General features: G+C 67.8%; 22 protein-coding genes (1 of these 22 running past the window's edge). 9 read left to right on the top strand and 13 right to left on the bottom strand.

Features of this window, described 5'->3' with window-relative positions; all coding sequences use genetic code 11:
* Positions 1-660: the 5' portion of an ABC transporter permease gene (locus KY501_RS01195; protein ID WP_224360476.1), read on the bottom strand. The gene continues 120 nt to the left of window position 1, outside the view; the window shows 660 of its 780 coding nt (coding positions 1-660); its start codon is at positions 658-660; its stop codon lies beyond the left edge, outside the window.
* 243 nt (positions 661-903) lie between these two features.
* On the opposite strand from KY501_RS01195, the gene KY501_RS53845 reads away from it, so the two are divergent.
* Positions 904-4,152 (top strand): AMP-binding protein, encoded by a 3,249-nt coding sequence (locus KY501_RS53845; protein ID WP_224360475.1) that lies wholly within the window; start codon positions 904-906, stop codon positions 4,150-4,152.
* 269 nt (positions 4,153-4,421) lie between these two features.
* Complete coding sequence (locus tag KY501_RS01185) at positions 4,422-6,512, top strand: D-arabinono-1,4-lactone oxidase (RefSeq protein ID WP_224360474.1); 2,091 nt, start codon at positions 4,422-4,424, stop codon at positions 6,510-6,512.
* Between the two features lie 66 nt (positions 6,513-6,578).
* Here the strand turns inward: KY501_RS01185 and KY501_RS01180 are convergent, their stop codons facing one another.
* The 4 genes from KY501_RS01180 to KY501_RS01165 all read right to left on the bottom strand — a co-directional run bounded on the left by KY501_RS01180 (position 6,579) and on the right by KY501_RS01165 (position 13,067).
* Positions 6,579-8,030 (bottom strand): TolC family protein, encoded by a 1,452-nt coding sequence (locus KY501_RS01180; RefSeq protein ID WP_224360473.1) that lies wholly within the window; start codon positions 8,028-8,030, stop codon positions 6,579-6,581.
* Between the two features lie 228 nt (positions 8,031-8,258).
* Positions 8,259-11,360 carry an efflux RND transporter permease subunit gene (locus KY501_RS01175; protein ID WP_224360472.1) on the bottom strand — a complete coding sequence of 1,034 codons (3,102 nt, stop codon included), beginning with the start codon at positions 11,358-11,360 and terminating at the stop codon, positions 8,259-8,261.
* A 27-nt stretch (positions 11,361-11,387) separates the two neighbouring features.
* Positions 11,388-12,512 (bottom strand): efflux RND transporter periplasmic adaptor subunit, encoded by a 1,125-nt coding sequence (locus KY501_RS01170; protein WP_224360471.1) that lies wholly within the window; start codon positions 12,510-12,512, stop codon positions 11,388-11,390.
* Between the two features lie 27 nt (positions 12,513-12,539).
* Complete coding sequence (locus KY501_RS01165) at positions 12,540-13,067, bottom strand: GbsR/MarR family transcriptional regulator (RefSeq protein ID WP_224360470.1); 528 nt, start codon at positions 13,065-13,067, stop codon at positions 12,540-12,542.
* Positions 13,068-13,417: 350 nt separating this feature from the next.
* On the opposite strand from KY501_RS01165, the gene KY501_RS01160 reads away from it, so the two are divergent.
* Positions 13,418-14,611, top strand: coding sequence for a vWA domain-containing protein (locus tag KY501_RS01160; protein ID WP_224360469.1), 1,194 nt, complete (start codon positions 13,418-13,420; stop codon positions 14,609-14,611).
* 99 nt (positions 14,612-14,710) lie between these two features.
* Entirely contained in the window at positions 14,711-15,928 is a 1,218-nt protein-coding gene (locus tag KY501_RS01155; protein WP_224360468.1) for an extracellular solute-binding protein, read from the top strand.
* Between the two features lie 75 nt (positions 15,929-16,003).
* On the opposite strand, the gene KY501_RS01150 is transcribed toward KY501_RS01155, so the two are convergent.
* Positions 16,004-17,476, bottom strand: coding sequence for a serine hydrolase domain-containing protein (locus tag KY501_RS01150; RefSeq protein ID WP_224360467.1), 1,473 nt, complete (start codon positions 17,474-17,476; stop codon positions 16,004-16,006).
* Positions 17,477-17,507: 31 nt separating this feature from the next.
* Complete coding sequence (locus tag KY501_RS01145) at positions 17,508-18,299, bottom strand: head GIN domain-containing protein (RefSeq protein ID WP_224360466.1); 792 nt, start codon at positions 18,297-18,299, stop codon at positions 17,508-17,510.
* Positions 18,300-18,714: 415 nt separating this feature from the next.
* Here KY501_RS01145 and KY501_RS01140 point away from each other — a divergent pair, with 415 nt between their 5' ends.
* Positions 18,715-20,061 carry a serine hydrolase domain-containing protein gene (locus KY501_RS01140; RefSeq protein ID WP_224360465.1) on the top strand — a complete coding sequence of 449 codons (1,347 nt, stop codon included), beginning with the start codon at positions 18,715-18,717 and terminating at the stop codon, positions 20,059-20,061.
* Between the two features lie 21 nt (positions 20,062-20,082).
* Here KY501_RS01140 and KY501_RS01135 read toward each other — a convergent pair whose 3' ends face one another.
* From KY501_RS01135 to KY501_RS01110, 6 genes are all read right to left on the bottom strand, one after another.
* Positions 20,083-28,782: a non-ribosomal peptide synthetase gene (locus tag KY501_RS01135; RefSeq protein ID WP_224360464.1), complete on the bottom strand. Its 8,700-nt coding sequence runs from the start codon at positions 28,780-28,782 to the stop codon at positions 20,083-20,085.
* A gap of 31 nt (positions 28,783-28,813) precedes the next feature.
* A complete protein-coding gene (locus KY501_RS01130) occupies positions 28,814-36,436 on the bottom strand; it encodes a non-ribosomal peptide synthetase (protein WP_224360463.1) in 7,623 nt (2,540 codons plus the stop codon).
* Between the two features lie 26 nt (positions 36,437-36,462).
* Positions 36,463-37,479 carry a TauD/TfdA family dioxygenase gene (locus KY501_RS01125; protein ID WP_224360462.1) on the bottom strand — a complete coding sequence of 339 codons (1,017 nt, stop codon included), beginning with the start codon at positions 37,477-37,479 and terminating at the stop codon, positions 36,463-36,465.
* An 18-nt stretch (positions 37,480-37,497) separates the two neighbouring features.
* Positions 37,498-50,133, bottom strand: coding sequence for a non-ribosomal peptide synthetase/type I polyketide synthase (locus tag KY501_RS01120; RefSeq protein WP_224360461.1), 12,636 nt, complete (start codon positions 50,131-50,133; stop codon positions 37,498-37,500).
* A gap of 126 nt (positions 50,134-50,259) precedes the next feature.
* Positions 50,260-51,504, bottom strand: coding sequence for a serine hydrolase domain-containing protein (locus tag KY501_RS01115; protein WP_224360460.1), 1,245 nt, complete (start codon positions 51,502-51,504; stop codon positions 50,260-50,262).
* A complete protein-coding gene (locus tag KY501_RS01110; protein WP_224360459.1) occupies positions 51,501-52,346 on the bottom strand; it encodes a cupin-like domain-containing protein in 846 nt (281 codons plus the stop codon). Before KY501_RS01110 ends, KY501_RS01115 begins: the two co-directional genes overlap by 4 nt.
* A gap of 248 nt (positions 52,347-52,594) precedes the next feature.
* Between KY501_RS01110 and KY501_RS01105 the strand changes: the two genes are divergently transcribed.
* The 4 genes from KY501_RS01105 to KY501_RS01090 all read left to right on the top strand — a co-directional run bounded on the left by KY501_RS01105 (position 52,595) and on the right by KY501_RS01090 (position 57,601).
* Positions 52,595-53,128, top strand: a complete 534-nt coding sequence (locus KY501_RS01105; protein WP_224360458.1) for a YcjF family protein — start codon at positions 52,595-52,597, stop codon at positions 53,126-53,128.
* Between the two features lie 214 nt (positions 53,129-53,342).
* Positions 53,343-54,983, top strand: a complete 1,641-nt coding sequence (locus KY501_RS01100; RefSeq protein WP_224360457.1) for a cyclic peptide export ABC transporter — start codon at positions 53,343-53,345, stop codon at positions 54,981-54,983.
* Positions 54,980-56,116: a prohibitin family protein gene (locus KY501_RS01095; RefSeq protein WP_224360456.1), complete on the top strand. Its 1,137-nt coding sequence runs from the start codon at positions 54,980-54,982 to the stop codon at positions 56,114-56,116. The genes KY501_RS01100 and KY501_RS01095 overlap by 4 nt, the downstream gene beginning before the upstream one ends.
* 18 nt (positions 56,117-56,134) lie before the next feature.
* The gene (locus KY501_RS01090) at positions 56,135-57,601 is read left to right on the top strand and encodes a substrate-binding domain-containing protein (protein WP_224360455.1); all 1,467 of its coding nucleotides are present in this window, start codon (positions 56,135-56,137) and stop codon (positions 57,599-57,601) included.
* Positions 57,602-57,671 lie beyond the last annotated feature (70 nt).

The raw sequence follows: 57,671 nt of genomic DNA, 5'->3' as shown, positions 1-57,671 counted from the left end.
GTAGAAGAGCGCCTGGTACGAGGTGGCCATCACCGCCATGGGGTTGGCCAGCAGCAGCAGTTGGCGGAAGCGCTCGGGGAATACCTCCACCCGGTAGAAGATCGGCGTGACGAAGAACCACATCGTGATGATGTTGCTGAGGATCTGCTGCAGATCCCGGAACGCCACGTTGATGGCCGAGAACAGGTACACCAGCGCCAGCGTCACCCAGAACTGGACGAACAGCACCGCCGGGAACAGGAGGATCGTCCAGCGCAGCGGGTGACCCAGCAACAACCCCAGCAGCACCAGCAGCGGCAGGGCCAGCAGGAAGTTGACCAGGTTGGTGGCCACCACCGTGGTCGGCAACACCTGCGCCGGGAAGCGCACCTTGGTGAGCAGATCCCTCCGGTCACTGATGGCGCTCGTCCCCTGGAGGACCGAGCTGGTGAACCAGATCCACGGCAACAGCCCGATGAAGACGAAGAAGGTGTAGTGCTCGATCTGCTGGCGCATCCACACCGAGAACATCAGCGAGTACACCGCCATCTGCATCGTCGGGTTGAGGAAGGTCCACAGAAACCCCAGCAGCGAGCCGCGGTAGCGCGCCTTGAGCTCCCGCTGCGTCAGGCTCAGCAGCAGGCCACGGTACTGGTAGAGTTCTCGGAGGTTGCGAAGCATGCGGCGGTATCCCTACACCAGAGGATGCCGCTCCGCGAGGGTCCCGGAATACACCAGGCAGGCGGGCAGGCCCGGCACGGTCGGCTCGCTCTGGCCGCCCGGCCGCTTTGTTGGGGGGCCCAGGATTGGATTTTTCCGTTGTTTTTCCAAGGGATGGACACATCCCCTCCCTTCGATGGATTCTCGGAGGTCCAGGGCCCGGCCGCAGCGCGTCGGGCCTTTCCTCGCGGGTGACAGGACGCCGTGAAAGAGCAAGCACACTCCCCAGGGAGCGGTGGGGTTCGGCAGGTCTGGAAGGACGCTCGGACCTTCGCTGACATCCTCCGGCGCCGCGCGGCGGAGCTGGCGCAGACCCCGGCCTTCACCTTCCTGGGCGCGGAGGCCTCCGAGGACGTCACCCTCACGTATGCCGAGCTGGATCGACGCGCGCGCGCCATCGCCGTGGGGCTGGAGTCCCGAGGGCTCTCGGGCCAGCGCGTGCTCATCGTCCTGCCGCCAGGCCCCACCTATGTCACCAGCCTGTTCGGGTGTCTCTACGCGGGCGTGATCGCCGTGCCAGTGCCCCCGCCGCTGTTCGACTCGCCTCGGATGGGCACGGACCTGCTGGCCACCATCGCGCAGGACTCGGGTGCCGCCGCCGCGCTCGTGGGCGGCCAGCGCCCCGCGGACGGGCAGCGCCTGACGATCGACGGGCTGGCGGCCCATATCGATCTGATCCCCGCCGAGGGCACCGGGACCCCTGCCCCTCCGGCCGACTGGACGCCTCCGTTCGTGGATCCGCGCGCCATCGCGTTCCTGCAGTACACGGCGGGCAGCACGGGCACGCCCAAGGGCGTCCGAGTCACCCACGCCAGCCTGCTGGACAACGCCGAGGCCCTGCGCCGCGGGTTGGGCCACACGCCTTCGGACAAGATCCTGCTGTGGCTGCCCACGCACCAGGGGCTGGGGCTGCTCGAGGGTGTGCTCCAGCCGCTGTTTGCTGGCGTCCCCGCACTCCTGCTCCCGCCGCGCGTCTTCTTCCAGCGGCCGCGGCGATGGCTGGAGGCGATCTCCGCCCACGGCGCCACCATCAGCGCCGCTCCGGACTTCGCCTACGAGCTGTGCGTGCGGAGCGTGAGCGAGGCGGAGCGGGCCGAGCTCGATCTGAGCCGGTGGCGTATCGCCATCACCTCCGGCGAGCAGATCCGGGCCGAGACGATGGAGCGATTCTCGGCGCACTTCGCGCCCTGCGGCTTCCAGCCGAAGGCGTTCCGGCCGGTGTACGGGCAGTCGGAGTGCACGTACCTGATCTCCTGCGGCAAGTCCGAGGAGGGCCCCACCCTGCGCGGAGTGGGCGTGGATGCCCTGGCCCAGCAGCGCATCACCGAGCGACGCGGGGCCGCCACGAAGCTGGTAAGCTGTGGTCCGGCGTCGAGCGTGCAGGTGATCATCGTCAACCCCACCACCCGCGCGCTGCGAGGTGATCAAGAGGTGGGCGAGATCTGGGTCACCGGCCTGAGCGTCGCGGACGGCTACTGGGGCCGGGTGGGCACCACCTCCGAGGCCTTCCGGGGACGCCTGTCCGGCTCTGCGGCGGGCATGAGGGCCTTCCTTCGGACGGGCGATCTCGGAGCCACGGCGGGCGGCGAGCTGTACGTCACGGGCCGGATCCAGGACGTCATCATCTGGCAGGGCCAGGATCTGCGGCTGCACGATCTCGAGTTCGACGTGGAGGCGAGCCACCCGGCGCTGGTGCCCGGGAGCTGCGCGGCCTTCGCGCAGAAGCAGGGTCGCGAGGAACAACTGCTCGTCGTCGCCGAGGTGTCCCTGCCCGAGAGCGCCCAGTCCGCGCCCGCGAAGCAGACCGCGCTCCTCCGGGACATCACCCACGCCATCCGCCTGAACGTGAACCAGCGCCACGGCGTGGCACCGACCGAGATCCTCCTGGTCCGCGCACGCAGCCTGCCGAGATCCTCGCTGGGCCGGGTGTCCCGGAACGCCGTGCGCTCGGCGTATCCTTCCTTCGAGCCCCCACCGCTCCTGCGCGATCGGGGCGAGGAGCCCACCGGGGAGCCTCCGCAGGTCGAAACTCCTCCCTCCCTGCCCGCGGTGGAGAGCCAGAGCGAGGCGCCGGCTCCGGCGCAGACCCCCACGGGGCTCGTGCCGCTGACGCCCGCGATGCACGCGGTCCATGCGCCGACCCGGCCCCTGCAGCATCCCACGGGGTCCTGCCGGATCTTCGAACTGCCCGAGGGGACGCGAGGCCACCATGCGGAGGAGGCTCTCCACGCCGTGTGGGCCGCGCACGAGACGCTGCGCCTGCGCTTCACCCGATCCGCGCAAGGAGGCTCTGAAGCCTGGGCCGCGCTCATCTCCTCCGAGAAGAGCCCCGTACCGCTGAAGCGGATGGATCTCTCCTCGCGCTCGGATGAGGAGTGCTGGCAGACGGTCGAGGGCCTGGCCCGGCAGCTAGGCGCCGAGCTCGGCCAGTGCGACGGGGCGCTCGTCTCGTTCGTGTTCTGCGAGCGTGGGGCGCGAATCCCGCCCTGGCTGCTGGTGGCGAGCCACCCTGCCCTGCTGGACGAAACCTCATGGCGGATTCTCGCCACGGATCTCCTGGAGGCGTGCGAGCAGGCCCGGACTCGCGGCCGCGTGCGGATGACGCCCCAGAGCGGCTCGTTGGCGCGCTGGGTCCTGGAGCTCATCACCGAAGTCCAGTTGCCCCGGCTCGCCTCCGATGCGCGCACGCACTGGCTCTCGAGCGCGCGGGAGGCGGCACCGGAGCGTTCGTCCGCGACGAGTTCCTCGGCCACCCCTGCTCCGGGAGCCCTGGCGGTGGTGGATGCCGCCGCGCTCCAGCGGGCCGCGACCCTCTTCGAGGTGTCTCGCGAATCGCTCCTGCTTGCGGCGTGTACGTTCGCCTACAGCTCCCAGACCCAGCGCTCCACGGTCCGGGTCAGCCTGGAGCAGAGTGCTCGGGCGAGCGGCCACTACCAGGTGGATGCCTCGCGCATGCTGGGCAACCTCGACTACGCGTTCCCCGCCATGCTCACGATCGAGCCGGAGGCGCCTCCGCACGAGTTGGCGCTCAATGCCCACGTGGAGCTGCTGGAGGCTCCTCTGGGAGGCCTCGCCTACGACGCCCTGAGGGCGTATGGCTCCGATCAGGAGCTCACCGATGCGCTCTCGGCGCTTCCCCCAGCCGACTTCAGCCTGCACTTGAAGGATGAGGGCGCGCCCTCGAGCCGCGAGACGTTGCGCACGCTGGCCATCTTCGAGCATGGGCCGTCCGTGATGAGCGTTGCTCGGCTGCGAGTGGAGGCCCGGCTGTCCGCGGGTCAGGCCCAGCTCCTGTGGCACGGGGCGACCTCGGATGGGGCGCTGCTGAGCACGCTCGCGAAGCTGACCGAGCAGGCGATCCGCACGCTCTGCTCCCAGGCGGACAGCGCCCGTTCCACGGCTTCGGCCGATCGGGGCAAGGCGCGAGTTCCCAGCGCGCACCGCTCGCACTGAGCACCACCGGCGTCTCGAAGTCTCATCGGCTGAGGAGCCAGAACCCTCTCGGGTGGCCTCTTCGTGCCGCCCGGGCGGGCGACATGTCGCCCGCGAGCTGTCGACATGTCGGCGGGCGCCCCTCCTCTCCTCTTCGCGAGTCAGCTCCGTGCAAGTGCCCGAAACAAGCCGTGAGTCCCCGCGCTACCGGCACGGCATGAGCCTTGCCTGAGCGTCCGTCGCGCACAGTACGAACATGCAGAGCACCGTCCTGAGGGGGAGGACACATCATGCGCTCACTCGCCATTCGGGCCCCTGCGGCCCACAGACACACCCAGAACGCCACACTGCCCGAGCGGAAGGCTCCCAACGCGGATGAAGCCGCGTGGGAGAAGCTGGGCCGGTGGGTCCGGAGCTTCTCCTGGATCATCGCGGCCGGCGTGGCCTGGGGCATCTTCCTGGCCCACATCTTCGCCATCGTCGGCAAGCCCTGGAGCACCTGCGGCACCGTGGGCTGCGTGCTGACCTTCCATCTCTTCGAGGTGCCGCTGGTCGCCTACGACGTCTTCCTGGTCTGGTACGGCCTGCGGCGGTTCTCCCGCACCACCGAGCGCCAGTACCGCGTCATCCTGGGCTTCGCCAACGTCGTCAACCTCTCCTTCTTCGCCTTCGAGGCGCAGCTCCTCATCGACAGCTTCAACCGCTCTGCGCCGCTGATGGAGAACCTGGGGCTTGTCTCCATCGCCCTGCTGCTCGTCACCGGGGTAGCGCTGGGCCTGTGGACGCAGCTCTGGCTGACCCATCTCGCGGAAGGCGAGCAGGACTCGCGCTACTCGCACCCCACCACCGAACGCGCCTTGGTGGCCCTGGTGAAGCGGGCTCGCCAGGAGGGACGGCAGCTCCGCGTGAGGGGCTCGGGACACTCCGTCTACGGCGCCATCCACGCGGACGGCACACCCCAGGCGAACAGCGACGCGAGCGGCGCCAACCTCAACGTCCTGCTCGATCGGTACACGCAGATCCTCGACTGGAATGAGGAGAAGAAGCAGGTCACCGTCCAGGCGGGCTGCCACCTGGGTATCGATCCGAACGATCCGCTGTCGAAGCGGGAGAACAGCCTGCTGTACCAGCTCGATCAGCGCGGCTGGGCGCTGCCGGATCTCGGCGGCATTACCCATCAGACCGTCGCGGGCTTCCTCTCCACGGGTTCGGCGGGCGGCACCACCACGTTCGATCTCGGGGGCTCCATCGCGTGCATCCGGATGATCGACGGCACCGGCAAGGTGCATGAGTTCCGCCCCAACCCGGACGATCCAAGCGACGAGGAGAACAACCCATTCTACGCCGCGGGCGTCTCCATGGGCCTGCTGGGTGTCATCTCCACCGTCACCTTCCAGTGCGAGCCGCGCTACGACATCATCGGCGAGCAGGTGACGAGCCGGGTCGAGGCCAGCGGCATCGAGCTGTCCGGCGAGGGCGACACCAGCCTGCGGAGCCTGATGCAGCGCACGGAGTACTCACGGCTGCTGTGGTGGCCCCAGCGCGACGTGAACAAGCTCCAGGTCTGGAAGGCGCGGCGCACGCGCCCCGAGGACGCAAGGAAGACGCACATCAACGGCCGGTTCATCCCCAAGCCCTTCGTGAGCTTCCCGACCATCCTGGGCATGAAGGAGCTGTCCCAGGGCATCATCAATGCCTTCTACACGCTGATCAGCCGCCACGCGCCGCCGTATGAGCGCAAGACGCAGGACTTCATCGAGGGCGTGCTCAACACGCTGATCAAGGACGGCACGGAGGAGTTCTGGGACTCCTGGTACGAAGGGCTGCCCATGGACAACGGCGCGGACGATGCGCTGCTGCCCACCGAGTTCACCGAGCTCTTCATCGACATCCACCAGACGCCCGAGGTGATGCGCGAGTTGGAGCGATTCTTCGCGGGTGACGAGGGTCTGGAGCGCACGGGCGCCTACGCCTGCGAGATCTACCCGGCCCGGCGCAGCCGCTTCTGGCTGAGCCCCTCGTACGCTCGGGACTGCGTGCGGGTGGACATCTTCTGGTTCAAGACGCGCCAGGGGAACCCGGACATCGACTTCTACCCGCAGTACTGGGAGCTGCTGCGGAAGTTCGACTTCCGCTTCCACTGGGGGAAGTACCTGTCCGCGGCGGACTCGAGCACCGGCGCCGCGTACATCCGCCGGCAGTTCCCCAAGTGGGGCAAGTTCATGGAGCTGCGCGACCGGATGGATCCGGACGGAGTCTTCCTCACCGGCTACTGGCGCGAGCACCTCGCCATCGAGCCAGCCGCATCCAACGTGACGCCGCTGCGGCGGGTGGAGCAGGAGTTCGCGCCTCGCGAGGCCGCCCTCAAGAAGACGGCCTGAGGAACTACGGCACTCCGGGCCTGGCAGGGACGAGCACCCTCACCCCTGCCGGGCCCTGACTTCGAGCTACTGCTGCTGCCCCTCCTGGGGCTGCTGAGGCTGCTGCTGCCCCTCCTGGGCCTGCTGAGCCTGCTGCCCCTCCTGGGCCTGCTGAGGCGGCGGGGCGAACAGGCCGGCCGCCTTGAGCACGCGCAGCGCGGCCAGCGAGGCATTCAGCGTCTCGCCCACGAAGCCCGTCTCCGCGGTGGCGAGCGACGTGTTGGCATCCGTCACCTCCAGATAGGTGGCCGTGCCGGCCTTGAAGCTCACGTCCACGAGCCGCTGGCTCTCACGGGCGAGCCGCAGCTGCTCCTCGGCCTTGCTGCGGTTGGCCCGCGCGCTGGCCAGATCCAGCAGGCCTCGGCGTATCTCGTCCTTGGCCCGGTTCTCCGCGATGGCGGCGTTGGCCTTGGCCTCGGCGATCTTCGCCTTGCTCTCGCGCAGCTCCGCCTCTCGCAGACCGCCGTCCCAAATCACCCACTGGAGCCCCAGGGTGATGAGCCACGAGGTGTTCTCTCCCGTGAAGCCCGCCGCGTTGGCCCAGCGGTAGGCCGCGGACAGGCCCAGGGTGGGCGCGTACCGCCACTTCACCGCGCTGCGCCCGGCCTCCTGCAGATCAATATTCCGCTGCGCCGCCAGCACATCCGGCCGCTGATTCGAAGCGGCCTCGAGCTGCTCGATGCCCTGGGGCAGCACGGGCTCCTCCGGTACCACCACGTCGAAGTCCGCGGGCTCGTTCAGCAGCGTGGCCAGCGCCTGGATCGTACTCGTGTAGGAGTTGCGAGCGCGCACCAGATCCTGATCGGCGCGAGCCCTGTCGATCTGCGCACGAAGCAGCGCCACCTTGGGCTGGGCACCCGCCTCGAAGGTGACCTGCGCGTCCTTCTCGCGCGCCACGTACACCGTCAGCAGCCGCTCCTGCACATCCACGGCCTGCTTGAGCCCGGCCGCGCCGAAGTAGAGCTGCGCGGCGCCAAAGAGGATCTCACGGCGCGCCGACTCGACGTTGAGGGTGGCCACCTCCTCGCCAATATTCGCGCTCTTGATGGCCATGATCAGCGCCGGAGCAAAGATGGCCTGGTTGAGCTGCACCTGGGCGCCAAGCTGGTTCTTCTTCTGGATGGGAACCTCCTGGACGCCCACAGGGACCATGGTGAGGTTGGTGGGCGCTCCGGGCAGGTCCGGGACGTCCGTGTTCTGCGGCGTCCCCACGTCACGGATGGCGTAGCTGGTGGGCAGCGCGAAGACCGCCTCCGCGTTGTTGCGCGTATAGGAGGCACTTGCGGTGATCTGCGGCAGGTAGCCGCTCCAGGCCTTGGAGGACAACTCCTGAGCCTGGGCCAGACGCGCACGGGCCGCCTGAAGCTCCAGGCTCTGGGACTCCATGCGGGTGAGCACTTCCTGGAAGGTCAGCGTCCGCGGGGCGGTGCCCGGCTCGGCGGCCAGGGCGACGACGGCAACGAGGGCCAGAGGGTTCATGACACCCTCCAGGGAAGTGCGGGACTCACGGTGAAGGGTTGCAGTGGGAAGCGCATAAAGACGATTCGTCCTGTCTGGGGAAGTACTGCGGGACGAGAGCGGGTACACCCCTCCCGTCGAGGTCGGGAGACCACGAAATACACAGGGCACGGAGGACGGGGAGAAGTCCCTCGCCCCGTCTGGGAGGAGCGGGGCGAGAAGCCCAGCCCCCGTCCTCCGCGCCATGAATCAGGCGGCGTCGGCCTTGTGCTGCAGCTCCGGGGCGTGCACCTCGGCCTGAGCCGGGCGATTGCCCGACACGCGGCGCCGCAAGCCGTCCACCAGCGAGTAGAAGACGGGCACCACGCCCAGCGTCAGCACCGTCGAGGTGATGAGGCCGCCGATGATGGCGATGGCCATGGGCACGCGCGTCTCCGCGCCGTCGCCCTTCGCCAGCGCCACCGGCACCATGCCGGCGATCATCGCGATGGTCGTCATCAGAATGGGGCGCAGACGGATGGGGCCTGCCTCCAGCAGCGCGTCACGCGTGCTCTTGCCCTGCTCCTTGAGCTGGTTGGTGAAGTCCACCAGGAGGATGCCGTTCTTCGTCACCAGACCCATGAGCATGATGATTCCGATCATCGCGAACATGGACATGTACTGGCCGGAGATGAGCAGGCCTCCCAGCGCACCGATGATGGCGAAGGGCAGCGACATCATGATCGTGATCGGATCCAGCAGGCTGCCGAACTGGGCCGCGAGGATCATGTACACCAGGATGATGCCCAGGAAGAGCGCCAGCACGAAGGCCTTGCCGGCCTTGGCCAGCTCCTTGCCCTGACCCTCGAAGTCGGTGGTGATGGTGGGCGGCAGCTCCTTCTTGGAGTAGTCGTTGAGGAACGCGATGGCCTCACCGAGGCTGTAGTTACGCAGCTCGGCCAGCACGGTGATCTGCCGCTTCTGCGCCTGACGGTCGATCTGCGACGGACCCTCGTCCGGAAGGATGTTGGCCACGTTGCGCAGCTCCACGAGCTGCCCGGAGGGCGAGCGCACCGTGAGGGCACCCACCTGGTCGGGGTCGGCCAGCACCTCGGGAGGCAGCTTCACCTTCACGTCGAAGGTGTCACCCCCCTCGCGGTACTGGATGACGGCATCGCCACCAAGGAAGGAGCGCAGCGTGGTGCCGAGCATGGCCGCGGGCACACCCACGCTGGCGGCGCGCTCCCGGTCGATGTCCACCGACAGCTGCGGCTTGCCCGCGCGGTAGGACAGGTCCACGTCCACGAAGCCCGGCTGCTGCTTCATGGCCGCGCGCACCTTCTCCGCCGACGCGATGACTTCCTGCCAGTTGTCACCCCGGAGGTTGAACTGCACCGGCTGGGAGCGGGCACCACCGCCGCTGACAGCCGCGTAGTCCTGCGCGTTGAGCGCCACACCCGCGCTGCGCACGATGTTCTGCCGCACGTACTGCTTGAAGTCCTGCTGGCCGTAGGTGCGATCGTGCACGGGCACGAGGTTCACCATCAGCTCGCCCTTGTGGACCTCCTCCTGCACGCCACCACCCGCGGAGGTGTACACGCTCTCCACGCCCGGCAACTTCACGAGCTGCTCGCGAACGCTGGCCAGTTCCTGCTGCGTACGCTCCAGCGGCGTGCCCACCGGCATCTCCACCGTCACCTTCGTCATGCTCATGTCCTGAGCAGGAATGAAGGTGAAGTTGATGAAGCGCGCCAGGAAGAGCGTGAAGAAGAGCACGCCCACCGCCGCGGCCATCGTGATGGCGCGGTGATCGAGCATCCACCGCAACGCGCGCCGGTACACGCTCTCCGTGGCCGTCAGCACGCGCTCGATGCCCCGGGAGACAGCCCCCGGCTCGCCGTGGTGCTTGATGAGGCGGCTGGAGAGCATGGGGGTGAGCGTCATCGACACGAAGTACGAGATGCCCACCGCCACCGCCACCGTGACGCCGAACTGGTAGAAGAACTTACCCATCATGCCTTCCATGAAGGCCACGGGGATGAACACCGCCACGATGGAGAGCGTCACCGCGAGCACCGCCAGCGCGATCTCCTTGGTGGCCTCGTAGGCCGCCTCGAAGGGGCTGGCCCCTTCCTCGATGTGGCGGATGATGTTCTCGATGACCACGATGGCGTCGTCGATGAGCAGACCGATGGACAGCGTCAGCGCCAGCATCGTGACGACGTTGAAGGTGAAGTGCATGGCCTGCATCACCGCGAAGGTGCCGACCACGGAGGTGGGCAGCGCCACCGCGGACACCAGCGTGGACCGCCAGTTGCGCAGGAACACCAGCACGATGACCACCGCGAGGATACCGCCCAGGATCAGGTCCTCCTGCACGCCCGAGATGGAGGAGCGGATGAACTTGGAGCCATCCGTCACCGTCTCCACCTTCAAGCCCTTGGGCAGCAGCGCGGAGATCTCACCCAGGGATTCCATGACGTCATGTGCCACCTGCACGGTGTTGGCGCCGGACTGCTTGCGCACCACCATCGCCACCGCGCGCTGACCGTTGAAGGAGGCGCCCGAGCGAGCCTCCTCGGGCCCGTCCACCACGTTGGCCACGTCCCGGATGCGCACCGGTGCGCCCGCCGGGCTGGCGATGACCAGGTTGCGCAGCGCATCGACGCTGCGCGCCTCGCCCACGAGCTTCACCACGCGCTCGGCGCCAGGCTCCGAAGTACGGCCACCCGGCACGTCCACGCTCTGCGCGCGCAGCGCCTGCGTCACGTCCGAGATGGACACCCCATAGGTGCGCAGCAGGCCCGGATCCACGACGACCTGGATCTCGCGCTCCTGGCTACCCACCAGATCGATACCACCCACACCCTGCTTGCGCTGGAGTGCCGGCTTCACCACGTCCTTGGACAGGCGGGTGATCTCCTGGATGGGCAGCGAGCCGCTCACTGCCAGGGTGAGGATGGGCGCGGCGCCGATGTCGAACTTCTCCACCACGGGCGCCTCGGCCTCGTTGGGGAGCTTGGACAGGGTGGCCTGGACGCGGTCACGCACGTCCTGCGCCGCCACGTCCACGTTCTTGTCGAGCGAGAACTGGACGATGATCTGCGACACGCTCTCCACGTTCACCGAGCGCAGCGTCTCCACGCCGCTGAGCGTGTTGAGCGCCTCCTCGAGCGGATCGCTGATGTTGTTCTCGATTGTCTCGGGGTCGGCGCCCGGGAGGATGGTGGTGACCGTGACGACGGGGAAGTCGACGTCGGGGAACTGATCGACGCCGATCTTCGGAAGGGCGAAGAGGCCGAACACCACCAGCCCCATGATGAGCATGGCGGTGAAGATGGGCTGGCGGATGAATGTCTTGATCGGATCCATAGAGGTGTACCCGTTCGACCTTGGAAGTTACTGCACCACGCTCACAGCGAGCCCTTCACGCAAGGAGGCGGCACCCTCCACGACGACCTTGTCCTGGGGCTGCAGACCGCCGCGCACCTGCGCGAAGCGCGGCGTCACCGGCAGCGCCTGCACATCCCGGCGCACCAGGCGTCCATCCTCGACGATGAACACGTAGTGGCCCTTGTCGTCCTTCAGCAGCGCCTGGGACGGCAGGAAGAGGCCGGCGAGCGCCTCGCTCCGGGAGAAGTCCATCTCCGCCAGCGAGCCCGGACGCAGCGGCGACTCGGGCTTGCCCGTCACATCCGCCAGCACCTCCACGGTGCGGCTGTTGCCATCCACCACCGCGCCCACCGTGCGAACGGTGGCCTCGAAGGAGGTGTTGCCGGGGATCACCTTGCCGGAGATCTTCATGCCATCGCGAAGCGCGCCGACCATGGACTCGGGGACGGGCAGGCGCACCTCCAACTCATCCACATTGGTGAGCTTGAAGATGGCGGAGGCCGGCACCATCGTCACGGTGTCACCGATGTTGACCATGCGCGCCGTCACGACGCCGTCGAAGGGGGCGCGCAGCGTCTGGTCGCGCAGCAGCTCCTGAGCGGAGCGCAGGGCGGCATCGGCCTGGGCGAAGCCCGCGGCGGCCTGACGCTGTCCGGCCTGCACCTTGTCCATGATGGCCTGCGCGGCGCTGCCACCCTCGAAGAGCTTCTTGGTGCGCTCCAGCTCCGTGTTGGCGTTGTCCAGACCGGCCTTCGCCATCTCACGGGCCGCAGCAGCCTGATCCACGGCGATGATGAGGTTGGAGGTGTCCAGCACCATCAGCGGGGCGCCCTTCTTCACCCGGTCGCCCACGTTCACCAGCAGCTTGTCGACAGTGCCGGTGGCCGGAGCGCTGAGGGTGGCCTCCAGCTTGGCGCGGACCTGCGCCGTGACGCGGGCGACGTCGCCCTGCAGCTTGTCGAGCGCTGGCGTCGCGCGGACGCCGATCGTCGGCTGGCCATTGCCGGTGGTGGCGCCAGCGGGCAGTTGGGCCTTCTCACCCTTGTTGGCGCGTGCCTCGGAGCAGCCCAGGCCCGTAGTGGAGGCCAGCGCGCCGATCAGCAGGTAACGAGAGAGGGAACGTGAATTCATGTGCGGTGGGTCCTCGAAAGGAAAAGCTCAGGAAATGGAACGAGACGGCTCGGGCGTGGTGGTGGCTTGGGGGGGCGAACAGCGATCGCGCCAGCGATCACGCGCGGTCATGACCATGCCCAGGAAGAACTCAAAGAACTCGATGGTGGAGGAGAAGCGCTGCTGGCACACATTCTCCAGCCCGAGGCTGGCCAGGCGGGTGCGCATGATCTGCACGCACTCCGTCACGCCCTTGATGGCCTCTTCGAAGTGGTGATCCCAGGCGCCGTCGCTGAAGACATAGTAGTGGCGGCGATCTCCCGGCAGGCCGATCTCCTGGACCAGGCCCTTCTCGTGGAAATGCCGGATGTTGGTGGACACCGAAGCGGGGCTCACCTTGAGCAACTCCGCGATGCTCCCGAGCGCCAGCGGCTTGGGAGCCAGCATCAGCAGCCCCAGCATCCGCCCACCGATCCTCGGAAAGCCTCCCCGGTTTTCGAAATGCAGCCCCAACGCTTCAATGAAACGATGGTCCTCGGGGGTTAGAAACAACCCATCCTTGTCACCTACCTCCACGGCAGCCTCCTTTCCGGGGACCTGGATAACGCGGCGAATCAATAGTTTCTTCGGTTCGTTCAGTCAAGACTGAAAGATTAAGAATTATAAAGGGTTCCAATGCCGCTTGGAGCACATTGGGGAAACCCTATGTAGGCCTCCGTATGTGTCGCTGCAAGGGTTCGAAATGACGGAGGTAGGGCCTTGGCGCCCTACGTATCAGGACATGCTGCGGCATCCGGAGAGCAGCCACGAAAGCTCCGCGCATCGTGAATTGAGGGTCGCGTAGACCTTTTTCGCATGCGCCCCGTTTGAGGAAAGGCCCGGCGCATCCACCGCGCCGCCGGACTTCCCCACAACGGAGTTTCCCCATGCTCAAGCCCTTCGCGCTCGGCCTTGGTCTGCTCACCCTTCCTGCCGTGGCCCTGGCCAATGGTCCTGCCAACGCGGCCCCTACCCCTGCCGCGAAGGAGCAGCCCGCGGCCACGGGCGCTTCGCCGGCCGCGCTGGATGCAGCGCACAGTGCTCCGCGGGTGCAGATCGCGCTGCTGCTCGACACCAGCAGCAGCATGGACGGGCTCATCGATCAGGCGAAGCGCCAGCTGTGGACCGTGGTGAACACCTTCCAGAAGACGCGCCGAGGCACGCAGCTGGCGCACCTGGAGATCGCCCTCTACGAATACGGCAAGAGCTCGCTGTCGGCCGAGGGCGGCTACATCCGGCAGATCGTCCCCTTCACCACGGACCTGGACAAGGTGTCCGAGGAGCTCTTCTCGCTGAAGACCAATGGCGGCGATGAGTACTGCGGCATGGTGATCCAGAAGGCCACGCGCAACCTGGAGTGGAGCAAGGCCAAGGGAGACCTGAAGCTCATCTACATCGCGGGCAACGAGCCCTTCTCGCAGGGACCCGTGAAGTACGAGAGCGCCATCTCGGATGCGAAGGAGCGCGGCATCACGGTGAACACCATCCACTGCGGCTCGGCGCAGGAAGGGACGAGCACGGGCTGGGCGACGGCCGCGAAGTTCGCGCAGGGCCAGTCGCTCAACATCGATCAGAACCAGGCTGTGGCGTACACCGCCGCGCCGCAGGATGACGAGATCGCCCAGCTGGGACGCGAGCTGAACAAGACGTACCTTGGCTACGGAACCAAGGGCGCCGAGGCGAAGATGCGGCAGGAGGCGCAGGACACCAACGCCGAGGCCTTCAAGGGCAGCGCCACCACGCGAGCCGTGTCCAAGGCAAGCCGCCTCTATGACAACTCGGGATGGGATCTGGTGGACGGGACGAAGAAGGGCGCGGTGAAGCTGGAGGCGATGAAGGATGAGGAGCTGCCGGCGGAGCTGAAGGGCAAGAACGCCGAGGAGCGCAAGGCAATCGTCGACGCGAAGGCGAAGGAGCGCGCGGACATCCAGGCGAAGATCCAGAAGCTCCAGACCGAGCGCGAGAAGTTCGTCGCGGAGAAGCAGAAGGCCGAGGCCTCCGAGGGGGGCGCCACGCTCGACAAGGCCATCATCGAGTCGGCCACGAAGCAGGCCGCCGCGCAGGGCCTCGCGATCGAGTGAGCCGCGTGTGTCGGGCCGCGCACGCCTCACGGTGCTGCGCGGCTTGACGTTGCGGGGTGAAAGAGGTCCCGTAGGGCCCTCACCCTCGAGGTCCCTCGCATGAGACGTGGCTTCCTCTCCCTGCTCCTCCTTCTGCTGACGGCTCCCCTCCCCGGTTGGGCCCAGACCGAACTCCAGGTCTGGCACGGCTACCGGGCCGCTGAGCGCGCCGGGTTGGAGAAGGTGGTCGCCGCCTACAACGCGGCCAAGGCCAGCTCGGGCGTGAAGGTCACCCTGCGCGCCATTCCCTCGGATGCCTTCACGGACAAGATCAGCGCCGCCGTGCCGCGAGGAGTGGGACCGGACGTCTTCATCTTCCCGCAGGATCGGCTCGGTGGCTGGGTGGAGAGCGGCAACACGGTCGAGCCACTCGACTTCTTCCTGGATGACGCCGCCCGGAAGCGCTTCATCCCCACCACGCTCGAGGTGATGACGTACCGGGGCTCCGTCTACGGGCTGCCCCTCAACTTCAAGGTCATCACCCTCATCTACAACAAGAAGCTGGTGGCGAAGCCGCCGAAGACCACGGGAGAGCTCCTCGCGACCTGCAAGAAGCTGCCCGCGAAGCCCGAGGGCTCGACGTGCCTCGTCTACCCGTACACGGACTTCTACTACCACGCTGCGCTGATGAACGCGTTCGGCGGCCGCGTGTTCGATCCCGGCCCCACACCGCGCCTGGATGCGCCCGAGAACGTGAAGGCGCTGGAATTGCTCCTGCGCTGGACGGACAAGGAACGCATCCTCCCTCCCGAGCCCTCCACGGTGCTGACCACCTCGCTGTTCAACGCGGGCCATGCGGCGATGGTGTTCTCGGGTCCCTGGTTCCTGGGCGAGATCTCCCCGGAGATCGACTACGGGCTGGCCCCGCTGCCCACGGTGGATGAAGCGGGTGGCAAGCCGATGCGGCCGTGGATGACCGTCGAGGGTGTCGCCGTGGCCGCTCCCTCCAAGCACAAGGACGCGGCCTTCGACTTCGTGAACTACCTCACGGGCCCCGATGGCGCGAAGATCATGGCGCTGGTCGGGCGCCAGAACCCCGCGTTCGAGCAGGCCTACAAGGATCCGGAGATCGCCAAGGACACGACGCTGGCCGCGTTCCGCGCGCAGGCGGAGACCGCCGTCCCCATGCCCAACGTGGCGGAGATGACGATGGTCTGGTCTCCCATGACGTCGGCCATGAACGCCATCACGCGCAAGGCCTCCACGCCGAAGGCCGCGCTTCAGGAAGCCCAGAAGGCCGTGCAGAAGGATGTGGCGAGCCTGCGGCGCAAGCCGTAGCCCCAGCCCCCTCCAGACGAACGGACGGAACCCTTTGAAGGATTCCGTCCGTCCTTACTGCTACGGCAGGTGCTCTCAGGGAGACGAGGTGGACGCCGAGGGAGGCGGATTTGGCCTCAGATCCGGGTAGAGCGCGGCGGCCACATACTCGGGCACCGGCCCCACGTTCTTGCCATCGAGCGCCGTCCGGTTGCTCAGCACCACCACCGTGAGATCCTTCTCGGGCAGATACTGCATGGTGGTGTCGAACCCGAAGACCTCCCCTCGGTGGCCGATGAAGCCGTACTTGATCTGCCGGAAAATCGCCAAGCCCACCTGAACGGTCGACTCACAGTTGGTCGGCAGCGGAGTGCACACCTGCTTCTCGCCCGGGGCCGCCTCCCAGAGCTGGGAGATGAGAGAGTTGCGCCGCGCCGGCTGCGCCTCGCTCGCAGTCGGGCTCGCAGCCGGGTTCAAAGGCTGGTCGGGGTTGCACGTATCGATGAAGGTCCGCTGCTGCTTGCGCATGCTCGGGGTCAACAGGTTGCCCTTGACCTCGGCATTGAGCCACCGCAGCAGATTGTTGGCGGTGGACATGATCGCCCCCGCAGCCCAGGCATTCGACATGTTTTGCTGGGTGAAGTCGATGTCCTTGTTGACGCACGGCGGCTGGATCGAGGAGCAGGAGCTCTGGCCGGTCGCGCTGTTGTAATAGAAGTTGTAGAAGTTGACGTAGCCCTGGTTGGTCGAGCCCAGCCCGTTGTCTCCATTTCCGGGGATGCGCGTGTTCTCCAGGTTGAGTTTGGTGATGAACCGCTGCTCGATCACCTTCTGCCAGTCCGTCTCGGGATACCCATCGACCTTGGCCGCGATCATCCCCAACAGGATGAAGTTCGTATTCGAGTAGGCGAACTCCGAGCCGGGCGGGATCACCTCCTTGCAGGCGATGGACTTGGCCCGCAGCCGCTCCGTCAGCTTCAAGAACTCCGTGGGCGCATTCCAGACATGCGTGGGATCGGAATAGACCACCCGGTTCCAGACGTAGGCATTGGTGTAGCTCTCGATGCCGCTGGTGTGATTCAACATCATCCGGATGGTGATCTTGCTCCCGTCGATGTTCGTGAACACGTTCGGCAGCCACTTCTGTAGGGTGTCGTCCAGGGAGATCTTTCCTTCATCCACCTGCTGAAGGATGGCAGTGCCCACGAAGTTCTTGGTCATGCTGCCGATCCGGAAGTTCATCTCCGGCGTCATCTTCAACGTCTTGGATTCATCCTGGAAGCCCGTGACGATGTAGTAGGGCTCGGTGTTGCCAATCTGCACCACCATGGCCATGCCGGGCGACTGCTCGTAGGCGGCCGCGGCATCGAGGACGGCCTGGAGCTTCGCGCGGATCTCTGGATCCTGCCCGGTGGCCGCCACCGAGGTCGGCGCTGGAGCGCTGACCTTGGCCTCAGCCTCAGCCGCGGCAGGCGCCGTCGCGCTCGTCGTGGCACAGGCGCTGAGCAGCACCATCGCGGGCAGCAGCCCGAAGCGTATCTTCGGACACTTCTGGTCGGTCCTGATCATGAGGCGTTCTCCTGTATGAACAGGGCCCAAGTCATTTGCCGTGGGTGATGGAGCCACTGCCGGTCTTGTTCTGGCCGGTCACCTGGGCGGAGCCGTACCAGATGATGTTGCCACTCCCGCTCAGGTCGAAGCTGACCGTGCCATTGGCGGTGGCGCTCAGCAGCCCCGAGCCGCTGCTGATGAGCTGGGCGGCGCCGCTGACGGGCAGCCCCTTGGCATCGAGGAATCCCGGGCCCGAGAGGTTGGCCGTCAGGCTCTGCGCGGAGCCCGTGAGGAGCAAGGGGCCGCTGCCGCTCTGCTGCGCATTCACTGCCTGAGCGGTGCCGTTGAAGGTGAGTGGGCCCGAGCCCGTGAGATTCAACGCGAGGTTGGCTCCTGGCGTCACCCCGGCGATCACCGGACCCGAACCCGTGAGGGTGACACCCGTCAGCCCGGTGATGGAGATCTTCACATTCGAGCCGAGCGTGGGCTCGATGTTCTTGTTGGTGGTGATCTTCAGCACGCCGTTGCTCACCTCGGTGAGCAGCAAGGACTGCAGGTTCGAGTCCACCGTCACCGAGACGGACTGGTCCCCCTGGGAGATCGTGACAGGTACTGACGTATCGTTCTGCACCTGGGTGAAGGCGCCCAGCGGGCGATCTTGCGTGGTGCGATCTCCATTGCCCTTCACGGGAAACAGGCCTTTGGAGCCCTCTGTCTGGCCGTCGCCGGTGGGCGTTGAGGCCGTGTTCGAGCTGGTGCAGGCGCCGAGCATCATCACCGCCGAGAGACTCAGCGCCCACACGGAGCGTGACGGAACCACGTACTTGTTCATTTCAAACATGAGGCTGCCTCCTACTGGGTGGGTGGTTTGGCACGCCAAAGGCTTGCAGATGTAACGAGAGCAACAAGTCTTCCTTCTGGCAGGCCGGGAAGGATTCACTCCCTGTCTTATCACGGACACTCCCAGCACCAAGCATTCAGCATCTGTCAGCAGAGCGGCCTGGCAGTCGCGCCTGGCGAACCCCGGTAACAGATTCCAGCGCACGGGGTGTTCGAGAGCGGCGGCGTTCACGGGCCTTTCATGCGCGTGAACGCCACTCAAGGGGAGCCCTGGAGCCCACACATGAAGTGTCCCTCCAGGAGCCATGATCATGTGGATAAGACCAACTTTTCGTTTCCTCGCCGTGCTCGGTGTTCTCTGCTGCACTGGCTGCCAGCAGCCCCTCTCCGCCCAGGACCCGACGTCGGAGGATCCGGTGACCCAGAACGCTTTACCGCGAGAGTTGCAAGAGCGCATCGATCAGTTCGTCGCCGAACGGATGGACCAGGGGCACGTGCCAGGGCTGTCGCTGACCATCCTCCAAGGAGGCCAGACCGTCTATGTCCGGGGCTACGGGCGCGCGAACCTGGAGACCGGCGCACCGATGACAGGGCACACGCGCGTGTCCATTGGGTCCACCACCAAGTCCATGACGGCGCTGGCGCTGATGCATCAGGTGGAGCAGGGCCACGTGGATCTGGAGGCGCCGGTGACGCGCTATCTACCCTGGTTCCGCACGGCGGATGGACTTCAGGACCAGATCCTCGTGAAGCACCTGCTATCCCATACCTCGGGGCTGCCCGGCAGCTTCTTGTGGGACGGCGCGCAGGATGACGGAGCGCTGGAGCGGCGCGTGCGCGCGCTGGCGGGTGTTCGGCTGAACTCCAAGCCCGGCTCGAACTTCGAGTATTCCAACGACGGCTTCGCCGTGGCCGGCCTCATCCTCCAACAAGTCTCCGGCGCGCTCTATGAGGAGGCCATGGCGCGCACCGTCTTCCAGCCGCTGGAGATGGCGGAGTCGACGTTCGACAAGAGCCAGGTTCCGGAGAGGGCGCTCGCCCAGGGCTACGTGTGGACGCGCGGCGAGATCCAGCCCCGGCAGCAACCCTGGTCCCGCTCGCACAACCCGGCGGGCTCGGCCCTCTTCACGTCGGCGCAGGATGTGGCCCAGTACCTCGGCGCGATGCTGGCCCATGGCAAGGGCCACACTGCCCAGGTGGTCTCCCCGCAGTCCGTGGACACCCTCTGGCGGCCCGTCTCTCCGATGTACGGCATGGGGTGGTACGTGGCGTCGCTGCTCGACAAGCCCGCGGTCTTCCATCAGGGGGATGTGCTGACCAGCGCCTCCTCATTCCTGCTGCTGCCCGATGAAGGGCTGGCGGTGGCGACGCTGGCCAACCTGGACACCACGACGCAGTGGGAGATTGCCCAGGGAGTCGCCGCGCTGTTGACTGGCGCCGAGCCCCCCTCCGCTACGCCCCTGGCTTATCGGGCACCGAGCCAATTCAAGCCAGATCGCTCGGTATGGCCGCGGTACGTCGGTACGTACTCCACCATCTTCGGCAAGCTGCGCATCTACATCGACCAGGATCGTTTGATGGCCGCCAGCTCCTTCTCGGATCCGGAGATGACCATGGAGCTCGAGCCCTACGGAGACAACGACTTCACCCTGCGCAACGATCTCGGCACGCTCGAGGGCACGCCCATCGAGTTCCACCACGGCACGCAAGGCCAGATGGAGATCTGGATGGGCGGCAAGAGCGCCGGGAAGCAGATCCCGTAGCGCCCCTGGGGGCGGCCCGGCTCACTCCAGCAGCGTCTCGGAGATGAGCTCCGCGATGCGCGCCGCGTTCTCGAAGAGGAAGTGGTGGTTGCCCTCGAAGCGCCGCGCCATCATCCCGCCACGGGTCGCATCCTTCCAGGCCTGCACATCCTCGTCGGAGATCCCCTCCTGATTGCCTGTGAGGATCAGGAGCGGAGCACTCAGCGACTGGCCAGGCTGATGGCGATAGCGCTCGACGGCCTCGACATCGGCGCGGAGGAGCGCGAGCCGGCGGTGGCGCTCTTCGTCGTCCACCTGCGCGGACAGCAGGAGCCCGGAGAGCAGCTCCGAGTCAGCAAGGGGCTGCTCTCGCACCGGCAACCGCCACGGCGCGCCGAGCCCGCTGCAGACGACGTGGCGTGGCTCCTCCAAGCCCGCGACGGCGGCGGCTCGCGCCACCTCATACGCCAGGAGCGCTCCCATGCTGTGCCCGAACAGGGCATAGGGGCCATCACCATCCGCGCGGATGCGCTCCAGCACGGCCTCCGCCATCTCTCCGATGCCTCCCAGCGGTGGCTCGGAGGCGCGCACGCCTCGGCCGGGCAGCTCCACGGGCACCACTTCGATCTCGCCGCCAAGGCGGGTCTGGAAGGGCTGATAGGCCTCTGCACTGGCTCCCGCGAAAGGCAGGAAGTACAGGCGGACAGGCCCTGCCGCGGGGTTGCGAACGGATGCCCGCCGGGCCACCTGGAGCGCCTCCTGGACAGTGCCCTCGGCCAGGCGCCGCATGGTGGCTTCAGTGAAGCGCTGGCGGTCATACGCGAGCTGCAGGTAGAGCCGCCCTTGCTTCACGAGGACGTCGATCTCGATGTCCCTCAGCAGCTCCGCGCGAGGACTCCGGCTGGAGCCGGTGGACTCGCTCGCCTCGACGAAGCCACCCACGGAGGACTCGCGCATCTCCCCGAGGTAGTTGAAGCCCACGGCTGGCTCGGCGCAGAGCCGGCTCGAGGAGGACTCTGAAGACGTCAGGTAGCGCAGGAGCCCATAGGAGAGCCCTCGTCGCGCGGCGGAGCGCAGCGCCTTCATCACGGCGCGCAGGTGCTCGTCCACGGCGGCGGGCTGCCGAGCATCGACGATGACGGGGTACAGCGCGGTGAACCATCCCACGGTCCGGCTGATATCCAGCTCGGCGGGGACGTGCTCACGGCCGTGACCTTCCATGGCGAGCGCGAGCCGTGGCGTGCCAGTCCAGCCATGGAAGGCGCGCGCGAGCCCCGTCACGAGCAGGCCGCTCATCCCGAGCCGTCCCAGCGCTCCTGCCTTGCGGAGAAGTTCGGCGGTGTGTTCGGCGTCGAGCTCGACCTGGAGCTTCGCCGCCACCTCAGCTCCCGCGCCCGGGATTGCCACCTCACGGGGCAGAGCCCCCAGTTGCCTCACCTCGGCGTCCACGGCCGTCCAGTACGGCTCGTCCGCGCGCACTTCGGCGCTGCTGGCGTAGCTGTGAAGGAAGCGAGACCAGGCCTGGAACGAGTCGCTGCGCTCGGGCAGCACCAGCGTTGCGGCTCCCTCCACCGCCTGCCGGTACGCGCTGGCAAGGTCCTCCACCAGCACTCCCCAAGACACCGCATCCACAGACACGTGGTGCACCACCCACAACACTCGCTCCCCTTCCGGCGTCCTCACAAGCCCCGCTCTCCACACAGGGCCCTTCTCCAGGCTCAAGCTCCTCTGCAGCCTCTCGGCCTCCTGCTCCAGCTGCTGCTGCCAGCCCTCTCCGGGCCCGACCTCCTTCTCCTCCAGCCACTCCCTCTCCCCCTCCTCCTCCCCGTACCACTGCCTCACCTTCCCCCCCTCCTCCTCCTTCCACCTCAGCCTCAACGCCTCGTGCTGCATCTCCACCTGCTTCAGCGCTCTCTTCAGCGCCTCCCTCTCCACCCTCTCCCCTCCCTCCATCTTCAGCATCACCGCGTTGTTGAAGTGGTCCCGGTGCTTCTCCTCCACCCGCTCCAACAGCCACCTCTGTATCGGCGTCAGCTCCACCTCTCCCCTCCCCTCCTCCCTCTTCTCCTCCTTCCTCCTCTTCATCCACACCGACAGCTCTTCCACCGTCGGGTGCATGAACACCTGCCTCACCTCCACCTGCCAGCCCTTCTTCCTCACCTCGCTGGACACTCGGATCGCCTTGATCGAGTCGCCTCCCAGCTCGAAGTAGTTCTCCCTCAAACCCACCCGCTCCACTCCCAACACCCTCTGCCACGCCTCTCCCAGCACCTGCTCGGCTTCCGTCCTCGGCCGGCTCTCCTCCGCGACTCCAGGCCTCGGCTGCTGCTGCTCCCAACGCTTCAGCGCCTCACGGTCCACCTTCCCGTTGGCTGTCAGCGGCAGCTGCTCCAACACCCTCACCTTCCCGGGCACCATCGCCGCGGGCAGACCCTGCCCCACCCACCTCCTCACCTCACCCTCGCTCACTCCCTCTCCACCCACCACGTACGCCGCAAGCTCCTTGCCCCCCGCCACCTCCTCCACCAGCACCACTGCCTCCTCCACCCCTGCCAGGCTCAGCACCCTCCTCCTCACCTCCTCCACCTCCACTCGCTGGCCCCGAATCTTCACCTGCCCGTCCTTCCTCCCCACGAACTCCAACTGACCCTGCTCGCTCCACCTCCCCAAGTCCCCCGTCCGGTACACGCGTCCGTACTCCGCGTGCTCCACGAACTTCTCTGCCGTCAGCTCAGGCCTTCCCAAATAACCCCGCGCCACTCCCACTCCCCTCACGCACACCTCTCCCACCACTCCCACCGGCAGCGCGTTCAGCTCCCCGTCCGCCACCACCACCCCCACGTTCCTCAACGCCTGACCCACCGGGATTCCCCTCGCGTACTCCTCTCCCTCCTTCACCTCGTACATCGACACGCACACCGAGCACTCCGCGGGGCCGTACGCGTTGATGTACCTCTTCCTCTTCGCGTACCACTTCGCGTCCTCCGCGTTCGCCGCCTCTCCCGCTGTCACCAACGTCCTCAACGTCGGCAGCTCGTGCCTCTCCAGCGCGCTCAGATACACAGGCGGCAGGGTGGCCACGGAGACGTTGTGCTCAGCGAGATAAGCAGTGAAGGCTGAGGTGTTCTCGATCACCTCACGCCCAGCCACCACCAGCGTGGCCCCCGCCAGCAACGCGGTCCAGACCTCCGACATCGAGGCGTCAAACGCCAGCGACGCGAACTGCAGTACCCGGCTGGCCCGCTCGATCTGGAAGCCGTGGATCTGCTCGATCACCGTGTTGATCAACCCGCGATGGTGGCACTCCACCCCCTTGGGCATCCCCGTCGAGCCCGAGGTGTAGATGATGTACGCCGCATCCGAGCAGCGGCGACTCCGCTCCACGCGGGGAATGGGCGCCTGCTCCACGAGCCGCTCGACATCCACGAGCAAGGCGCCCTCCAGCTCGCCGAGCCGCTGCACGCCCTTGGCATCCGTGAGGATGGCGCCACACCGGCTGTCACCGATCATGTAGCGCAGCCGTGCCTCGGGGAGCTCCGGCTCGAGCGGAAGGTACACGCATCCCGCTTTCAGGATTCCCACCTGCGCGGCCGTGGACCACACGCCCCGGCTCAGCAGCACGCCCACGACGGTTCCCTCCGCCAGCCCCAGCGCTTCCCGCAGTTGCCCCGCGATCGCCCCCGCGAGCCGATCGAGCTCCGCGTAGCTCACGCGCTCCGAGCCGGAGATGATCGCCACCTGCTCCGGAGTGGCAACCACCTGCTGCTCGAACAGATCAACCAGCGTGGAGTCCAGACGCGCATCGCCCGGGCCTTCCGGAAGGGGCGAGAGCAGCGCTGTGCGCTCGGCGGGAGTGAGCAGCTCCAACCCGTGAAGCGCCCGGTCCGGCTCACGGATGGCATGCGCCACCAGGGTGCGCAGGTGCCCCTCCATGCGAGCAATCCGCGCCGCCGAGAACAGATCCGGCCGGTACTCGATCCGGATCTCCACGGTTCCCCGCCGAGGCGTGACGTTGAACGTGAGATCGAACTTGCCCGCGCCCGACTCGCCACCGAAGGCCGACAGGCGCGCGCCCTCCAACTCGGGCTCGGCCCGCTCTCCGTCCTGCACCACCAGCATGACGTCGAAGAGCGGCGAGCGGCTGGGATCACGCTGCAGGCCCAGCTCCTCGACCAGGGTGTCGAATGGATAGTCCTGGTGCTCGAAAGCCTCCAACGTGCCCTTGCGCACCCGGCGCAGCAGCTCCGAGAAAGGCTCCGCGCCCCGTACCGCCTCACGCAGCGCCACCACGTTGAGGTAGGGGCCGATCTGGCGCTCCAGATCCGGATGGGCACGGCCGGCCACCACCGTCCCCACGATGCTGTCCTGCTGACCAGTGTAGCGGAACAACAGGGTCCGGAGAGCCGCCATCAGCCCCATGAAGAGCGTCACGCCATGCTGACGGCACAGCGCATAGAGCCCCTCCGTGAGCGCGGGGTCGAGCACCATCACGTGCGATCGCCCCTCGAACGAGGCCACCGCGGGCCGAGGCCAGTCCGTCGGGAACTCCAGCACGGGCACCTCGCCGCTCAACGCCTCCAGCCAGTAGCGCCGGTGCTGCTCGGCGGTAGGGCCTCGCAGGGAGGACTCCTGCCAGGCTGCGAAGTCCTTGTACTGGATTCGCAGCGCGGGCAACGCGGGCGACTCCTTGCGGCGGAGCGCGCGGTAGCACGCGGCGACCTCCTCCAACAACACGCCGTGGGACCAGCCATCTCCCACGAGGTGGTGCAGGCTCAAGACGAACACGTGGTGAGCCGGATCGAGCCGGGCCAGCACCGCACGGATCAACCCACCGCGCGTGAGGTCGAAGCGGAAGGCGGCCTCCTGCTCCGCCAGCGCACGCGCCGCTGCCAGGCGCTCCTCCCGGGAGCCCGCACCGGAGAGGTCCACGCGCTCCAGGAGGAACGGCACCTCAGGCCGCACCACCTGCCGGGGCTGATCGCCCTCGAGCACGAAGGCTGTACGGAGCACCTCGTGCCGGGTCACCACGTGCCGGAACGCCCCTTCGAGCGCCTCCACATCCAGCTCGCCGCGGATCTCCACCGCGCCGGACATGACATAGGCCGACGCGCCACCCTGGAGGTACTCCAAGGCCCACAGCCGCCGCTGCGTCACGGAGAGCGGATAGTCCGCCATCGCCGGAGCCTCCGGGATGGGGGCGGAGGCTGTGCGGCCCGCACGCTCGACGAGGCGAGCCATGTCCGCCAACACCGGGTGATCGAAGATCTCCTTGAGCGTCACCTCCACGCCGAGATCCCGGTGGATGCGCGAAAGCAACTGCACCGCCTTGATGCTGTGCCCACCCTGCGCGAAGAAGTCGTCGTCCGCTCCGGGAGAGGTCCGCGGGAGGATGTCCCGCCAGATGGCAGCCAGCGCCAGTTCGGCCGCGGTCCGGAGCGGAGTGGACGAAGCCACCGCCTGCGAGGCCGCCTCGGGCTCCACCGGCAGGGCCAGCAACCGCGCTCCCGTGGAATGGAGCAAGGGGAGGTAATGCCACCGGTGGCGCAGCCGAGCGTCCTTCTCCCGCGCCTCCAACCAGGCACGCTCCTCGGGCGAATAGCTGGCACCCGGCCCCTGAGAGGCCACGACCGTTGGCTGCGGCGCGGAAACCACAGCGGGCGCCTGCACCGGCTCGGGCGGCGCCACGGCCTCCGCACGAGGCACCTCTGGCTCTCCGATCAGATCGAGCTCGCAACGTGCATGGGCAGGCATGGCGGGCAACGCCGCCACAGCGACTGTATAGAGCCGCCCCGCTTCACTCTCGGAATCCAGGTGCCAACCCGCCCGGGCGATGAAGTCCCGGAAGGGTTCGTTCCGGGCCGTGGGCACGAAGAGCGCCCTCACCTGCTCCAGGCCCCGCTCGCGGCTGATGCCTCCGAGTGTGGCCATGATCGCGTCCTCCACCCCTCGCCCGAGCACGCGGCAGCTCAGCAGGAAGGTGTCGATGACGAGGCTCCGAGCCTCCGGACGAGCGAAGACGAGACCCACCAACCCATAGTCACCGAACCGATCGCTCACGGTGACGGCCAGCCCTAGGAACTCCGGCTCCTCCAGCAGGCGCGTCAGCTCGGCCTCGGTGCGACGCCGGGTACTCAGGTTGAACTGGTTGGTGCGCTGGGTCAGCTGCGCGGCCCGGGCGCGTTGCGCGGAGCTGATTCGGGTCATCCGCACCCGCAGATCCAGGCTGGCGAGGAACACTTCGAGCGATGCGGCCGAGCGGCGCTCGTCCTCGCGCTGGGTCTCGGCCTGGTACATCTCGCTGCGACGCCGGTCCTCCTCAGTGGCGCGCCACACATCGACGCCCCAGACGTGCGAGAGCAACGCCGGGAGCGCCGCGGGATCCGAGGGCACGCGGATGGCGAGCACCTCCGGGCACTCCCGCATCACCTGCTCGCATTCCACGCCGCTGTCATCGAGGAACAAGAAGCTGTTCAGCCCGAGCCCCAGTTCCTGGGAGAGCTCCACCAGGTTCTCCGGCTTGGGCCGCCAGTTGATCCGCGTGGCCACCACGTGCTTGCGCCCGAGGATCATCCCCGGGTGGCGGTCGAACACCTCCCAGACGTCCCGCTCGACGTTCTTGCTGCACAGGACGATGAGGAAGCCCTCCGCCACGCGATCCACCAGGAAGCGCTGCAAGGCCTGGTGACCCGGGCCGATCTCCACTCCCAACGCTCCGTCCTCGCCACAGACGCCACGCCAGAGAGTGTTGTCGCAGTCGACCGCGATGACCTTGAAGGGCTCGTGCCGCAGGGCTCGCAGGGCTCGCGCGATGGAGGTGCCCAGAGCCGCGAAGAAAGCCTCGGTGTACGGCAGGTGTCCGGCTCGATCCTGGCGCGGATCCACCACCTCGTCGATCCGGAATTGCTCCGCCAACCGCGTCAGATCGAGCGCACGCAGGGCGGGGGCACGCTCCACCACCCTCGCCAGCTTCCGCGCCAGCTCTTCCAGCAACTCTCGCTCGCGGGCGGAGCGCGCGTACTGCCCCGTGACGGGAAAAAGCCCCACCAGCGTGGCCCGATCTGCGGGCTGGGACTCCAGGGCGGAGACAAACCGATCGAACGTCGACGAGAGGTGCGCCAGCCGTGCCTCTTCCGGCAGTTCCTCCGCGTCACGCACCCAGTCCTCGCAGCGCGCGAGGATCACGTTGACGCCCTTGTTGCGCGCCATCGCGCTGGAGGGATCCAGCAGTTGCTGGAAGACCTGGTTGTAGGGGGCGACCGCCACCTCGGTGGGGATGGAGGCCTGCGCGCACCACCACCGCACGTACGGCATCACGGGATCGGCGGTGAAGGTGGCGGAGATCACCACCGGGAGTACCGGCACGGGGCGGGCGGCCTTGGCCGCGGGCTTCGCGGGAGCCTCCGCCGCCAATTGTCCGAGCACCTTGCCCACCGGCTCGTCCGGACGTAGCGCCGCGTCCAGCACGGCCTCCAGGCGCCGACCCGCCGCGAGAACCTCCGCGCGCTCGGCCCGTGGCGTCTGGAACTGGAAGCCAAAGCGCAGGCGCTCGCCCAGGTGGACCTGCACGGTGAGCGGGTAGTTGGTCCGCTCGAGGATGTCCACCTGAGAGACCCGCAGGCCCGCCGCCGCCTCACGCTCCTGGACGCGGGACACGTCCTCCTGAAGGAAGTTCTCGATCACCACGACGTGATCGAGCAACTGCCGCTTGAGCGGCGTCTGGCCCTGCACGTCCGCGAGCGGGCAGAACTGGTACGGCGTGGACTCGGCCAGCTCCCGTTGCACGCGCCGCAGCAGCTCCAACCACGACTCGTCCTCGCGCACGCGAATGCGGGTGGGGACGGCGTTGATGAACAGGCCGATGATGGACTCGACGCCATCGATCTCCGGGGGACGGCCGGACACCGTCGTGGCGAAGACGGCATCCCGAGCGCCTCGGGAGGCACAGAGCTGGAGACCCCAGACGGTCTGCACCAATGTCCCCACCGTCACCCCGCACCGGGCGGCCAGCGCGGTCAGCGCGGCCGTCTTCTCGGGAGACAGCTCGAGGTGGTGGTGCTCCAGCGCCGCGGGAGTGGAATCCGCGGGTGCCGGTCCCCGAGCGAAGGGCACAGCCTGGGTGTAGCCATCGAGGTACCGCGTCCAGAAGGCCAGGGCCCCAGCACGATCCTGCTGCTCCAGCCACTTCACGTAGCGCCGGAACGGGGGCGCCACCGCGGGCAGCGGCGAGGGCTGCCCCTGGCGGAACGCCTGGTAGATCACCATCAGCTCGCGCTGGAGGATGTCCTGGCACCACCCATCCATGAGGATGTGGTGGAAGCTGAGCACCACCATGTGCAGCTCGGGCTGCATCCGCAGGAGCCCGACGCGCAGCAGCACATCCTTGCTGAGATCGAACGGGCGGGCGATGTCCTCGCGGCGATAGGCCTCCACCGCCTCGCGCTGCTCCACCTCGCCCAGGCCGGAGAGATCCCGGAAGGCGAGCGGAATCTGCCGCTCCCGGAGCACCACCTGCAACGGCTTCGGCACGTTCTTCACGACGAAGACGGTGCGGAGCGCCTCGTGGCGGCGCAGCAGCTCGTTCCAAGCCCGCTCGAAACAAGCGATGTCGAGCGCTCCCTGCACGCGCAGGAGGGCCTGCTCGAAGTACGTCTCCCCGGCCTGCTCGTACAGCGCATGGAACAGAATGCCCTCTTGCATGGGCGAGAGGGCGACAAGGTTCTGGATGTTGCTTCGTTCGATCATCCGAGGCTGAACCGGTACGAGAGGACGGCTGTCACTTTCCCGAGATCGCGTTCATGACCGCGTCCAGCTCATCGATGCTGAGCCCGGCGTAGTCGATGTCGCTGGGCGTGAGCTCGGGAGCGTCTCGGGTAGTGCAGTGGGTGATGACGTGTTCGAGTTCCCGCTGGAGCCCGGTGACGAGCTCCTGGATCCGCGTCCGTGCAAACGCGGTGGTGTCGAAGGAGATGTCCACGCGGAGCGCCTCGCGAGCCACCGAGGCGAGGATGTCGATGTCGAAGAGGCGCGAGGCCTCCGGGTGCTGCATGGTGCCCGTGGACTCCGGAGCCAGCGCGAACGGCGCGGGAGATGCGCCTCCCTCACTCTGGCCGAGGTAGTTGAAGCTGATCTGCGGCTCCTGTTCCGAGCGCGGAAGGAGCCCCGCCTGCCGGAGCACCCCGTACCCGATGCCCTGCTCGGGCACGGCACGGAGCGTCTCCTTTACCTGCTTGATGTGCTGGCCGATGTCATCGCGAGTGGGCAGCGCGAGCACCACCGGATAGAGGCAGGTGAACCAACCCACGGTGCGAGACACATCGAGTTCGCTTGCGGCGGAGAGAGTCCGCCCGTGCCCTTCCATGGCGAACGCCATGCGGTGGCTGCCCATCCAAGCCTGGAGGGCACGCGCGAGCGCCGCGAACACAAGCTCTCCCGCCTGGGTGTTGTAGGCCCGATTCGCGTTGCCGAGGAGCAGACGGGTCCGCTCGGGTGAGAGCACGAGCTCCACCGAGCCGGAGTCCTGGTTGCGCCCCCGTGCCCCCTGCCCTTCACCACGCAGGGAAGGCACCGAGGACAGCGCGCGTTCCACCTCCGACCAATAGGACCGCTCGCTCGGATTGACGTTGTCCGCGTAGCTGTGAAGGAAGCGAGACCAAGCCTGGAACGAGTCGCTGCGCTCGGGCAGCACCACCGTTGCGGCTCCCTCCACCGCCTGCCGGTACGCGCTGGCCAAGTCCTCCACCAGCACTCCCCACGACACCGCATCCACAGACACGTGGTGCACCACCCACAACACTCGCTCCCCTTCTGGCGTCCTCACAAGCCCCGCTCTCCACACAGGGCCCTTCTCCAGGCTCAGGCTCCTCTGCAGCCTCTCGGCTTCCTGCTCCAGCTGCTGCTGCCAGCCCTCTCCGGGCCCGACCTCCTTCTCCTCCAACCACTCCCTCTCCCCCTCCTGCTCCTCCCCGTACCACTGCCTCACCTTCCCCCCCTCCTCCCTCCACCTCAGCCTCAACGCCTCGTGCTGCTTCTCCACCTGCTTCAGCGCCCTCTTCAGCCCCTCCACCTCCACCCTCTCCCCTTGCTCCATCTTCAGCATCACCGCGTTGTTGAAGTGGTCCCGGTGCTTCACCTCCACCCGCTCCAACAGCCACTTCTGTATCGGCGTCAGCTCCACTTCTCCCTTCCCCTCCTCCCTCCTCTCCTCCTTCCTCCTCTTCATCCACACCGACAGCTCTTCCACCGTCGGGTGCATGAACACCTGCCTCACCTCCACCTGCCAGCCCTTCTTCCTCACCTCGCTGGACACTCGAATCGCCTTGATCGAGTCGCCTCCCAGCTCGAAGTAGTTCTCCCTCAACCCCACTCTCTCCACTCCCAATACCCTCTGCCATGCCTCGGCCAACACCTGCTCGGCTTCCGTCCTCGGCCGGCTCTCCTCCGCGGCTCCAGCCCTCGGCTGCTGCTGCTCCCAGCGCCTCAGCGCCTCACGGTCCACCTTCCCGTTGGCTGTCAGCGGCAGCTGCTCCAACACCCTCACCCTCCCGGGCACCATCGCCGCCGGCAGACCCTGCCCCACCCACCTCCTCACCTCTCCCTCACTCACCGCGCCACTGCCCACCACGTACGCCGCGAGCTCCTTGCCACCCGCCACCTCCTCCACCAGCACCACTGCCTCTTCCACCCCTACCAGGCTCAGCACCCTCCTCCTCACCTCCTCCACCTCCACTCGCTGGCCCCGAATCTTCACCTGCCCGTCCTTCCTCCCCACGAACTCCAACTGACCCTGCTCGCTCCACCTCCCCAAGTCCCCCGTCCGGTACACGCGTCCGTACTCCGCGTGCTCCACGAACTTCTCTGCCGTCAGCTCAGGCCTTCCCAAATAACCCCGCGCCACTCCCACTCCCCTCACGCACACCTCTCCCACCACTCCCACCGGCAGCGCGTTCAGCTCCCCGTCCGCCACCACCACCCCCACGTTCCTCAACGCCTGACCCACCGGGATTCCCCTCGCGTACTCCTCTCCCTCCTTCACCTCGTACATCGACACGCACACCGAGCACTCCGCGGGGCCGTACGCGTTGATGTACCTCTTCCTCTTCGCGTACCACTTCGCGTCCTCCGCGTTCGCCGCCTCTCCCGCCGTCACCAACGTCCTCAACGTCGGCAGCTCGTGCCTCTCCAGCGCGCTCAGATACACAGGCGGCAGAATGGCGAACGAAACCTGATGAGTCTCCAGGTACTCAGTGAAGGCCGAGGTGTTCTCGATCACCTCGCGCCCGGCCACCACCAACGGAGCCCCGCCCACCAGTGACATCGTCATCTCGAGCAGGGCGGCATCGAACGCCAGCGATGCGAACTGGAGGATGCGGCCCACGGGCTCGACCCCGCAGAGCCGGTTGAACTCACGAGCCGTGTTCAACAACCCCCGGTGCTCCATCATCACGCCCTTCGGCGTGCCCGTGGAGCCCGAGGTGTAAATCAACGCAGCCACATCGTCGGGCTGGCAGGAGAGCCCAGGATCACTCGCCACTCCAGCCAGCGCGGATGAGCCCAGCTCGACGACGGGAGTCTCGCCACCCGCCAGCAACCCCGCCCAGCGCGCGTCCGCCAGCACCACCTCGGCCCGGCTGTCGCTGAGCATGAAGCGCACCCGCTCCACTGGATACTCGGCGTCGATCGGCAGGTAGAGGCCACCCGCCTTGAGCACTCCCACGAGCGCCACCGGGATCCGCTCGGTGCGCGAGGCCACCACCGCCACCACGCCACCACGCCGCAGCTTCCGCTCCTCCAGCAGATACCGCGCGATGCGGTTGGCGCCGCGATCCAACTCCGCCAGCGTGAGCCGGGCCTCGCCGCACACCACCGCCAGCGCCTCGGGCTCCCGTGCAACACGCTCGCGCACCGCGTCCACGAGCGTCCCTGGTCCCGGGCTTTCTACCCGAGCAAACGAACCGCTGAGCGCCGCGCGCTCCGCCGGAGGGAGCATCGCCACACGGTGGAGTGGCGCCGTGGGCTCGGCCACCATGCTGGAGACAAGGGTCCTCCAGTGCTCGCCCAGCCGCCGGATGCGAGCCTCGCTGAACAAGCCCGCGTTGTAGTGCAGCTCGCAGGCCAGTCCTCCCTCCACCTCGGTGAACTCGAACGACAGATCATACGCGCTGGTGCGCACCGGCAACGTCACCGGAGTGATCGTCACCCCCTGCATCCCGAGCACCGGGAGCGCGTTGTTCTGGAGCACCACCAGCACATCGAAGAGCGGCGAGCGGCTCGCGTCGCGCACGACATCCAGCTCGCGCACGAGCCGATCGAACGGGTACTCCGCCTGCTCGTAGGCCTCACGGGCGGTGCGGCGCACGGAGTCCAGCAGCGCGGTGAAGCCCTCCTGCCCCCGCACCGTATCGCGCAGCACGAGCATGTTGAGGTACGCGCCGATGTGGTGCTCCACATCGGGGTGGCTGCGGCCCGCGATCGCGGTGCCGACGACGAGCTCTCCCTGCCCGGTGTAGCGGTAGAGCAGTGCCTTCACGGAGGCCACGAGCGCCATGAACAAGGTCGCATCCTGGCGCCGCCCCAGTCCTTCCAGGGCGGCGGTCTCCGCGGCGGACAACCGGAACACCACCGAGCCGCCCCGGTAGGTACGAACCGGGGGACGCGGGTGCTCGATGGGTAGATCGAGCGCCGGAGGTGGATCCCGAAGCTTCTCGTGCCAGTAGCGGCGCAGGGCCTCGCCCTCGGGCCCGGCGAGGCGCCCGTTCTGCCAGTGGCTGTAGTCCTTGTAATGGATCCGCAGCGGAGGCAGCGAGGCAGCCTGCCCCGTCCGCTCGGCGGCGTACAGATGCGCCAGCTCCCGGGCCATCACAGCCACGGACCACCCATCGCTGATGATGTGGTGCATGGCGAAGACCAGAAGGTGCCGTGTGCCCGCCAGTTGGAGCAGTTGGACCCGCAGCAAGGGCGCGCGCGTCAGCTCGAACGGGGCGGAGGTGATCCGCGCCACGTGCTCCTGGACTCGCGCGTCCTCCACGCTGGCGCCAAGCAGCGGAACGAGCTCGACAGGAAGCTCGACGTGGGCGTGCACGCGCTGCCGGGGCTCTCCCTCCACCTCGTGGAAGGAGGTGCGAAGAGGCTCATGGCGCGCGACCAGCGCGGCGAGCGCCCGGCGCAGGGCCTCGATCTCCAGCTCTCCCTCCAGCACGAATGCAGCGCTGATGAGGTACACGCTGCCAGGCCCGTCCATCTGCTCCAGCGTCCAGAGCCGTCTCTGCGCATCGGAGAGAGCGTAGTGCTCCTGAGCGGGAGCACTCGGAATCACCTGCACGGACGAAGTGCTGCGGCGCTCGGCCAGCGCGGCAAGCCCCTCGATCGTCGGGTTGTCGAGCAGCTCTCGCAGCGACAACTGCATCCCGAGTTCCTGCCCCAACCGCCCCACCACCTGCATGGCCTTGAGGCTGTGCCCACCCAGCTCCGCGAAACCGTCGTGGATGCCGACCTCTTCCAGGCCGAGCACGGCCCGCCACACCTGGGCGATCCGCTCTTCCAGCTGGGTCCGAGGCAGGACGCGGCTCCGGGCGGCGGCCTGCTCCGGCTCGGGCAGGGCAGCGCGGTGGATCTTGCCGTTCTGGGTGAGCGGCATCTGCTCCATCCGCACGAACCAGCCGGGGACCATGTGCTCCGGGAGCGTGCGCCGGAGCAGCTCGCGCAGCTCGGTGGCAGGCACTTCTCCGGCGGTGACGACGTAGGCCACCAGCTCGGGCTCAGGCCCTCGCACGCGCCGAGCCATGACCAGCACCTGCTTTACCGCGGGGTGGCGCAGCAGGTGCTGCTCGATCTCTCCCGGCTCGATGCGGTGACCCCGCACCTTCACCTGATCGTCGATCCGGCCGAGATAGTCGAGTTCGCCATGGGCCAGGATTCGGACCTTGTCGCCCGTGCGGTACGCGCGGCCCCGCAGCCCGGGATGGAGCACGAACTTCGAGGCCGTGCGCTCCGGAGCGTTGGCATAGCCACGGCCCACGCCCTCTCCCGCGATGAGCAGCTCTCCAGCCACCAGCGGAGGCAGCGCTTTTCCGGCCTCATCCACCACCAGCAACTGCGTGCGCGCGATGGGCACGCCGATGAGGATCCGCTCGTCCCCCGGCTCCACCCGCTTCACCACGCACCCCACCGTCGTCTCGGTCGGGCCGTACTCGTTGTAGATCTGGATGTCCGGGTTGAGCCTGCGCAGGATGGAGATGTGCTCGTGGGTGAGCGCCTCGCCGCCGGCGATCACCTTCTGCACGCCGGTCCTCGCCAGCCCCAATGTGTCCACCAGGGAGATGTGCGAGGGCGTCATCTTCACCACGTCGATCTCGCTGCCCTCCGAGAACATGGAGCGGAGGACCTCGAGCGTCTCCGTGGCCCCGTCGAACACATGCAGGGTGCGCCCCCGCGTCAGCGCGCAGAACACGCTCGTGAGCGTCAGATCAAAGGACAGGGACGTGAACAGCCCGAAGTTGCCGCGCGCCCGGCCGTCCTCGAAGTAGGAGGCATTCGCCCAGCCGATGTAATGGCTGAGGTTGCGCACCTCGAGCTGGCAGCCCTTGGGCTGGCCCGTCGAGCCCGAGGTGTACAGCACATACGCCAGCGTCTCCGGAGCGACTGGCAGCGACAGATTCTCGGCGGACTCCTGGAGCCACGGGCGGTCAGTCGTGTCGAGCGCCAGGAACCGCGGCGCGGCGGAGAAGGCCTCGCGCCGCTCCCCGGCCCCCAGTGCCAGCAGGGCCTTCGCGTCCCCGAGCATGTAGGTGATGCGCTCGGGCGGATAGCTGGGATCGATGAGCAGGAAGGCTCCGCCCGCCTTGAGGATGGCGAACATGGCCACCACGGTCTCGATCGAGCGATCCGCGGCCACCGCGACGATGGCCTCCGGCCCCACGCCCAGCGAACGCAGGTGACGCGAGAGCCGGTTCGCCTCCGCGTTGAGTTCGGCGTAGGAGAGCGTGCGGTTCCGCTGGATCAGCGCGGGAGTCCCGGGCGCCGCGGCGGCGCAGTCCTCGAAGAGCTCCACCACGGTCCGCGGGCGCGCCCCCTCGTCCTCGGGCCCTGCCACCGGGAGCAGCGCGGCCTGATCGAGCAGCGAATGTCCACGAAGCGGAGCATCGGGCTCACGCGCCACGCTCGCGAGGAAGTCCACCACCATCCGGGCCGCCAGCTTCGCGGAGGCTGCGTCCACCGCGTTCTCGTCGAAGATCACCTCGCAGGAGATCCCCCGCGAATCATCCACGCACGAGAGCTTCAGGACGAAGCTCTCCGAGGCGCCCAGCAGCCGCTCTACCCGGCCACGAACGCTCCCCTGCTCCGGGCCTCCCAGCCGGGCCTCCTGGAACTCGAAGCCCACTGGCAACGAGTTCTGGGGCACTTCCGGAGCCGTGTCCCAGGCAAGGTGCTCGATCCAGTCCCGCGACTGCTCGAGCGACTGCTCAATGGCGCGCACCGCGTCCCGAAGGGGTGCCTCCGCAGCCAGCGGCACGGCGATCGGGACCATCTTGGCGAGCAACCCCTGGACGCGCTTCAGCTCGTCATAGGGGCGCGCGGGCTCCACAAAACCGAGCACTAATTCCGAGGCCTCGAGCCACCGGGCCGCCACAGCGCTCCACGCGGCCGCCAGGAGCGAGCCGGGCGCCACACCCCACCGCCGTGCAATCGCCAGGAGGGACTCGGGGACATAACGCCCGCTGTCGAACCGAAGCTCCACACTGGCGGGGCGGAACGGGCCCTGACGCTGGAGACGCTCGAAGGGGAGCGTCAGAGGCTTCACCAAGGAGGTGGCGCGCGCCCAGTGCTCCGCGGCGGCGGGCTCCGGCTCGGCGAGGAGCTGGTTCTGCCACTCCGCGTACTGCGCGTGCTCCAGCCCGGGCTCTTCCTCGAGCTCCCGGCCCTCATAGGCTGCGAGCACCTCCTCGGCGAACCGGCAGTGCGACTGCGCATCGCCCGAGAGCGAGGGCCGGATCACCCTCAGCAGATGATCTCCCTCCCCCAGCCGGGCCAGCGTGGCGCGCAGCAGGGGCGCAGCTCCGTACTCGAAAGATTGGTGCAGCCCGGAGAGCGCCAACTCCTGGCTCAGCCGCTCCCGCTGCTCCGGGGTGCTGGCGGAGAGCTCCTCCAGCTCAATCTCCACGTCCCCCGCGGACGCCTGGAGCGGGAAGCGCAGATCGTTGCGCTGCACGTAGCGCGAGTGGAGCCCATCATGCCGCCGCACCACCTCCGTCAGCGCCTCGCGGAGCCGGGAGGGCACCAGCGGCCCTCGCAGCTCCAACACCATGACCGAGTTGTAGACGGCGCCCCCCTGCCGCAGAAGCCAGAGCCGCCGCTGTTGGGGAGAGAGAGGAAAGCCACTGGAGTTCGAAGCGGGTTGCATGGATCGAATGCTCGGGAAGGAGCGCGTCAGCCCACCAGGAGGTCACTCATGGAGACCAGGATGGTCCGGTCCCCCTGGAAGGGGTTGCGCGAATGGGCCGTCAGCATGTTGTCGATGTAGAGAACGTCCCCCTGCTTCCAGGGGAACGTCACTCCCACCGCGTCATGGACTTCGGAGATCTCGCGGATCATCTCCTCGGGGATCTCGGAACCGTCACCAAAGAAGGTGTTGAAGGGCAGCTCGTGCTGGCTCACGGAGGCGAAGATGTTCTCGCGCAGCGCCGGGGGAATGCTGTGCAGGTTGAAGAAGTAGCCGTGGTTGAACCACACCTCTTCGCCCGTCCTCGGGTGCTTGCGGATGGCGGGGCGCACGCTCCGGGTCCGTACCCGGTCCCCGTCCCACTCCAGCGTCAGGCCGTTCTGCTCGCAGTAGCGTTCCACGTCCTCGCGGCGCTCGGTCTGGAACACGTCGCGCCAGTGCAGCCCCAAGCCTCCGCCCAGGTAGCGCACGTACATGACGCCCAGCTCCTCGAAGCGGCGCCGGGTACCGGGGGACAGCCGCCGCAGCACCTCGCGGCTGTCGCCGATAGGCGTCTCCCCACCCACGGGGGACGCGCGAATGCAGCCGAAGAAGAGCGCGCGCGGCCAGCGGTTCGAGTAGGCCAGCTCGTTGTGGAACAGGATGCGCTGGTCCGCCGGGTGCTCCGTCGAGGTGTACACCTTGTCCGTCACCCGCGAGCGGGGCGAGGAGCGCTCCATGTAGTCCAGCAACTGGCCGCGGAAGGCACCCACCACCTGGTGGAACTGCTCCGGCGTGTTCACCCCGAAGCCCCGGAAGAGGATCCCTCCATGGCGCAGGAGCTTCTCGTCCAGCAGCTCCAGGTTGCTGCCAATCCACTGCTCGAGCACCACGCCTTCCTGCTCGGGCGACACCACGATGGGCAGCCCCTCCGCCTCTCCGAGAAAGGAGTAGCGCACCAGCGCATCCTCTCCCGAGACGGCCCGGGGCTTGATTGACCGCAGCTTGCTGAGCGACGCCTTCATCACCTGTCTCCCACGTCTCTACGCGTCCAGCTTCCGTGTCCGCAGGGCGGCCAGGGCCGCGGCCTGCTTGCGCTTGCTCTTGCCTTTGATCTGAGCCACCGCGAGCTGCTCGATCTCTCCGAGCGTCCGTTCCGCCGCCGCTGCCGTGAGCATCTCCTGCAACAGCGACGCGGCGGTGCCGAGGGTGGACTCCTCGTGGACCGCGGCGTTGTAGGAGAAGGCCAGCTCCAGTGACTCCGTGGCCGTGACGGTCAGGACCAGATCATACGTCTCGCGCGCGAAGTGCTCCGCGCCAGCGATGCGCAGCCCCGCCTCCCGCTCTGCGTCGGCGAGCAATCCGCGATCGAGGGGGTAGTTCTCGAAAACGAGCGCATGGGTGAGGAGCTTGCTCTTCAACGCCGTGCGCGCCTGCACCTCCGCCAGCGAGCAGGAGTGGTGAGGTTCGCTGGCCAGCGCCTGGGTCTGGCGCGCCTGCACGGCCTGCCGGAGCGCCACTGAACGATCGATCCGCAGCCGTGCCGGGACTGTGTTGATGAACAGCCCGACCATCTCCTCGACTCGAGGGATGGCCGAGGGGCGGCCGGACACCACGAGCCCGAAGGCCACATCCTCGGTCCCCGCGGAGTGCGCCAGCACCAGGCCCCAGAGCGTCTGGAGCAGCACGCTCAACGTCACGCGGCAGGAGGCGGCCAGCGCGCGCAGGTTCGCGGTGAGCTCCGGGGACAGGTGCAACGTGTGGTTGCGCTGCTCCCGCTGGGATGAGGGCTCCGCGCGCCGCGCCAGCCCCACGGGCCGCTCGTAGCCCGAGAGCGCCTCAGCCCAGTACGCCAACGAGGCGCTCCGATCGCGGCCGAGAAGCCACCGCACATAGGCCCCATAGGAGGGAGACGAATCCAGGCGGGCCGGGACACCACGGCGCGCAGAAGCATAGAGCCGCAGCAAATCTCCCACGAGGATGCCCAGGCACCACCCATCGGTGATGATGTGGTGCGAGGACATCAACAGCGCGGCGGTCCCCGCCTGCTGCCGCACCAGCGTGAAGCGCATCAGGGGATCTCGCGCGAGGTTGAAGGCGCGCGCCCGATCGCGCTGGCGGAGTTCCTCCAGCGCGGTGGTACTCGGGGCCTCGGCCACCTCGAGCGGCAGGAACGGCTCGCGCAGGATCACCTGGGCAGGCTCCGAACCAGGCACCGAGAAGAACCGGGTGCGCAGCGCCTCGTGCCTCGCGGCCAGGGCACGCGCCGCCGCCGCCAGCGCCTCGGCGTCCACCTCTCCCGAGAGGGACAAGGTGAGCTGCTGGCCATTGCTGGCCGGGTCGAGCAGCGCGTCGAACAGCATGCCGGCCTGCATCGGGGTGAGCGCCCGGATGGCCTGCACCCCCTCAGGAGCCAGAGCGTTCGCGGCCAGCAGCGCCTCGCCCGCGGAGTGGGAGAGGCTGGGGTGATCCAGTTCCCACGCTGCGGTCGGCGTCCCCACCTGCCCCCGCTGCCATGCGAGGACACGGGTGATCCAGCCGCGCAGCCGGTCCGCCAGGGCGCGGATCGTCCCCTCGCGGAACTCGTGCCGGTTGTAGCCCAGGGAGAGCACCAGCCGGCCACCTGCGATGTACGCGTCGATCTCCAGGCCGCGCACGCGCTCGGAGGCGGGGCTCACCGTGGGGCCGGTCCCCTCCAGCGTCGCGGAGAAGACTCCGGTCGAGAACTCCCGCTCGAAGCTGCCCAGGTAGTTGAAGGTGATTTCCGGCACCCGCTCGGGGGCTACCCCTTGCGGAGCCAGGTGCCTCAGCGCGCGGTAGCCCACGCCTCCCGAGGGCACTCCTCGGAGCGAGTCCCGAGTCCTGGCAACCAACCGCGCCACGTCCTCGGCGCCACTCGCATCGAGGACGACCGGGAACAGGGCGGTGAACCAACCGACGGTCCGTGTGACATCCACCCCGCTCACAAGTGATTCGCGCCCATGCGCCTCGGCTTGGACGGCGACCGTGGCACTGCCTGTCCACTCACCCACGGTGGCGGCCACGGCCGCCAGCAGCACTTCGCCGGCGTTGGCCTGGAAGGTGGCTGCGGCGCGACCCTCGAGCCCCTCTACCTCCTGCCCCTCCAGCGAGAAGGTCAGCGTGGCGCCATCCGCCGCCGTGTTCGTCCGTGCCTGTGCATCGCGAGGGAGCGGCGCGGTAGCGGCCACGGCGCGCTCCACCTCGCGCCAGTAGCTGCGCTCCGCCTCCAGCCCGCCGTCCCGGACGTGCGCCGCGAGTCGCTCCGCCCACCGGGTGAACGCCGTGGTCTTCGCCGGGAAGCGCGGTGCCTGTCCGTCCAGCAGCGCGGTGTACGCGCTGGCAAAGTCCTCCAGCAGCACGCGCCAGGAGACGCCGTCCACCACCAGATGGTGGACCACGAGCAACAGCCGGTCGCCGTCATCGAGTTGGAAGAGGCCCGCCGCCAGCAGCCGTCCTTCCTCCCAGCTCAGCAAGTCCTGAAGCGCCGCCGTCGCCGCTTCGAGCTGCTCCGGTGCATCCTTCCGCCCGCGCAGATCGATCACCTTGCAAGACAAGGTACCGGCCGGTTTGGAGACGATCCGCTGGGAGGCAGTGCCCTCCACCCCTGGAGAGAACACGGTGCGCAGGGCGTCATGGTGTACCAGCAGGGCTTCCAGCACCTGCCGCACCTTCTCCACTTCGAACCGCTGGGGGCGGTGCAGCATGACCGCCTGGTTCCAGTGGTGGGCCTCCACGAACCGCTGGGAGAAGAACCAGGCCTGCATCGGGGCGAGCGGTGCCTCAGCGGGCACATCCTCCGACGAGGCCGTCTGCTCCGTGCGAAGCGCGGCGCTCCGGGCAAGCTCCCGGAGCGAGTTGGAGCGCATCACCTGCTGAACCTCGAGGGACACACCACGAGGCGCCAACCGGGCCGCCAGTTGGATCGCCTTGATCGAGTCTCCGCCCAACTCGAAGAAGTTGTCCTCCAGTTGGAGCCGCGGCACGCGAAGCACCTCCGCGGCCACCTCGAGCAAGGCACGCTCGCGCTCGTCCCCGGCTGGCGCGGCAGCCTTCGGAGTTTCCGAAACGGTCTCGAGTTCCGGAGGAGGCAGAGCCCGGCGATCCAGCTTCCCACTCGCCGCCAGAGGAATGCGCGGAAGCGGAATGAAGCGGGAGGGAATCATGTAGCCCGGCAGCGAGCGCGCGAGGAAGGCCCGCAGCTCCGGGGCGGAGAACTCACCGTCGGCCGAGACATAGGCCACCAGGACCTGCGTCCCATCCGGCCACGTGTGGAGCACCACCGCCGTGCCACGAACCCGTTCATGCCGGGACAGCGCCGCTTCGATCTCGCCCAGCTCGATGCGATGGCCGCGGAGCTTGACCTGCCCATCTCCGCGCCCCAGGTACTCGAGCGTCCCGCCGGCTGCCCAGCGCGCCCGGTCTCCCGTGCGGTACAGCTTGCCGCCAGGAGCCAGCGAGCTCGCCACGAACCGCGAGGCGGCCTGCGGGGACTGCCCCAGGTAGCCGCGCCCTACCCCAACCCCGCCGATGCACAGCTCACCTGCCACACCCAGCGGAGCGAGCTCCCCTGCGGCATCCAGCACATACGCCTGGGCGTTGGCGATCGGGAGGCCGATGCCCACCCGTGCCGCGCCGGGCTCGACGCGCTCCACCGTGCACCCGACGGTGGTCTCGGTGGGGCCATACTCGTTGTAGATGGCCATCGCTGGATTGAGCCGGTGCAAAACAGCGGCTTGCTCCGGCGTCAGCGCTTCGCCTCCGAGGATGGCCACCCGCACCGGAGTGGAGGCCAGACCCAGCTCGCGAATCACCGCGACATGCGAGGGCGTGATCTTGATCGTGTCCACCGGCGATCCCGGGCTCAGACCGCGCCGCAGCGCCTCCGCCAGATCGAGCCCTTCGGGTGGGATGACGAGGGTGCGCCCACGAATGAGGGGGCAGAACAGGGGCGTCACCGTCATGTCGAAGGCGAGCGAGGTGTATAGCCCGAAGTTCCCGACCTCCGGCTCGGAGAAATAGTAGCTGCTGGCCCACTCGAGATAGCCAGCCAGGTTGGCGTGGGAGATGGCCACGCCCTTGGGAGTCCCCGTCGAACCCGAGGTGTAGATGACGTAGGCCAGCGAGTCCGGCGCCACCGCAGGCAGGCGCGAGCCCTCGGTACCCACCGGGAGCGCCACGGCCGCTTCCACCTCCAGGGATGGAATGCCCGCGAGCGCCGCATGCCCTCGGTGCCGGGTTGTGGTGATCACCAGCGCCGCCCGCGAGTCGCGCAGCGCATGGGCCGTACGCTCCGGGGGATTCTCGGGATCGAGCGGCAAGTAGGCACCGCCCGCCTTGAGCACGCCCAGCAGCGCCACGAGGCTCCACTCCGAGCGCTCGGTGAGCAGGCCCACGATGGTCTCGGGCCCCACACCGTGCTCCTGGCGCAGCCGCCGTGCCAGGGCCTCCGCGTGGCGCGCCAGTTCCCGGTAACTCAGCCGCCGCTCGCCACAGAGCAGGGCCACCGCCTCGGGCGTGCGCGCCACCTGCGCGTCGAAGAGCTCCACCACGGTGCGGCCCGACAGAGGGAGCACCGAGCCCTGGGACAAGCGCAGCACCTCGGCCCGCTGACCAGCTGGGAGCGCCGCGATCGCGGCCACGGACCGAGCGGGCTCCCGGGCGATCTCCTCCAGGATGGATACGAAGTGGCGTGCGTGGCTCTCGACGGTGGAAGACTGGAACAGCCCACGGGCGTACTCGAAGCGCAGGTGAAGCGCCCCCTGCTCCTCCACCACATCCAGGCTGAAGTCGAAGAGGGACGTGGGCTTTGGCAGGAACACCTCCCGCAGGGAGAGCCCTGGGAGCCGGATCACGCGCCCCTCTGCCCTCTCATAGGAGAACATCGTCTCGAACAGCGGGTTGTGTCCGCGCTCGCTCGTGGCACCGAGCCGCTGCGCCAGCAGATCGAAGGGCAGATCCTGATGCTCGTAGGCCTCCAGGCAGCGCCGCTTCACTTCTCCCAGGAAGTCCAGGAACGAGGCGCCGGGGGCCGCTACGGTCCTCACGGGCAGCGAGTTGACGAACATCCCCACCGCGCCCTCGAAGCCGCCGCGCTGGCGGCCGGCGTGCGCGGTGCCCACCACCGTTTCCCCATTCCCGGTCAGCCGCTGGAGCAGCACCTTGTAGGCCGCCAGCAGCAGCATGTAGAGCGAGACGCCGTGCTCCTGGGCTCGCTGTCGAAGCGCGCCCGCGGGATGATCCAGGCGCAGTTCCTCGCCCTCGAAGATCCGCTGAGCCGGCCGCGCTCCATCGTACGGGAGCGCCAGACGTGGCAGCTCCCCCGACAGCCGTTCCAACCAGTAGCGCTCCTGGGCAGCCGCGTCCGTGCGCAGGAAGGTCTCTTCCCAGGAGGCATGCTCCCGGCACTGCCGGGGCGCCGAGCCGAGCAGCTGGCCGAGGTACAGCGTTACGAACTCCTGGAACAGCGTGGTGAGCGACAGCCCATCCACCACGGCATGGTGGCCATCGAGCGCCAGCATTCGCCGTCCGTCCGCGAGGCGGAACACGCCCACCCGGATCAACGGCGCCTCGGAGAGGGAGAACGGCCGGACGAAGTTCCGGAGGAGCTCCGCCTCATCCGCGCACTCACCCCGCTCCAAGGCAAAAGCGGCAGTGGGGTGGACGCGCTGGAGGAAGGCCCCATCGGCTCCTACCGTGAAGCTGGTGCGCAGGCTCTCGTGCCGGGCGATCAGCTCGCGAAAACACGCCTCCGCGCGTTCCTCATCCAGGGAGCCCTCCAACTGCAGGGCACCATAGAGGTGGTATGCGCGCTCCCCACCCTCGAGCTGGCTGAGCGTGTACATCCGCCGCTGCGCGGAGGACATCGGGTACACGGCGGGCTCGCGGGAAGGGCTCGGCCCCTGAGGGCGAGGCCCTGAAGGCTCGGGCGGACCGAAGCCCGCCGCCATCATCTCGTCGATGGACTCCTCCACCACCGCGCGGAGCTGCTGGACATCCTCGTCCGTGTGCGCGGTGGAGAGGAAGCAGTTGCGTCCCTCCCAGACATAGATGCCCTTACAGAGCAGCCGGTAGTACAGCAGCTCCCAATCCCCCTTCACCTGGAAGCGGAACAGCGAGCCGAAGTGCACCAGCCGCACCGGTGCCCCTCTCCGGGTGCAGAAGTCGTTCAGGGACTCCACCAGCTCAGCGGTGCGGCGGTTGAGCCGCTCCTGGAGCCCTGGGCCTTCCTCTCGCAGTCGCTCGAGCACTACGAGGGACGCGGCCAGCGCCGCCGGGTGATGGCAGAACGTCCCCGCCACGAAGGTGTTCTGCGCCCTTGGGTACGAGTCATCCCCGAACTGCCAGGCGCCACCGTCCACACCGTCCAGGAAGCGGCTGCTGCCGGCCACGATGCCGATCGGCATGCCTCCGCCGATGATCTTCCCGTAGGTCGCCAGATCGGCCCGCACCCCGAAGTGTTCCTGCGCGCCGCCAGGCCCGATGCGGAAGCCGCAGATCACCTCATCGAAGATGAGCGCGGTCCCGTACTCCTGGGTGATGCGGCGCAGCTCGTGGAGGAACTCCCGCGGCTGCAGCTCGGGCTTCCGGCTCTGGACGGGCTCGACGAGCACCGCGGCCAGCTCTCCTGCGCAGGCCCGGATCTGCTCCAGCGTGCTGGCGGCGCCGTAGGGCAGGACGATCACATCCCGCACCATGTTCTCGGTGGTGCCCGGGGAGACTGGAACGGCGGGCTCAGTGCCCCCACCCGGCGAGGCCAGGATGCCATCGAAGCTGCCATGGTACGAGCCGCTGAAGATGACGATCTTGGAGCGCCCGGTCGCGGTGCGCGCCAGCCGCAGGGCCACCATCACCGCCTCGGTACCCGAATTGTAGAAGGCGGTCCGCTCCATGCCGGTGAGGGCGCGCATCCGCTCCGCTACCTGGCCGGGGAGCGGAGTCATCGGCCCCAGCGGAGCACCCTTCCGCAGCGCCGCGGTCACCGCGTCGAGGATGAAAGGGGCGTTGTGGCCAAACAGGTAGACGCCAAACCCCATGGAGATGTCGATGTAGCGATTGCCATCGACATCCCAGAGCTGGCTCCCCTCCGCGCGCTCGACCTGGAGCGGGTAGATCATCTCCTTCCAGGTCGGCCTGAATCCGGCGACGGCGCGGTTGTTGGCGAGAACCGGGCGCGAGGCCTGGGCCACCTGCTTCGAGCCCGGTGTCCGCGCGTTGAAGTCCCGGACCAACATCTCCAGGAAGGCCTTCTGGCGAGGCGCGATGGAGTTCGCGGCGCCGGTGTTGATCTTGCGGTACGCCACGAAGGTGTCGCCCGAGGGCGCGGGGGACTCCGCACGCGCGACGGCAGGCGCCGGCACCGAAGCAGGCAATGCCTTCGCGGGCTGTACGGGCCTCGGAGCCACACCGGCCGCCTGCGCACCCGGCACGGCCGCTACGCCATGCACCTGCCGCAGCAGGGCAAGCTGCTCCTGCATGATCTGGAGCTGCTGCGCCACCAGACGCTCCACCTCGCTCGCCCCGGCTCCGGGGACGGATACCGGGCTGGCGGCGGGCACGGGCGCGGGAGCCTCCTCAGCGGGGAGTGCCCCTTCCACGTACGCCACCATGTGCTCGATGGTGGCGGCCTCCTGGTAGAAGGCGCTCACGGGAATGGCCACGCCGAAGCGCCGCTCCAGGTTTCGCAACACCTGGAGCAGCACGAGCGAATCGAGCCCCATCTCGAAGACGTTGCGCTGGGTGTCGATGCGCTCGGCGGACGCCCCGGTGGTCTCCGCCACCGCGGAGAGAATGAAGGCACGGATCGCGTCCGCGCGCCGGGGTCCCGGCACCACCGGATGCTGGGGGCCCTTCACCTCGCTGGGACGGGCGGCCACGACGTTCGCGGCCGCAGGGCTGGAAGCCACCTGCGTCACGGGCTGGGAGCTCGCGACAGGCACGGGCGCCGAGGCCGCCGAACTCCAGTACCGCGTCCTGCGGAAGGGATAGGTCGGCGCGTCCACCACCTCGCGGACATAGGGCTGATCGAACGCCTTCCACTTGACGGACGCGCCCGCAGCGTAGAGCGAGCCAAGCGCTCCCAGCATCGACCGCCACTCCTCGCTCGCCGGAGAGAGCGAGGGCAGCCATGCCACCGAGGAATCCGCCACGCACTGCGGCCCGAGGCTCGACAGGATGGGCGCCGGGCCCACCTCCAGGAATACCCGGACGCCCGCCTCATGAAGGGCGCGGGCCGTGGAGCAGAAGAGCACCGGCGAGAGGATCTGCCGCCGCCAGTACTCCGCATCGGGGGCCTCGCTCAGCCGCTGGCCCGTCATCATCGAGTACATCGGAATGTGAGCCCCGCGCGCGCGCACGCTGGAGGCAGCCTTCAGGAATTCGTCCTGCATCGGCTCCATCAGCGGCGAGTGGAACGCATGCGACACCACCAGCCGCCGAGAGCGGATGTCCCTGCGCCCCAGGGTATCCACCACACTCGTGACGTCCGCCTCACGCCCCGAGAGGACCACGCTGGCGGGAGCATTCACGGCGGCAATGGCCACCGTCCGAGGGAAGGCGGCAATCGCCTCACGTGCCGTCTGCTCATCCGTGGAGACAGCGGCCATGATCCCGCGCTCGGGCAGGGCCTGCATCAACCTGCCGCGAGCCGCCACCAGGCGCAGCACATCCTCCAGCGAGAGCACCCCCGCCACATGGGCCGCTGCGAGTTCGCCCACGCTGTGGCCCGCTACCGCCTGGGGCTCCAGCCCCCACGAGCGCCACAGCCGAGCCAGGGCCAGTTCCACCGCGACGATCGTGGGCTGGGCCTGTGCTGTCTCGTCGATCGGAGCGCAGCGCGCCCCTTCCCCCTGCAGCGTGGCCAGCAGCGACGTGCCCGTGAGGGGATCCAGGATCTCCGCGCACTCGTCCAGCGCGGCGCGGAACACGGGGCTGGTGGCATAGAGGACCCGGCCCATGCCCACGCGCTGCGAGCCCTGCCCCGTGAACAACCAGGCGCTCATGGGCGGGCGAGCGGGCGCGATGGCGGAGACTCGTGCCCCGCTCCGAACCCGCTCCAGCTCGGCCCGCAACTCCTCCGCACTGGAGCCAACGATCGCCACGCGTCGGGACTGGTGCGTGCGGCCCGAATTGGCCGTGTAGCAGGCGCTGGCCACCTTCGAGGCCGGCAACGAGGCGAGGCTGCTGGCATACCCGGCCGCCAGCTCGCGCAATCCCTCCTCGTCCCGAGCGGAGAGCGCCAGCAGGTGCGCGGTGCGATCAACGCGGGTAGGCACCGCAAGGGCCCGAGGGGGCTCCTCCAACACCACGTGAGCATTGGTGCCGGACAGCCCGAACGAGCTCACCGCCCCCCGGCGAGGACCCGCGCCGGCCTGCCACTCCACCTGCTCGCGAGGCACCACGACCGGGATGCGATCCCACGGTATGCGCGAGCTCGGCGTGCGCAAATGCGCCTGCCCGGGGATGCGCCGGCGGTTCAACGCAAGGGCCACCTTGCACAGCCCCGCGATGCCCGCGGCGCTCTCCAGGTGCCCGATGTTCGCCTTCACGGCTCCAACATGCAGCGGCGCCTGAGACGGCCGGCCCTCGCTGTAAACCTGGGCAATGGCCCGCATCTCCTGCGGGTCTCCCAGCCGCGTGCCGGTGCCGTGCGCCTCCAGGAAGGAAACGGATGCGGGCGCCACTCCGGCATCCCGCAGCGCGCCACGGAGGACGGCCTCCTGCGCCACGCCGTTGGGTACGGTCAGCCCGCTGCTGCGCCCATCATGGTTGACGGCCGAGCCGCGGATCACCGCGATCACCCGGTCTCCATCCCGCTCCGCTGCGCGCAGGGGTTTGAGGACCACCACCCCGGCCCCCTCGCCCCGGCCATAGCCATCCGCAGCCTCATCGAACGTCTTGCAGCGGCCATCCGGTGAGAGCGCCTGGAGCCGGGACAGCCCGACGAAGGGCTGTGGCGACAGCAGCAGGTTGACGCCGCCCACCAGCGCCAGCGAGGCCTCTCCCCGGCGCAGGCTCTGCACGGCAAGGTGCACCGCCACCAGGGACGAGGAGCACGCGGTATCCACCGCCAGACTCGGGCCTTGGAGCCCGAGCGTGTACGAGAGCCGCCCTGCGGCGGTGCTGTGAATCGTCCCCGTCAGCGAGTAGGGCGTCAGCGCCTCCGGGCTCCGGGTGGACAGCTCGCCATAGTCTCCGCCGGAGATGCCTACGAAGACTCCCGTCGGGCTCTCGCGCAGTCCCTCGGGAGAGAGGCCCGCGTGCTCCAGCGCCTCCCACGCCACCTCGAGCAGCAGGCGCTGCTGCGGATCGAGCGCCTCTGCCTCTCGCGGCATGAGCCCGAAGAACTCCGCGTCGAAGCCCCGCACGTCCGGCAGGAACGAGCCCCGCCGCGTGTATGCCTTCCCCTGCTCCTGGGAATCGGCGCTGAAGTACGCACTCGCATCCCAGCGATCCGAGGGGATGTCGCTCGAGGCGTCCCGGCTTTCCTCGAGCAGCCCCCAGAACCGTTCGGGGCTGTCTGCGCCCCCCGGGAAGCGGCAGCCCATGCCGATGATGGCGATCGGCTCCTGTCCCTGGGGCTGCTCACTCTCGGCGAGCACCGGGGCTGGTGTGGCCTCGACCGAGACCTCATTCTTCCCCGTGCCCGAGTGAGAGTGCCCGTTGGCGGGAGCCCGGGCGGCGTTCCCCAACTCCGTCAGCAGCACATCCGCGAGCTTCTCCAGGGTCGGGTGATCGAACACGAGCGAGGCGGGCAGCTCCCGCCCGCAGAGCTGGCTGAGCCGGGCCACCAGCGCCACGGCCTTCGCGGAGCTGAAGCCGAACTGCCCCAGCGGAGCCCGGTCATCGGGAATGGCCACTCCCGCGATCTCCTCGGCCTCACGCCGCAGGAGCGAGAGCACCACCGCGCGGCCCTCGGCGCGCACCACCTCGCGCAGCCCCTCGGCCTCTCGATTCACCTCGCTCGCGGCCAGCTCCGCCAGCCGCGACAGGGCCTCCTCGAACTCGCCCTCCTCGAAGCGCTTGAGCAGGGCGAAGCGCTGCACCTTGCCGCTGGTGGTCTTCGGGATGCGCAGCACCGGCACCACCGCGTCCACCGTCAGCCCCAGCCGCCGCAACACATGTCGGCTCAGCCGCCGGGCCAGGGGCGCGAACAGCTCCAGCGAGCGCTTGAAGATCACGAAGGCAATCACCCGCTCTGAGCCCGTACGGTGATCGTGCTGGCCCGCAACCGCCACCTGCGACTCGCCCAACCCCTCCACCTCGGCGCAGACGCGCTCGACGTCATGCGGGTAGAAGTTGATGCCTCCCGCGAAGAGGATGTCCTTGGCCCGGCCGGTGATCACCAGCCGTCCCTCGTGCAGGAACCCGAGATCTCCCGTGTCGAGCCAGCCATCCCCCACCAGGGCCCGGCGGGTGGCCTCGGGAGCGTTGTAGTAGCCGGGCGTCACGTTGGGGCCCTGGATCTGCACTCGCCCAACCACATACTCGGGCAACGGCTGGAACTCGTCGCCGACGATCCGCACCTGCGTGTGGCGCACGGGGTGGCCCGCGTCCACCATCTCGATCGCATGCGGCTCGGAGGGCTCGCACAACCGGACGCGCTCCCCTACCCCCAGCGAGCGCCGATCCACCACGAGCGTGGGCACCACCTCGTCCAGCCCGGTGTAGCAGACCGCCAGGGTGGCCTCGGCGAGCCCGTAGCCAGGCAGCATCGAGTCACGCCGCAGCCCGTGCGGCGCCATGGCCTCCAGGAATTGCCGGCACAATGCCGCCGAGATGGGCTCGGCGCCGTTCTGGATGATCCGCACGTGGGACAGATCCCAGCGCGCAGCGGCCTTGGAATCGTAGTGCTCCAGCAGGTGCCGGTAGCCGAAGTTGGGCGAGGCCAGGATGGTGGCGTGGCTCTTGGTCGCGTGCTCCATCCACAACGAGGGGTGGCGCGCGAAGCGCTGCGTGGGCAACTGGAACTGCGGCACACCCGCCACCAGCGGGGTGAAGTGGAAGCCGATGATGCCGAAGTCGTGGGTGAGCGGCATCCACCCGAGGAACACGTCGCTCCCGGTGACACGGAGCGTGGAGATCATGTCCGAGGCGTTCACCATCACCGCCCGGTGGGTGACGATGACGCCCTTGGGCTCGCCGGTGGAGCCCGAGGAGAACTGGATGAGCGCGATGCTGTCCGGATCGGCCGGGTGCTCCTGGCCGGGCTCCGTCCGCGCGAACGCCTCGGAGTACGAGATCGCCCGGGACTCCAGCTCGGCCGCTTGAGCCTCAAAGCCCTGGCCCCGTCCGAAGGCCGCCAGCTTCGCCGCCGCGCCCGCTTCCGCGCACAACAGGTGGGGCCGGCGCAGCACGGACCAGACCTTGAACACCTTCAGCCGGTGCTCATCCACTCCGCCAGCCAGCAGCGGCACCGGGATGATGCCTCCGAGGAGACAGGCCCAGATCCCCGTCACCAACTCGCGGTTGCGCTCCAGTTGGAGCACCACCTCGTCCCCGCGGGCCACGCCCCGCTGCTGCAGGGCGCCCAGCACCCGGAGCGCCTCGGCGTGCAGCGTCGAGTAGGACTGGACACTTTCCTCGGCAGAACGCTCCAGGTAGTGAATCGCGCCAGGGCCGCGCGCTGCTTGGAGCAGGGCCTCCGTCAATGTGGCTGCCATGGGATCCTTGAAGACCAAGAAACGGGGTGAATCAGGAGCGGACCCGCTCCACGGAGCCCGACACCCCGTGGAGGCCGCGCTCCAGTTGGCGGACCCCAGCTATCCTGGATCCGCCCTCGCGCGTCGTCAGTGAGACGACGAACACTGCGGCGGCTTCACCCACGGCTGCGGCTCGATGTCCGGGTAGAGCGCCGCCACGACATCCTCCGGCACCGGCCCCACGTGCTTGTTATCCAGCGCCGTGCGGTTGGCCATGACCACCACCGTCATGTCCTTCTCGGCCAGGTACTGGAAGGTGGCGTTGAACCCGAAGATCTCGCCCCGGTGGCCGATGAGCCCGTACTTCGTCTGCCGGAACATCGCCAGACCCACTTGGAGCTCGGTCGTGCACGTATCGATGAAGTCCTGCTGCTTCTGGCGCATCTCCTCGGTGAGCAGCGAGCCCTTCACCTCGGCGTTGGCCCACTTCAGCAGATCCGGAGCGTTCGAGATGATGGCGCCCGCCGACCACGCGTTGGACATCTCCTGCAGCGTGTACTTCTCATCCGCGTTCTGGCAGGGCGGGTCCAGCACGGTGCACTCCCCCTGGGTGAAGTTGTAGAAGTTGACGTAGCCGTTGTTGGAGCCGCCCAGTTCCACATCTCCCGTGGGAGGAATCCGCGTGTGGGTCATCGCCAGGCGCTGGAAGAACCGCTTCTCCACCACCTGCGCCCAGTCATTGTTCGACGCGCCATCCACCTTGGCCGCGATCATCCCCAGCAGGATGAAGTTCGTATTCGAATAGGCGAACTTGGAGCCCGGCGCGATCACGGTGCCGGCGGCGATGGACTTCGCCCGGAGCTCCTGCGTGTACGCCAGCAGGTCCGTTGGTGCATTCCAGACATGCAGCGGGTCCTGGATCATGGTGATGATCCACTCCTGCTCTTCCGTATAGGATTCGATGCCGCTGGTATGATTGAGCAGTTGATGAATGGTGATCTGATTGCCATCGATGTTGGAGATCACTCCGGGCAACCACTTCTCCAGCGTGTCGTCGAGGCTGAGCTTGCCCTCCTGCACCTGCTCGAGGATGGCCATGCCCACGAAATTCTTGGTGATGCTGCCCATCCGGAACTGGGCGTCGGCCGCCATGGGGATCGTCTTGCCCTCATCCTGGTAACCGGTGACGCCAAACCAGGGATCGGCGTCGCCGATCTGCACCGCCATCACGAGCCCGGGTGCCTGCTCGTTCACCGCGGCCTGGTCCAGCACGGCCTGGAGCTTGTCCGTGATGTCCTTGGACAACGTGCCGCCGCTGTCGCAGCCCGCCAGGGCCAGGGCCAGGGCCAGCCCGCTCACCACCACAGGAGTTCGTTGAGAGTATCGGATCAAGACGGGTTCCTCTCCGGCTGGGGTTTGGCTTGACGAAGGCGCAACAGCGAGCGCGCGCTGTTGACGACGAGCCCACCCAGGCCTCGTGAGGTCTGGCGCGGGTGGCGCAGGTAGTCCACCATGGGCGTGCGCCACCAATAGTTGATGGAGATGTTCTCCCCGATCCCCGCCAGAGCGTGCCACCAGAACAGCGGGATGAAGAGCATCTCCCCCTGCTCCAGGACGAACTCCAGCCGCTCGGCCTTCTGGAACTCCGGAAAGCGCGAGTGGTCGGGCTCCACCATGTTCACCTGGCTGATGTGCATCGAATGCGAGGAGAAGGCGAACGGATAGAGGCGGCCGATCTCCCGCGGTGGGTAGAGCGTCACGCGCTTGCTCCCCCGGACCTGCGTGAGAATGTTGTGCGTGCTGTCGTAGTGGAGCGGGGACACGTTGTTGCCGGGGCCGAACCACATGTTGGGAGACGGGCACTCCTCCCGGTTGAAGTAGGGAGGAAAGGAGACATCCTCCCAGAGCTCCGGCAACGCCCTCTGGATGGGCACCACCGTCGCGTACAACCGCCCGTCCGACACCTGCTGCCCGGTGACCAGATCGATGTAATCGCCCAGCTTCATGGACGAGTAGTCGATGATCTTGTCCCCTCCCTTGAAGTGGACGCCGCGGTGCGCGGTGGAGACCCGGATGCTGCGCTCGCCCGCGCGGGACCGCAGGTACTCATTGGTCCAGCGCTTCATCGCGGGCCACTCATCCATGGCGCCAGTGATGACGACGGGAGTACCAGTGCGCAGATAGTGCTTCTCGAACTCCTCACGGCTGGGCCGCTGCAGGCGCTCGATGGACAAGATGCTCCCCCTCCGACAAGCATTTGACACCAGCCGCTGGCTGGCTCCCCTCTTCAGGGCGCACGCACACTGGCAGATCGCTGAAAGGTTGGCAACGACGGCCAGTGAACGGTTGTGGAGTCACTATTTCCTTGCAATAAAGATCATTGCTGAGTCCGGTGAGCCTCTATACCATCCGCGCCTTCACGCAGCGTGCCGGCTCCGCAACAACTCCACCCGCAGTCCATAGCGCATTCCCGGAGGGGACAATGTCGACCGAGTTCAAGACCGAGGTGAAGAACACCGGTAGTGGTGTCAGTGCAGCGGTGAAGTTCAAGGATGCGGACGCGGAAGCCATCGTGCGCCGCAACTCCCTCTGGGCCCTGGGAGTTGGCCTGCTACCCCTGCCGGGGCTGGATCTGCTCGGCGTCACGGCGATCCAGATCAAGATGCTCAATGAGCTGGCCCGCAACTACAAGGTCGAGTTCTCCGAGAACCGCGCCAAGAGCATCCTCAGCTCGCTGGCCGGCGGCCTGGGCACGCTGGCGGGCGCGCCCGTGCTGTTCAGCCTCGTCAAGGTGATCCCCATCCTGGGCCAGACGGCCGGCCTGGTATCCATGCCCCTGAGCGCGGGCGCCTTCACCTACGCGGTGGGCAAGATCTTCACCCAGCACTTCGCCTCGGGCGGCACCTTCCTGAGCTTCGATCCCGAGTCGGTGCGCGATCACTTCCGAAGCGAGTTCGAGTCGGCCAAGCAGACGGTCAAGGACATGCAGAAGGAGAGCGGCGCTCCGCATAGCTGAGCACTTCGGGTCCGTTAGCGTCCCATGCTCGTCTATCTGCTGCTCTGTCTGCTCCTCGGAGTCATCGGACGGGACCGCCCGTTCGGACTCTGGGGGAGTTTCTTTCTGTCGATCCTGCTGACTCCTCTGGGGGGGGCGCTGGTGCTGCTGCTCGTAGGTCCCTCCCGCCGGACACGGCAGGAACTCAGCTGAAGAAGCCCTCTCGCGACAACAGATGAACTTCCTCAAATTCCTGCATAGGGAGGCCGGTGCCCTCACGGTCCGGCTTCTCACCGCTGCGGGGCTGAGTGGCCTTCTCAATGGCTTGCTGATCGTCGTCGTGCTCGCGGCCACGGGCATGAACTACCGGAGTCCGGAGCAGACGCCGCTGCTGCTGGTGTTCATCGCCGCCTTCGCGCTCTTCGCCATCTGCCGCAAGTTCGTGCTGGATCGCGCCTCGGGCATCGTCGAGGGCATCGTCAGCCGCGTGCGCGTCCGCATCTCGGACAAGGTCCGCGGGGCGGATCTGATGCACTTCGAGCAGTTGGGGGCCGCGCCCGTCTACGCGGCGCTCGCCGAGGACACGCGCACGCTGTCGGACTCGGCCAGCTTCCTCATCAGCTCGATGTCCTCCGCGCTGCTGGTGGTACTGGCCATGCTGTTCATCGGGGTGCTGTCCACCTCGGCCTTCTTCATGGTGGCCACACTCCTTGCCCTGGGCGCGCTGGTCTACGTTCGCAACGCGCGCGCCACCCGCCCTGCCCTGCGCAAGGCCGCCGAAGAGGAGCACCGCTTCTTCAAGGAGCTCGGCCACCTGCTCTATGGCTTCAAGGAGCTGAAGATCGACGCGGAGAAGAGCCAGGCGCTCTTCGAGCAGCAGTTGAAGGTGGTCGCCCACCGGGCCGAGCAGCTGCGCGTCGAGGCCGCCCAACGCTTCAACCGCGCCACCGTCTTTGGAGAGTGCTTCTTCTACGGGTTGATGGGCGTGCTGATCTTCGTCCTGCCGGCCCTCACCGGCCAGCAGAACAGCCGCACGCTGGTGAGCGTGATCGCGGTGCTGCTGTTCATCACCAGCTCGGTGACGGACGTGGTCAACGCCATTCCTTCCCTGGAAAAGGCAGACGTCGCCATCGATCGGCTCGAGGCACTCGAGACGAGCCTGGGCCCGCCCCCTCCCCCCCCGAGCCCCGTGGACAACTCGCCCTTCGAGAGCCTGCGCTGCGAGGGGGTGAAGTTCCGCTATCCGGACGTCGAGGGGCGGCACGCGTTCGAGCTGGGCCCGATCAATCTGGAGGTGCGCCGGGGCGAGCTGATCTTCCTCATCGGCGGCAACGGCTCGGGCAAGTCCACCTTCTTGAAGCTCTTGTGCGGACTCTACCCCTCCACCGCTGGCACGCTCGAGCTGAATAGCGTGCCAGTCATCCCCAGCACCCTTCAGGCGTACCGCTCGAAGTTCGCCATCGTGCTGCAGGATTTCCACCTGTTCGATCGGTTGTTCCACACGCGCAAGCTCGATCACGCGCGCATCGCCCAACTGCTCACCGCGTTCGATCTGGCCTCGGTCACCGGCATCCGCGAGGACGGACAGCTGGCCAACACCCAGTTGTCCAAGGGCCAGCAGAAGCGGCTGGCGCTGCTCATCACGGAGCTGGAGGATCGCGAGGTCCTCATCTTCGACGAGTGGGCCGCTGATCAGGATCCCGAGTTCCGGCGCTACTTCTACCAGGAGCTGCTGGGCTCGCTGGTGGCGCGGGGCAAAACGGTGATCGCCGCTACGCACGATGACCATTACTTCCATCTGGCCGATCGCGTGTTGAAGATGTCCGAAGGCAAGCTGGAGCCATACGAGAACCACCCCAGGGCACGCGGAACATGAGAGAGTCCGAAAAGCGCAGCTCCCGGCTTGCCCGCCTCGAGGAGCGGGTGGATGAGGCCATCGAGGCCTTCTGGCGGAGGTTCCAGTTCTGGATCTACGTGGCCGGGGGCATCGCGCTGTTGCTGCTGGTCTACTTCTGGCCGTCCATCCTCATCACGGTGAACTCCGGCGAGCAGGGCGTGCTGTTCCGGCGCTTCGGCCAGGGCACCGTCATCGACACGTCCTATACGGAAGGGCTTCACATCATCCCGCCCTGGGACACGCTCTACATCTACAACGTGCAGGTGCAGCGCCAGCCGGTCATCTTCAATGTGCTGACCAAGGAGGGCCTGGAGGTGACCATGGAGCTGTCGGTGCGCTACCACCCGCGCATCGAGCAGCTGCCACTGCTGCACAAGCGAGTGGGCCCCGACTACTTCGACAAGATCATCCGGCCCGCGATCATCTCGAAGCTGCGCACCATGACCGGGTCGCTGACGGCCGAGGAGATCTACTCCACGGCGCGCGAGAAGCTCCAGGAGGAGCTGCGCGAGTCGGTGCCGAGTGGGCAGGCGCTGGGAGAGAGCATCGAGGAGCTCAACGAGAACTACCTCACGCTGGACGAGCTGCTGATCGAGCGGGTGAGCTTGCCCCCCAGCGTGAGGGAGGCCATCGAGAACAAGTCGCGGGCGCATCAACTCTCCATCGAGTACGACTTCCGGCTGAAGACGGAGGAGAAGGAAGCGGAGCGCAAGCGCATCGAGGCGCGCGGCATCCGCGACTTCCAGGAGATCATCGCCAAGGGGATCTCGGATCAACTGCTGCGCTGGAGAGGCATCGAGGCCACGCTCCAGTTGGCCCGCTCGGAGAACGCGAAGGTGGTGGTGATTGGCGGGGGCAAGGATGGCCTGCCGCTGATCCTCGACACGTCCACGCATCCCAATGGCTTGCCCCTGGCTCCCACTGCCACCGCCACCTCCACCCCCGCCTCTACCCCCATTGTCGAGCCCGCCAAGAGCCCGGCCCGGACAGTCACGGACGCTCAGCCCACGACTGCGCCGGTGACAGTGTCCTCCACCACGCCTCCGCCCCCTGGGGATGCATCAGCTCCGGCGGGGCCACCGCTGCCTGTCTCCCGGACGCAGACCCCGTAAGGGAGCTGGATCCCCACCATGACGCCCCCAGGCCGAGCCCCCAAGCTGCTGAGGCATCGCATCCTGCCGCTGATGATCTTCCTCGCGGCGTTGGCGTTCCTGTGCCGCTCTCGCGGCAGCCCCCCCGATGCCGCGATGTATCCCGACACGGCCATCAAGGTGCGAATGCTGTACAGCGGCGAGAAGAAGGCATGGCTCGTCGACGCAGCCACGAGCTTCATGGAGACCCACCCCGGGATCAACCTGGAGCTGGTGGGCATGGACTCCTTCGAGAGCGCCGAAGCCATCCTGAGCAAAGAAGAGGAAGCGCTGGTGTGGAGCCCCGGGGACAGCATGACCCTGGACCTGCTGCGGGAGAAGTGGAGAGGGCGCTATGGCACGGCCCCGTTCCCCTCCGAGGGCGTGGATGCCCCCCAGTCCCTGCTGATCAACCCGCTGGTGTGGCTGGTGTGGGAAGACCGGGCTCCTCTGCTGGGCATGCTCCAGGAGAACAATCGCGACGCACAGGTACTGTCGTGGGACACCGCCTTCAAGGCACTCACCGCTCCGGAAGGGTGGAAGGAACTGGGGGCCAAGGAGCCCTGGGGCGACTTCAAGCTGGGATATGCGAGCCCGGTACGCTCGGCCGCGGGCTTCCAGGCGCTGCGCCTGATGACGCTCGCGTACTTCGGCAATCCGCGCGTGCTGACGAGCGAGCAGTTGAACGATCCCAACTACCGGGAACGCCTCATTCAGGTCCAGCTGCTGTCAAGCAATGCCGCGTCCAACGCCTGGCTGTTGGACGACATGCTCCGCTTTGGCCCCTCGAGGCTCGACGTAGTGATGACGTATGAGAGCTACGCCATCTCAGCGCTGGAGCGCGTGCAGACGCACCGTTGGGGGAACCTGCGGGTGTACTACCCGCCCTTCACGATCTGGAGTGACAGCCCGATCGTCATGCTGGAGACGACCAACTGGAACGCCGAGGAGAAGAAGGCGGCCCGCGCCTGGATCGACTACCTGCTCGGTCGGGAACAGCAGAAGCGGGCCATCCTCTACGGCATGCGTCCTGCCGATCCCACCATCTACCTGCCCGCCATCCCCGGTCCTCCCAACTGGGCGGTGCAGTCCACGCAGTTGGACTCGAATGCCCCAGCGAACACACAGGCGGAGTCTCGAGACCTGGACAAGACCCCAGACAAGACGAAGAGCCCCTCGAGCCAGACGAACCCGCGCGCCAAGCTGGCGGACGACGGGATTCCGGACGAGCTGAACCCCTTCAAGAAGTTCGCGTCCAATGGCATCTATCGCGACATTCCCGCCGCCGTGGAGCGCCCGAACCCGTCCGAGGCGAATGTGCTGATGGAGCTGTGGAAGCTCTCTCAGCCCAGCCTCTCCCTGGACCTGGATGCGGGCCTGCCACAGGACGGAGGCCCGCTGCTGGATGGGGGCGCCCTACCGGACGGGGGACTGCCTCCGGACCAGGACGGGGGACTGCCCCGGTGACGGGTGTCTCCAGGGGGGTGACCGCAGTCACCAGTTGGAAGGCCGTGGCGCACCCGGAAAGGCCTCCAAC

It is taken from the genome of Hyalangium versicolor (assembly GCF_020103695.1).
GTDB classification, from domain to species: Bacteria; Myxococcota; Myxococcia; order Myxococcales; family Myxococcaceae; genus Hyalangium; species Hyalangium versicolor.
Note: the sequence above shows the minus strand (reverse complement) of the source record. Positions and strands in the feature narration are given on the sequence as shown.

Bases quoted from the DNA above. Each gene is read 5' to 3' on its own strand.
- KY501_RS01155 (WP_224360468.1), top strand. From the start codon at position 14,711: ATGAGACGTGGCTTCCTCTCCCTGCTCCTCCTTCTGCTGACGGCTCCC.
- KY501_RS01135 (WP_224360464.1), bottom strand. From the start codon at position 28,782: ATGATCGAACGAAGCAACATCCAGAACCTTGTCGCCCTCTCGCCCATG.
- KY501_RS01100 (WP_224360457.1), top strand. From the start codon at position 53,343: ATGAACTTCCTCAAATTCCTGCATAGGGAGGCCGGTGCCCTCACGGTC.
- KY501_RS01095 (WP_224360456.1), top strand. From the start codon at position 54,980: ATGAGAGAGTCCGAAAAGCGCAGCTCCCGGCTTGCCCGCCTCGAGGAG.
- KY501_RS01185 (WP_224360474.1), top strand. From the start codon at position 4,422: ATGCGCTCACTCGCCATTCGGGCCCCTGCGGCCCACAGACACACCCAG.
- KY501_RS01120 (WP_224360461.1), bottom strand. From the start codon at position 50,133: ATGGCAGCCACATTGACGGAGGCCCTGCTCCAAGCAGCGCGCGGCCCT.
- KY501_RS01170 (WP_224360471.1), bottom strand. From the start codon at position 12,512: ATGAATTCACGTTCCCTCTCTCGTTACCTGCTGATCGGCGCGCTGGCC.
- KY501_RS01145 (WP_224360466.1), bottom strand. From the start codon at position 18,299: ATGTTTGAAATGAACAAGTACGTGGTTCCGTCACGCTCCGTGTGGGCG.
- KY501_RS01105 (WP_224360458.1), top strand. From the start codon at position 52,595: ATGTCGACCGAGTTCAAGACCGAGGTGAAGAACACCGGTAGTGGTGTC.
- KY501_RS01180 (WP_224360473.1), bottom strand. From the start codon at position 8,030: ATGAACCCTCTGGCCCTCGTTGCCGTCGTCGCCCTGGCCGCCGAGCCG.
- KY501_RS01125 (WP_224360462.1), bottom strand. From the start codon at position 37,479: ATGAAGGCGTCGCTCAGCAAGCTGCGGTCAATCAAGCCCCGGGCCGTC.
- KY501_RS01160 (WP_224360469.1), top strand. From the start codon at position 13,418: ATGCTCAAGCCCTTCGCGCTCGGCCTTGGTCTGCTCACCCTTCCTGCC.
- KY501_RS01175 (WP_224360472.1), bottom strand. From the start codon at position 11,360: ATGGATCCGATCAAGACATTCATCCGCCAGCCCATCTTCACCGCCATG.
- KY501_RS01150 (WP_224360467.1), bottom strand. From the start codon at position 17,476: ATGATCAGGACCGACCAGAAGTGTCCGAAGATACGCTTCGGGCTGCTG.
- KY501_RS01090 (WP_224360455.1), top strand. From the start codon at position 56,135: ATGACGCCCCCAGGCCGAGCCCCCAAGCTGCTGAGGCATCGCATCCTG.
- KY501_RS01130 (WP_224360463.1), bottom strand. From the start codon at position 36,436: ATGCAACCCGCTTCGAACTCCAGTGGCTTTCCTCTCTCTCCCCAACAG.